The 57,671-nt window shown below is 61.3% G+C and carries 48 protein-coding genes, 2 tRNA genes and 1 pseudogene (1 of these 51 running past the window's edge); 22 read left to right on the top strand and 29 right to left on the bottom strand.

Translation table 11 applies throughout. From position 1 onward, the window contains the following. Nucleotides 1-149, bottom strand: partial view of a two-component system response regulator ColR gene (gene colR / locus AB4N98_RS17965; protein ID WP_003175870.1) — the 5' portion only. The gene continues 535 nt to the left of window position 1, outside the view; the window shows 149 of its 684 coding nt (coding positions 1-149); its start codon is at nt 147-149; its stop codon lies beyond the left edge, outside the window. A gap of 201 nt (nt 150-350) precedes the next feature. On the opposite strand from colR, the gene AB4N98_RS17960 reads away from it, so the two are divergent. Together AB4N98_RS17960 and AB4N98_RS17955 are read left to right on the top strand one after the other, a co-directional pair. Next, entirely contained in the window at nt 351-2,300 is a 1,950-nt protein-coding gene (locus AB4N98_RS17960) for an LTA synthase family protein (RefSeq protein WP_068935932.1), read from the top strand. Between the two features lie 51 nt (nt 2,301-2,351). After that, the gene (locus AB4N98_RS17955) at nt 2,352-3,071 is read left to right on the top strand and encodes a phosphatase PAP2 family protein (protein WP_017529274.1); all 720 of its coding nucleotides are present in this window, start codon (nt 2,352-2,354) and stop codon (nt 3,069-3,071) included. Between the two features lie 78 nt (nt 3,072-3,149). Here AB4N98_RS17955 and groL read toward each other — a convergent pair whose 3' ends face one another. The 5 genes from groL to AB4N98_RS17930 form a co-directional block, all read right to left on the bottom strand. Then, complete coding sequence (gene groL / locus AB4N98_RS17950) at nt 3,150-4,796, bottom strand: chaperonin GroEL (protein WP_017529275.1); 1,647 nt, start codon at nt 4,794-4,796, stop codon at nt 3,150-3,152. Nucleotides 4,797-4,845: 49 nt separating this feature from the next. Beyond that, the gene (locus AB4N98_RS17945) at nt 4,846-5,142 is read right to left on the bottom strand and encodes a co-chaperone GroES (RefSeq protein ID WP_017529276.1); all 297 of its coding nucleotides are present in this window, start codon (nt 5,140-5,142) and stop codon (nt 4,846-4,848) included. A gap of 247 nt (nt 5,143-5,389) precedes the next feature. Beyond that, on the bottom strand, nt 5,390-5,866 hold the full coding sequence (locus AB4N98_RS17940; protein ID WP_065876665.1) for an FxsA family protein: 477 nt from the start codon (nt 5,864-5,866) through the stop codon (nt 5,390-5,392). A 67-nt stretch (nt 5,867-5,933) separates the two neighbouring features. Then, nucleotides 5,934-6,665: a HugZ family pyridoxamine 5'-phosphate oxidase gene (locus AB4N98_RS17935; protein ID WP_017529278.1), complete on the bottom strand. Its 732-nt coding sequence runs from the start codon at nt 6,663-6,665 to the stop codon at nt 5,934-5,936. A 94-nt stretch (nt 6,666-6,759) separates the two neighbouring features. Then, nucleotides 6,760-7,767 carry a DUF481 domain-containing protein gene (locus AB4N98_RS17930; RefSeq protein ID WP_065876666.1) on the bottom strand — a complete coding sequence of 336 codons (1,008 nt, stop codon included), beginning with the start codon at nt 7,765-7,767 and terminating at the stop codon, nt 6,760-6,762. Between the two features lie 211 nt (nt 7,768-7,978). On the opposite strand from AB4N98_RS17930, the gene AB4N98_RS17925 reads away from it, so the two are divergent. The 4 genes from AB4N98_RS17925 to AB4N98_RS17910 all read left to right on the top strand — a co-directional run bounded on the left by AB4N98_RS17925 (nt 7,979) and on the right by AB4N98_RS17910 (nt 12,750). Further along, nucleotides 7,979-8,293 (top strand): MGMT family protein, encoded by a 315-nt coding sequence (locus AB4N98_RS17925; RefSeq protein WP_050554005.1) that lies wholly within the window; start codon nt 7,979-7,981, stop codon nt 8,291-8,293. Nucleotides 8,294-8,336: 43 nt separating this feature from the next. Continuing rightward, nucleotides 8,337-9,869, top strand: coding sequence for an AmpG family muropeptide MFS transporter (locus tag AB4N98_RS17920; protein WP_017529281.1), 1,533 nt, complete (start codon nt 8,337-8,339; stop codon nt 9,867-9,869). A 191-nt stretch (nt 9,870-10,060) separates the two neighbouring features. Continuing rightward, nucleotides 10,061-11,776, top strand: a complete 1,716-nt coding sequence (locus tag AB4N98_RS17915; protein WP_017529282.1) for a proline--tRNA ligase — start codon at nt 10,061-10,063, stop codon at nt 11,774-11,776. A gap of 20 nt (nt 11,777-11,796) precedes the next feature. Then, entirely contained in the window at nt 11,797-12,750 is a 954-nt protein-coding gene (locus AB4N98_RS17910; protein ID WP_017529283.1) for a hypothetical protein, read from the top strand. A gap of 128 nt (nt 12,751-12,878) precedes the next feature. Here AB4N98_RS17910 and dinB read toward each other — a convergent pair whose 3' ends face one another. Beyond that, nucleotides 12,879-13,937 carry a DNA polymerase IV gene (gene dinB / locus AB4N98_RS17905; protein WP_026067376.1) on the bottom strand — a complete coding sequence of 353 codons (1,059 nt, stop codon included), beginning with the start codon at nt 13,935-13,937 and terminating at the stop codon, nt 12,879-12,881. Between the two features lie 277 nt (nt 13,938-14,214). Between dinB and AB4N98_RS17900 the strand changes: the two genes are divergently transcribed. From AB4N98_RS17900 to AB4N98_RS17885, 4 genes are all read left to right on the top strand, one after another. Further along, nucleotides 14,215-14,291 (top strand) — tRNA-Met (locus AB4N98_RS17900). A gap of 198 nt (nt 14,292-14,489) precedes the next feature. Next, nucleotides 14,490-14,566 (top strand) — tRNA-Met (locus tag AB4N98_RS17895). Nucleotides 14,567-14,831: 265 nt separating this feature from the next. Further along, nucleotides 14,832-17,474 carry a bifunctional lysylphosphatidylglycerol flippase/synthetase MprF gene (mprF, locus tag AB4N98_RS17890; protein WP_017529966.1) on the top strand — a complete coding sequence of 881 codons (2,643 nt, stop codon included), beginning with the start codon at nt 14,832-14,834 and terminating at the stop codon, nt 17,472-17,474. After that, the gene (locus AB4N98_RS17885; RefSeq protein WP_017529967.1) at nt 17,474-18,754 is read left to right on the top strand and encodes a virulence factor family protein; all 1,281 of its coding nucleotides are present in this window, start codon (nt 17,474-17,476) and stop codon (nt 18,752-18,754) included. The genes mprF and AB4N98_RS17885 overlap by 1 nt, the downstream gene beginning before the upstream one ends. A 137-nt stretch (nt 18,755-18,891) precedes the next feature. Here the strand turns inward: AB4N98_RS17885 and recJ are convergent, their stop codons facing one another. Both recJ and AB4N98_RS17875 read right to left on the bottom strand, forming a co-directional pair. Further along, on the bottom strand, nt 18,892-20,601 hold the full coding sequence (gene recJ, locus AB4N98_RS17880) for a single-stranded-DNA-specific exonuclease RecJ (RefSeq protein WP_017529968.1): 1,710 nt from the start codon (nt 20,599-20,601) through the stop codon (nt 18,892-18,894). Between the two features lie 97 nt (nt 20,602-20,698). Continuing rightward, entirely contained in the window at nt 20,699-21,241 is a 543-nt protein-coding gene (locus AB4N98_RS17875) for a YaeQ family protein (RefSeq protein WP_003175888.1), read from the bottom strand. A gap of 138 nt (nt 21,242-21,379) precedes the next feature. On the opposite strand from AB4N98_RS17875, the gene AB4N98_RS17870 reads away from it, so the two are divergent. Then, nucleotides 21,380-22,579: a CaiB/BaiF CoA transferase family protein gene (locus tag AB4N98_RS17870; protein ID WP_017529969.1), complete on the top strand. Its 1,200-nt coding sequence runs from the start codon at nt 21,380-21,382 to the stop codon at nt 22,577-22,579. A 195-nt stretch (nt 22,580-22,774) separates the two neighbouring features. Here AB4N98_RS17870 and AB4N98_RS17865 read toward each other — a convergent pair whose 3' ends face one another. From AB4N98_RS17865 to ffh, 10 genes are all read right to left on the bottom strand, one after another. Next, nucleotides 22,775-23,059 (bottom strand): DUF3509 domain-containing protein, encoded by a 285-nt coding sequence (locus AB4N98_RS17865; protein WP_065876668.1) that lies wholly within the window; start codon nt 23,057-23,059, stop codon nt 22,775-22,777. 222 nt (nt 23,060-23,281) lie between these two features. Continuing rightward, the gene (gene thrC / locus AB4N98_RS17860) at nt 23,282-24,691 is read right to left on the bottom strand and encodes a threonine synthase (RefSeq protein WP_017529971.1); all 1,410 of its coding nucleotides are present in this window, start codon (nt 24,689-24,691) and stop codon (nt 23,282-23,284) included. A gap of 66 nt (nt 24,692-24,757) precedes the next feature. Then, the gene (locus AB4N98_RS17855; protein ID WP_017529972.1) at nt 24,758-26,062 is read right to left on the bottom strand and encodes a homoserine dehydrogenase; all 1,305 of its coding nucleotides are present in this window, start codon (nt 26,060-26,062) and stop codon (nt 24,758-24,760) included. A gap of 129 nt (nt 26,063-26,191) precedes the next feature. Beyond that, nucleotides 26,192-26,923, bottom strand: coding sequence for a thioredoxin fold domain-containing protein (locus AB4N98_RS17850; RefSeq protein WP_017529973.1), 732 nt, complete (start codon nt 26,921-26,923; stop codon nt 26,192-26,194). Between the two features lie 141 nt (nt 26,924-27,064). Next, nucleotides 27,065-27,961, bottom strand: coding sequence for a site-specific tyrosine recombinase XerD (gene xerD, locus AB4N98_RS17845; protein ID WP_017529974.1), 897 nt, complete (start codon nt 27,959-27,961; stop codon nt 27,065-27,067). A 154-nt stretch (nt 27,962-28,115) separates the two neighbouring features. Then, a complete protein-coding gene (rplS, locus tag AB4N98_RS17840; RefSeq protein WP_003175895.1) occupies nt 28,116-28,466 on the bottom strand; it encodes a 50S ribosomal protein L19 in 351 nt (116 codons plus the stop codon). 45 nt (nt 28,467-28,511) lie between these two features. After that, nucleotides 28,512-29,285 carry a tRNA (guanosine(37)-N1)-methyltransferase TrmD gene (gene trmD / locus AB4N98_RS17835; protein WP_175404167.1) on the bottom strand — a complete coding sequence of 258 codons (774 nt, stop codon included), beginning with the start codon at nt 29,283-29,285 and terminating at the stop codon, nt 28,512-28,514. Further along, a complete protein-coding gene (rimM, locus tag AB4N98_RS17830) occupies nt 29,267-29,803 on the bottom strand; it encodes a ribosome maturation factor RimM (protein ID WP_053135622.1) in 537 nt (178 codons plus the stop codon). Before rimM ends, trmD begins: the two co-directional genes overlap by 19 nt. Before the next feature lie 5 nt (nt 29,804-29,808). Next, on the bottom strand, nt 29,809-30,060 hold the full coding sequence (gene rpsP, locus AB4N98_RS17825; protein WP_003175899.1) for a 30S ribosomal protein S16: 252 nt from the start codon (nt 30,058-30,060) through the stop codon (nt 29,809-29,811). Nucleotides 30,061-30,311: 251 nt separating this feature from the next. Continuing rightward, nucleotides 30,312-31,688, bottom strand: coding sequence for a signal recognition particle protein (gene ffh, locus AB4N98_RS17820; RefSeq protein WP_017529977.1), 1,377 nt, complete (start codon nt 31,686-31,688; stop codon nt 30,312-30,314). Between the two features lie 234 nt (nt 31,689-31,922). Between ffh and AB4N98_RS17815 the strand changes: the two genes are divergently transcribed. The 3 genes from AB4N98_RS17815 to AB4N98_RS17805 all read left to right on the top strand — a co-directional run bounded on the left by AB4N98_RS17815 (nt 31,923) and on the right by AB4N98_RS17805 (nt 35,488). Then, nucleotides 31,923-32,735: a cytochrome C assembly family protein gene (locus AB4N98_RS17815; protein ID WP_017529978.1), complete on the top strand. Its 813-nt coding sequence runs from the start codon at nt 31,923-31,925 to the stop codon at nt 32,733-32,735. Nucleotides 32,736-32,747: 12 nt separating this feature from the next. Further along, nucleotides 32,748-33,986: a transporter associated domain-containing protein gene (locus tag AB4N98_RS17810; RefSeq protein ID WP_460148848.1), complete on the top strand. Its 1,239-nt coding sequence runs from the start codon at nt 32,748-32,750 to the stop codon at nt 33,984-33,986. Between the two features lie 191 nt (nt 33,987-34,177). After that, nucleotides 34,178-35,488 carry an MFS transporter gene (locus AB4N98_RS17805; protein WP_065876669.1) on the top strand — a complete coding sequence of 437 codons (1,311 nt, stop codon included), beginning with the start codon at nt 34,178-34,180 and terminating at the stop codon, nt 35,486-35,488. Between the two features lie 95 nt (nt 35,489-35,583). Here the strand turns inward: AB4N98_RS17805 and purT are convergent, their stop codons facing one another. From purT to AB4N98_RS17780, 5 genes are all read right to left on the bottom strand, one after another. After that, the gene (purT, locus tag AB4N98_RS17800; protein WP_017529981.1) at nt 35,584-36,765 is read right to left on the bottom strand and encodes a formate-dependent phosphoribosylglycinamide formyltransferase; all 1,182 of its coding nucleotides are present in this window, start codon (nt 36,763-36,765) and stop codon (nt 35,584-35,586) included. Nucleotides 36,766-36,834: 69 nt separating this feature from the next. Continuing rightward, complete coding sequence (locus AB4N98_RS17795) at nt 36,835-37,302, bottom strand: VUT family protein (RefSeq protein ID WP_017529982.1); 468 nt, start codon at nt 37,300-37,302, stop codon at nt 36,835-36,837. A 97-nt stretch (nt 37,303-37,399) separates the two neighbouring features. Continuing rightward, nucleotides 37,400-37,615 (bottom strand): DUF1289 domain-containing protein, encoded by a 216-nt coding sequence (locus AB4N98_RS17790; protein ID WP_065876670.1) that lies wholly within the window; start codon nt 37,613-37,615, stop codon nt 37,400-37,402. After that, nucleotides 37,612-38,136, bottom strand: a complete 525-nt coding sequence (locus AB4N98_RS17785; RefSeq protein WP_116079258.1) for a gamma carbonic anhydrase family protein — start codon at nt 38,134-38,136, stop codon at nt 37,612-37,614. The genes AB4N98_RS17790 and AB4N98_RS17785 overlap by 4 nt, the downstream gene beginning before the upstream one ends. A 35-nt stretch (nt 38,137-38,171) precedes the next feature. After that, complete coding sequence (locus AB4N98_RS17780; protein WP_016971944.1) at nt 38,172-38,774, bottom strand: CoA pyrophosphatase; 603 nt, start codon at nt 38,772-38,774, stop codon at nt 38,172-38,174. Nucleotides 38,775-38,920: 146 nt separating this feature from the next. On the opposite strand from AB4N98_RS17780, the gene AB4N98_RS17775 reads away from it, so the two are divergent. The 7 genes and pseudogenes from AB4N98_RS17775 to nagE all read left to right on the top strand — a co-directional run bounded on the left by AB4N98_RS17775 (nt 38,921) and on the right by nagE (nt 47,419). Further along, a complete protein-coding gene (locus AB4N98_RS17775) occupies nt 38,921-39,469 on the top strand; it encodes an NUDIX hydrolase (RefSeq protein WP_017529985.1) in 549 nt (182 codons plus the stop codon). A 37-nt stretch (nt 39,470-39,506) separates the two neighbouring features. Next, complete coding sequence (locus tag AB4N98_RS17770) at nt 39,507-40,010, top strand: L,D-transpeptidase family protein (RefSeq protein ID WP_017529986.1); 504 nt, start codon at nt 39,507-39,509, stop codon at nt 40,008-40,010. A 260-nt stretch (nt 40,011-40,270) separates the two neighbouring features. Then, the gene (locus AB4N98_RS17765; protein WP_065876672.1) at nt 40,271-41,029 is read left to right on the top strand and encodes a GntR family transcriptional regulator; all 759 of its coding nucleotides are present in this window, start codon (nt 40,271-40,273) and stop codon (nt 41,027-41,029) included. Nucleotides 41,030-41,038: 9 nt separating this feature from the next. Continuing rightward, nucleotides 41,039-42,121, top strand: a pseudogene (gene nagA, locus AB4N98_RS17760) (N-acetylglucosamine-6-phosphate deacetylase); the annotation flags it as partial. A 15-nt stretch (nt 42,122-42,136) separates the two neighbouring features. Continuing rightward, on the top strand, nt 42,137-43,147 hold the full coding sequence (locus AB4N98_RS17755; RefSeq protein WP_017529988.1) for an SIS domain-containing protein: 1,011 nt from the start codon (nt 42,137-42,139) through the stop codon (nt 43,145-43,147). A gap of 37 nt (nt 43,148-43,184) precedes the next feature. Continuing rightward, on the top strand, nt 43,185-45,695 hold the full coding sequence (gene ptsP / locus AB4N98_RS17750) for a phosphoenolpyruvate--protein phosphotransferase (protein WP_135196479.1): 2,511 nt from the start codon (nt 43,185-43,187) through the stop codon (nt 45,693-45,695). Nucleotides 45,696-45,721: 26 nt separating this feature from the next. Beyond that, a complete protein-coding gene (gene nagE, locus AB4N98_RS17745; RefSeq protein WP_460148847.1) occupies nt 45,722-47,419 on the top strand; it encodes an N-acetylglucosamine-specific PTS transporter subunit IIBC in 1,698 nt (565 codons plus the stop codon). Between the two features lie 88 nt (nt 47,420-47,507). On the opposite strand, the gene AB4N98_RS17740 is transcribed toward nagE, so the two are convergent. Together AB4N98_RS17740 and purL are read right to left on the bottom strand one after the other, a co-directional pair. Beyond that, entirely contained in the window at nt 47,508-47,819 is a 312-nt protein-coding gene (locus AB4N98_RS17740) for a YqfO family protein (RefSeq protein ID WP_017529991.1), read from the bottom strand. Nucleotides 47,820-47,823: 4 nt separating this feature from the next. Further along, entirely contained in the window at nt 47,824-51,720 is a 3,897-nt protein-coding gene (gene purL, locus AB4N98_RS17735) for a phosphoribosylformylglycinamidine synthase (protein WP_017529992.1), read from the bottom strand. Nucleotides 51,721-52,006: 286 nt separating this feature from the next. Here purL and mltF point away from each other — a divergent pair, with 286 nt between their 5' ends. Further along, nucleotides 52,007-53,467: a membrane-bound lytic murein transglycosylase MltF gene (mltF, locus tag AB4N98_RS17730; protein WP_017529993.1), complete on the top strand. Its 1,461-nt coding sequence runs from the start codon at nt 52,007-52,009 to the stop codon at nt 53,465-53,467. Nucleotides 53,468-53,514: 47 nt separating this feature from the next. Here mltF and AB4N98_RS17725 read toward each other — a convergent pair whose 3' ends face one another. The 3 genes from AB4N98_RS17725 to AB4N98_RS17715 all read right to left on the bottom strand — a co-directional run bounded on the left by AB4N98_RS17725 (nt 53,515) and on the right by AB4N98_RS17715 (nt 57,640). Then, nucleotides 53,515-53,802: a PTS transporter subunit EIIB gene (locus tag AB4N98_RS17725; RefSeq protein ID WP_065876676.1), complete on the bottom strand. Its 288-nt coding sequence runs from the start codon at nt 53,800-53,802 to the stop codon at nt 53,515-53,517. Between the two features lie 2 nt (nt 53,803-53,804). Continuing rightward, complete coding sequence (gene ptsP, locus AB4N98_RS17720; RefSeq protein ID WP_368949672.1) at nt 53,805-56,321, bottom strand: phosphoenolpyruvate--protein phosphotransferase; 2,517 nt, start codon at nt 56,319-56,321, stop codon at nt 53,805-53,807. A gap of 98 nt (nt 56,322-56,419) precedes the next feature. Beyond that, the gene (locus AB4N98_RS17715) at nt 56,420-57,640 is read right to left on the bottom strand and encodes a maltoporin (RefSeq protein WP_017529996.1); all 1,221 of its coding nucleotides are present in this window, start codon (nt 57,638-57,640) and stop codon (nt 56,420-56,422) included. Nucleotides 57,641-57,671 lie beyond the last annotated feature (31 nt).

Below are 57,671 nucleotides of genomic sequence, written 5' to 3'. Positions count from 1 at the left end.
AGCACGATCAGGTCGTAATGCTCGGTGGCCGCCAGGTGCAGGCCCGACAAACCGTCCTGCGCACAGTCCACGGTGTAGCCCTTGAGCCCCAGGTAATCCGCCAGGTTGGCCAGAATATCGCGGTTGTCTTCAACCAATAAAATTCGCATGGGCAGTGTCTCCGTACGCGGTAACGGCCGTGTTGGCTCGCGCAGCTTAAGGCCAAGCGGGGCTCAGGGATAGAGCCGGAAGGTGCGTCGATAAGGGTTTTCAACCGATTCAACCGTTCAACGAGTTTTTCACTATAGCTTCACAAACTGACTACAGCGTCAGGACGAATATCGCCGCCCATTGATATAAGGAACATGGACATGGGGTTTTTCAAATCGGCGCCAATGCGCTATCTGCAGTTGATCACCGGTGCCTGGCTGGTGGTTTTCCTGCTCACTCGCAGCGTGCTGCTCATTACTCACCTGGACGAAGTCGGCGGCAACCTGCTGCCGGTGTTTGGCGTCGGTGTGCTCTACGATCTGGGTTTCCTGGCCTATGCGGCGCTGCCGCTGGGACTTTACTTACTGCTCTGCCCTGCGGGACTGTGGCGCCGCCGTGGACACCGCTGGTTCCTGCAGGCGGTGTTGACCGTGAGCCTGTTCGCCATGCTGTTCACCGCGGTCGCCGAATGGCTGTTCTGGGACGAGTTCGGTGTGCGCTTCAACTTTATTGCCGTCGATTACCTGGTGTATTCCGACGAGGTGCTGAACAACCTGCTGGAGTCCTACCCGATCGGCAAGCTGCTGAGCCTGCTGGCGATGCTGGCCATTGTGCTGAGCCTGGCGCTGCGCAAACCGTTCAACGCGGCGATGAACGCTCCGCTGCCGGCCCTGCGCGGCCGCGTGTTGAACGCCGCGGCGCTGCTGGTCGTCGCCGGCCTCAGCCTGCAACTGATCAGTCAGGACAGCCCGCGCACCCAGGGTGGCAACGCCTACAAGAACGAGCTGGCGAGTAACGGCCCCTATCAGTTTTTCGCCGCGTTCCGTAACAACGAGCTGGACTACACCCAGTTCTACAAAACCTTGCCAACCGACGTGGTCGCCCAGCAATTGCGCGCCGAACTCAGCGAACCCAACGCCCGCTTCGTCGGCCAGGACCCGCTGGATATCCGGCGCGAGATCAGCAACCCCGGCACCTTGCGCAAACCCAATATCGTGCTGGTGACCATCGAAAGTTTCAGCGCCAAGTACATGGGCAGCAATGGCGATGGGCGCAACCTCACGCCTAACCTGGATGAGCTGCGTAAACAAAGCCTGTATTTCAATAATTTCTACGCCACCGGCACCCGTACCGATCGAGGCCTTGAGGCCATCACCCTGGCGATCCCTCCGACGCCGGGGCGCTCGATCGTCAAGCGCATTGGCCGCGAGAGCGGGTTCGCCAGCCTCGGACAACAACTCTCCGCCATCGGCTACGACAGCGTGTTCGTCTACGGCGGGCGCGGTTACTTCGACAATATGAACGCGTTTTTCAGCGGTAACGGTTACCGGGTCGTAGACCAGAGCAGCGTGCCCGAAGCGGAAATTTCGTTTAAAAACGCCTGGGGCATGGCCGACGAAGATCTCTACAAACAGACCCTCAAGCTCGCCGACGCCGACTACGCCAGGCAGCAGCCGTTTTTGCTGCAACTGATGACCACCTCCAATCATCGTCCCTACACCTATCCGGATGGGCGCATCGACATCAAATCCGGCAATGGTCGCGACGGCGCGGTGAAATACACCGACCACGCCATCGGCGAATTCCTCGCCGCTGCGCGCAAGAAACCGTGGTTCGATAACACGATCTTTGTGTTCGTCGCCGACCACACCGCCGGCAGCGCGGGCAAGGAAGACCTGCCCATCACCAACTATCAGATCCCCTTGTTCATCTATGCGCCAACGCTGATCGATGCCCGGGAAACCGCGCAATTGGCCAGCCAGATCGACATTGCGCCGACGCTGTTGGGCCTGATCAACCTGAGCTACGAGTCGACCTTCTTTGGCCGCAACCTGCTGCAGGACAACCCACTGCCGCCTCGGGTCGTGGTCGGCAACTACCAGCATCTGGGGTTGTTCGACGGCACGGACCTGGCGATCCTCAGCCCACGCCTGGGCCTGCGTCGCCATGACCAGGCCCTGGGTGAGAGCCAGGAGTTGCGGGTGAACAGCGATGATCCATTAATCCAGCGCGCGATCACCTACTACCAGGCCGCCAGCTATGGGTTCAAACAACAATTGCTGAGTTGGAGGGGGCACAAGGACGAGGCCCCAGCGCTGAGCACACGCTAAACAGAGCGTCCCGCACAGGTGAGTGCGGGACGTCTTCGATCAAGGTCCGCCATGCCATCCCCTCCCGTTGCGCCGGCTTCCAAGCCGCTTGATTTTCGGCTGTACCTGGGCATTCCCGCCGCCGCCGCGCTGGCATTGCTGTTGCTGGAGCTGACGCCACTGGACATGGCTCTCGCCAAACGGTTCTACAACGCGGCGGAGGGCGGCTTCGTCGGTCGCTACAGCTTCTTGCTCGAAGACATCCTGCATGACCGCGCCAAGCAGTTGGTGATCCTGTTTTCGGTCATGGCAATCCTGGGGTTTGTCGGCACATTTATCCTGCAACGCCTCAAGCCCTACCGCCGCGAACTGGGCTGCCTGGTGCTGTCCCTTGGACTGGCGACCGCCTTTGTTTCACCGTTGAAAACCCTGACCGGCGTGCAGTGCCCGTGGAGCCTCAAGGAGTTCGGTGGCGAGGAAACCTACAGCACACTGTTGAGCCATCGCCCCGCCACCGATAAACCCGGGCGCTGTTGGCCCGGCGGCCATGCGGCCACCGGGTTCGCCCTGTTCGCGCTGTTTTTTGCACTGCGTGACCGCAAGCCGCGGATGGCCCGCTACGCATTCCTCTTCGCGGCCGGCTTGGGCAGCATCTTTTCAGTGAGCCGCATGCTGCAAGGGGCGCACTTCTTTTCCCACAATGTGTGGACGGCGATTTTTTGCTGGCTGATCTGCCTGGGCCTGTATGGTTTGTTGCTGTATCGGCCATCGAGGCCCTTGGCGCCGCGCTGAACCTCAGACAGCGCGCACAAAAAAGCCCCGCCTGCATCACTGCAGGCGGGGCTTTTTCAGTACAGGGGTAAGGCTGGCTTACATCATGCCGCCCATGCCACCCATGCCGCCCATGTCTGGCATACCGCCGCCAGCCGAGCCTTCTTTCTTCGGTGCATCAGCGATCGCCGCTTCGGTGGTCAGGATCAGACCGCCGATGGAGGATGCTGCTTGCAGCGCCGAACGGGTCACCTTGGTAGGGTCCAGGATGCCCATTTCGATCATGTCGCCGTAGACGCCAGTCGCAGCGTTGTAACCGTAGTTACCTTTGCCGTTCTTGACTTCGTTAACCACAACGCTTGGCTCGTCGCCGGAGTTGGCAGCGATCTGGCGCAGCGGTGCTTCAACAGCACGACGCAGCACAGCGATACCGACGTTCTGGTCAGCGTTGTCGCCGGTCAGGCCGGTCAGGGCTTCCAGAGCACGGATCAGCGCAACGCCACCGCCAGGTACCACGCCTTCTTCGACGGCTGCGCGGGTTGCGTGCAGGGCGTCTTCAACGCGGGCTTTCTTCTCTTTCATTTCAACTTCGGAACCGGCGCCAACCTTGATCACTGCAACGCCGCCGGACAGCTTGGCCAGACGCTCCTGCAGTTTTTCACGGTCGTAGTCCGAGGAGGTTTCAGCAACCTGCGCACGGATCTGGGCGATACGAGACTCGATGTCGCTTTCAACGCCAGCACCGTCAACGATGATGGTGTTTTCCTTGGAGATGGTCACGCGCTTGGCGCTACCCAGGTTTTCCAAGGTGGCGCTTTCCAGGCTCAGGCCGATCTCTTCGGAGATAACGGTACCGCCGGTCAATACGGCGATGTCCTGCAGCATGGCCTTGCGACGGTCGCCGAAGCCTGGAGCCTTGACGGCTGCGACTTTGACGATGCCACGCATGTTGTTCACAACCAGAGTGGCCAGGGCTTCGCCTTCAACGTCTTCGGAAACGATCAGCAGTGGGCGGCCGGCTTTGGCCACGGCTTCCAGTACTGGCAGCATTTCGCGGATGTTGGAGATCTTTTTGTCGACCAGCAGGATCAGCGGGCTGTCCAGCTCAGCAACCATGGTGTCTGGTTTGTTGACGAAGTACGGGGACAGGTAGCCACGGTCGAACTGCATGCCTTCTACAACCGACAGTTCGTTTTCCAGGCCCGAGCCTTCTTCAACGGTGATCACGCCTTCTTTGCCGACTTTTTCCATGGCTTCGGCAATGATGTCGCCGATGGAGCTGTCGGAGTTGGCGGAAATAGTACCTACCTGGGCGATAGCCTTGGTGTCAGCGCATGGCTTGGACAGGTTTTTCAGCTCGGCAACGATGGCGATGGTCGCCTTGTCGATGCCGCGCTTGAGGTCCATCGGGTTCATGCCGGCAGCGACGGCCTTGTAGCCTTCGTTGACGATGGCCTGAGCCAGAACGGTAGCGGTGGTGGTGCCGTCGCCTGCGTCATCGTTGGCACGGGAGGCAACGTCTTTGACCAGCTGCGCGCCCATGTTCTCGAAACGGTCTTCCAGTTCGATTTCTTTGGCTACGGAAACGCCGTCCTTGGTGATGGTCGGAGCGCCGAAGCTCTTCTCGATGATCACGTTACGGCCTTTCGGGCCCAGGGTCGCTTTTACTGCGTCAGCCAGGATGTTGACACCGGTGAGCATTTTCTTGCGGGCGGAGTCGCCGAATTTAACTTCTTTAGCAGCCATGATCGATATTCCTTAAATACTTTGTAGTAACGGGAAAATGAGCGGGAAATCAGCCTTCGAGTACGGCGAGAATTTCGTTCTCAGCCATCACCAGCAGGTCTTCGCCGTCGATTTTCACAGTATTGCTGCCGGAGTAAGGGCCGAAAACAACCTTGTCACCCACTTTCACGGCCAGTGCGCGGACATCACCGTTTTCCAGGGTCTTGCCTGGGCCCGCAGCGACGATCACACCGTGGTTGGCTTTTTCAGCAGCCGAACCTGGCAGAACGATGCCGCCAGCGGTTTTCTTTTCTTCTTCGCTGCGACGGATGACGACGCGGTCGTGCAGAGGACGAAGCTTGCTCATTGTCGATCTCTCCTAATTGTGTTTTTCATCGGCCGGTATCAATTCCGGCGGGTTAAATTCCGGCGGTGCCGGTCGCGGTTCGCTGGGCGAAACGCGGAAGTCTGTCTAGTGTCACCACCAGAAACCTTGCGGTGACCGATACATAAGGGCGCATAAGCTGATTACAAGGGGGCGTAGATGAAATTTTTTGTGTCTGCGGCCGGGGAAATGCAACACGGCACCCAAAGGTGCCGTGCCGATGAAGCAGTTATTTGCTGTCGCGGTGCTCGAACTCGCCTTCAATCACATCGCCTTCGCGCCCCAGCGGCTCGCGTGGAGCCGGGCCACCGCGCGATTGCAGGTCGTCGGCGAACGCTCGTTGGCGTATCGCCGCTTCTTCGGCGCGCTGGCGCATCTTGCCGGCCAGCAGTTTGCGGGTGAACGGCAGCAGCATGACCAGGCCGATCACATCGCTGATAAAACCCGGCAGGATCAATAGGCCACCCGCCAGGGCCATCATCAGGCCTTCGAGCATGGTCTGGGCCGGCAGCTCGCCGCGGTTCAGGCTTTCACGGGCACGCAGCGCCGTCGCCAGCCCGGCGACGCGCAGCACCAGAACGCCGAGCATCGAGCCGAGAATGATCAGCAACAGGGCCGGGAAAAAGCCGATCGCACTGCTGACTTGAACGAATACGAACAGCTCCAACACCGGGAACAGCAGAAAGAGCAATAAAAAAGGGCGCATCAAAAGAGTTCCTCAACGCAAGAATGCCTTGCAAGTACACACTAGATGCCGCCACCCCTGCCTGAATTCAAGCTGAAGCCGGTTCTTTTTTTGGCCATGCCTGGGCATGAGCCAATGAAACGAGGGCTTCGCGCACTTGTGTCGGAGTGTTGCAAGACTCGGCAAAGGGCAACCAGTACAGTGATTGGCCAATGCGCAGGTGCATGCCCTCGCTGTCGATGCCGGCCAGTTGCGCCGGCTCGGAGGCGGGCAGCCCCGCCAGGTCGACATAGTGAGCAATTGCCTTGGCGTGATCGCTGTTCATGTGGTCGACCATACTGCGCTCGGCCTTGCCGAAGAACGGGTTGGCCAGGCTCAACTGGTCGATCCAGTGAATCGCGCCAAAGCCGCCGATATAGCGGTGGCGAACCGGCTTGAGCACCCAAAAGTCGAAATCGTGAGCCTTGTGGTAATTGGCCGAATCAGGAAAGTAGCGGTAGTAACGCTCGGCGGCCGCTTCAATGGCAGCGGTGTCTTCCAGCTTCTCGGCTTCGGCCAGATAGGTCAGGCGCCCCACCGCCTGCACATCATCCGCCTCGCGCTCGCCCACCAACAGCGAGCACTTGGGGTCTTTCTGCAGGTTGTGGGTGTGTTGGGCGATGCGGCTGATCAGGATCAGCGGGCGGCCCAGTTCGTCCAGGCAGTAAGGCACCACCGAACCGAACGGGAAGCCAGGCATGGCCTTGGATAATGTGGAGAGGGCTCCACGGTATTCCTTGAGCAACAGCTCTCGGGCGTTCTTGGCAACCTGTGCGCTCAACGTATGACTCCTCGGGTATTCAGCCGCCCACAGTCTATGGGAATCGATCTCAACACACGGTAATCAATATACGCACCGGTTGCCAGGGACTCGATTACCAGGCCACGCCGAAGCCTGCGGTGTAGCGGGTCTTGCTCAAGCTGCTTTCGGAGTCGCCGCTGATCATGTCGCGCTCGGCCTTGAGGTTGAGCGATGCCCATTCGGTGACTTTGTAGCGCAGGCCCATCTCAGCATCGAGAGAGTAGTCGACGGGCCCATCGATCGGCCGGCCCAGTTCCCCATTGGTGAAGAACTCGACGGTCTTGCCCACCAGGTAGCGGTTGTAATTCCATTTCATGGCCACCGAATAGAAGTTGTCTTTACCGCCTTCGGCATATTCATAGTCGGTACGGTTGACCAGCGAACCAAGGGAGAACGCCCCCAACTCGTCGTCCCAGAACTGGTACCCCGGGCCGGTACCGACGGTGCGTTGGCGGGCGAGGTCTTCGACTTTGTCGCGCTTGTAGGTCAAACGCCCCTGCCAGAACCAGTGCTCGGTGAGGAAACGGTCCAGGTCGTATTCCAGCGCCCAGTTGTCCGTGGTGCTCACATCATCCTGGAACTCGCGGTTGTATTCGCCCTGGCCAGTGTGACGCCATTGGCCATGACGCGCGGTGGTCTTGAAATCGATGTCGTAATCGTTGGTATCTTTCTCGGCGCGCTTATAGTCCAGCGCCATGTCGACGTTGCCCTTCCACACCAGGTCTTCAATCACCGGCTTGGGCTTGATGATTTGCTGGATGCTGGCCAGTTCGACGGTCTTGGGCGCCTCGCCATTGGCCAGCACTACTTTGCCGTCATCCGCAGCCTGCAGGGACTTGGCCTTTTCGCCGGTATAGGCATCCTGCTTGACCAGCAGTTCCTGGTCACTTTCCAGGGTCTTGACCTGCTTCCAGTCCACCGGGATGGCGCCGGCGTAATCGGTCTGGATCAACAGCTTACCGCCGTCGAAGACCTTGATCTTGCCGGTCAGGCGGTCACCGTTCTTCAACCAGACGGTGTCTGCTAGCAAGGGGGTTGAGGCGCTGAGAACAGCTAGGCACAGCAGGGTTCTGGACAACATAAGCGTATTCGAGGCTCGGGCTTTGGCAATAAAGAGGGCATTATCGTGTTAGATAACGTCTGAGCAAGGACTGACTCAAGGATCGGGGTTGAGTTCAACGCTCACCACCATGTTTACAGACGTTTCTTACAAATATGCCGACGATTTCAACGGATCGCGCCATAAACCGGATAGCACCACAGTGAATCAATCAGCCCAAACCCCCGCCGAAATGCGCCGCACCGCGCTCTACCTGACTTTGGCGCAAGTCCCCGCTGGCTGCGTGGTGAGCTACGGCGAACTGGCGCAACTGGCTGGGCTGGGGCGCGCGGCTCGGTGGGTCGGGCGCACCTTGAGCCAACTGCCCGAGGACAGCCGACTGCCCTGGCACCGCGTGCTGGGTGCCGGTGGTCGGATAAGTCTGCCGGCGGGCAGTGCCTCGGGCGACGAGCAGCGCGCGCGTTTGCGCGATGAAGGCGTCACGGTGCGCAACAATCGCGTGGATATTCAGCGCCATGGCTGGCGCCCGGTAGAGCACAGCGGTTAGAGTGCGCGCTTTGTTTTCGCAAACCTGAGGCAGACTCCAGCCCATGCCCCGTAAAACCTGGCGCGCCGCGCTCGCTGCCTATGCCAGCCCCTCGACGTTAGTGCTGTTGTTGCTCGGCTTTGCCGCCGGCTTGCCTTACATGTTGGTGTTCTCGACGCTTTCGGTGTGGCTGCGCGAGGCCGGTGTGGCCCGCGAGACCATCGGCTATGCAAGCCTGATCGGTTTGGCGTACGCCTTCAAATGGGTCTGGTCGCCGCTGCTCGACCAATGGCGCCTGCCGCTGCTCGGCAAACTCGGACGTCGACGTTCCTGGCTGGTCTTGTCCCAGTCGCTGGTGATCCTCGGATTGATCGGCATGGGCTTCTGCGACCCACAGAAACACCTGTCCTGGCTGATCGCTATTGCCGTGGTCGTGGCCTTCGCCTCCGCCACCCAAGACATCGCGGTCGATGCCTATCGCCTGGAAATCGCCGACGACAGCCGCCAGGCCGCCTTGGCCGCCAGCTATATGTCCGGCTACCGCATCGCCGCCCTGCTGGCCACGGCCGGCGCGCTGTTCTTTGCCGAAGGCTTCGGCTCCACCGGTTTCAACTATAAACACGCGGCCTGGACCGGCACCTACGTGCTGTTCGGCGTGCTGATGATCCCGGCGCTGCTGACCACGCTGCTCATGCGCGAACCGAATGTGCCATTGCGCACCCAGTTGCAGGCCGGACGCTACAGTTTTGTGCACCAACTGGTATCGGTGTTTGTGCTGATTGTGCTGCTGGTGTCGGTTCCGGCGATGTTTACCCAACTGTTCAACACCGATTTCGCCAGTGTACTGTTCCAGGGTGTCAGCCTGTGGGACCTGCTGATGGAAGACCGCGCCTTCCTGCGCGCCATCCTCTATATCACGCTGACCGCCTTATGCCTTTCGGCCATGGGCCGCCGTGGGCTTGCGCCGGTGCTGACGCCGGTCAATGACTTTATCCTGCGCTACCGCTGGCAGGCCCTGCTGTTGCTGGGGTTGATCGCCACCTATCGCATGTCCGACACCGTGATGGGCGTGATGGCCAACGTGTTCTATATCGACCAGGGCTTTACCAAGGACCAGATTGCCGGGGTCAGCAAGATCTTCGGCCTGATCATGACCCTGCTCGGCGCCGGCATGGGCGGCCTGTTGATCGTGCGTTTCGGCATCCTGCCGATCCTGTTTATCGGCGGTGTGACGTCGGCCGGCACCAACCTGCTGTTCGTGATGCTTGCCGACATGGGCCCGGACCTGCAGATGCTGATCTTCACCATCTCCCTGGACAACTTCAGCTCGGGCCTGGCCACGTCGGCGTTTGTGGCCTACCTGTCGAGCCTGACCAACCTCAAGTTCTCCGCCACCCAATATGCGCTGCTCAGCTCGATCATGCTGTTGCTGCCACGCCTCATCGGCGGGTATTCGGGCGTGATGGTGGAGAAGTTCGGCTATCACAACTTCTTTATGATTACCTGCCTGCTGGGTGTGCCAACGCTGCTGCTGATTGCGTTGCACTGGTATCAGGAAAACCGGCGGATTCGGTTGAACCCACCCGCCGAAGACTGACACAACTCGGTCAATGTGGGAGGGGGCTTGCTCCCGATAGCGGTGGGCCAGTGCGCTATAAGCGCCTGACCCTGCTATCGGGAGCAAGCCCCCTCCCACAGACCCCTCTGCATTCTGACGCCTGTACTCCAGCAGTTTGCGCCCGTACAATCCCAAGTCATTTCAAGCCCAGCAACCGACAACGGCCTACCATGCGCACCAGTCAATATTTGCTCGCCACACAGAAAGAAACGCCTTCCGACGCGGTCGTGATCAGCCATCAGTTGATGCTGCGCGCCGGCATGATCCGCAAACTGGCCTCGGGCCTGTACACCTGGTTGCCCATGGGCCTGAAGGTGATGCGCAAGGTCGAAGCCATCGTTCGTGAAGAAATGAACGCTGCCGGTTCTCTGGAAGTGTTGATGCCGAGCACCCAACCGGCTGAACTGTGGCAGGAATCCGGGCGCTGGGAAGAGTACGGCCCTGAGTTGCTGCGCTTCAAGGACCGTCATGGCCGCGACTTCTGCGCCGGCCCGACCCATGAAGAAGTGATCACCGACCTGATGCGCAACGAGCTGAGCAGCTACAAACAGCTGCCGCTGAACCTGTATCAGATCCAGACCAAATTCCGTGATGAAATCCGCCCACGCTTCGGTTTGATGCGCGGCCGTGAGTTCATCATGAAGGACGCCTATTCGTTCCACGCCGACCAGGCTTCGCTGCAGGCGACCTACGACCGCATGCACCAGGCCTACTGCAACGTATTCACACGCCTGGGCCTGAAGTTCCGCGCGGTTGAAGCGGACAACGGTTCCATCGGCGGCGCCGGCTCCCACGAGTTCCACGTGCTGGCCGAGTCCGGCGAAGACGACATCGCCTTCAGCAACGGCTCCGACTACGCGGCGAATATCGAGAAAGCCGAAGCCGTGCCGCGTGAAACCTCGCGCCCAGCCCCAACTGAAGAGCTGCGCCTGGTGGATACCCCGGACACCAAGACCATCGCGGCCCTGGTGGAGAAATTCAATCTGCCGATTGAAAAGACCATCAAGACCCTGATCGTGCACGCCGAGGAAGAAGGCAAGCTGATCGCCCTGGTGATCCGTGGCGACCACGAACTCAACGAAATCAAGGCGGCCCAGCAACCTGGCGTGGCCAGCCCGCTGGTCATGGCCACCGATGCCGAACTGCGCGACGCCATTGGCGCCGGCGCCGGTTCCCTCGGCCCGCTGAACCTGCCGCTGCCGATCATCATCGACCGCTCGGTCGAACTGATGAGCGATTTCGGCATCGGCGCGAACATCGACGACAAGCACTACTTCGGCGTGAACTGGGAGCGAGACCTGCCGGTGCCGACCGTGGCCGACCTGCGCAACGTCGTGGCCGGTGACCCAAGCCCGGATGGCAAGGGCACCCTGGAAATCAAGCGCGGCATCGAAGTCGGGCACATCTTCCAGTTGGGCAACAAGTACAGCAAGGCGATGAAGTGCGAAGTGCTGGGCGAAAACGGCAAGCCGATCACCCTGGACATGGGTTGCTACGGCATTGGCGTGTCCCGCGTGGTTGCCGCTGCCATCGAGCAGAACAACGACGAGAAAGGCATCATCTGGAGTGACGCCCTGGCGCCGTTCCAGGTTGCCCTGGTGCCGCTGCGTTACGAAACCGAGCAAGTACGCGAAGCCACCGACAAACTGTATGCCGAACTCACGGCAGCCGGTTTTGAAGTGTTGCTCGATGACCGGGATAAGAAAACCAGCCCGGGCATCAAGTTCGCCGACATGGAACTGATTGGCATCCCACACCGCATCGTGGTCAGTGACCGCGGCCTGGCTGATGGCAATCTGGAATACAAGAGCCGGACCGAAGCCGAAGCCCAACCGTTGCCGGTGGCTGACGTGCTGTCTTTCCTTCAGGCGCGTATTCGTCGCTGAAAACCAGATCAAGAGAAGTCATGTTCAAGCGAAACACCAGAGCCCTGGGGGGCGCCGCCTTGTGCGGCGCCCTGCTGGTCAGCGGCTGCGCCAACCAGATGTCGCAACGCAGTGAGCACGAGGAGCGGGTCGAGCGTAAGTTGCTCAACCACAGCCTGCAGATCGATGTAGGCGAACCCAAAGTACTTGAGCTGCCGCAACGCCGGGTGCGCATTCACGAACAGAAGACCTTCGAGGTCACCGAATTCGAAGTCACCCGTCGTTACGACCGCTACACGCCCTACCAACCCTGGCGCAAACTCTATGAGATGCCCCTGGGTGCGGTGGCGCTGGTGGCGGGCGCGGGTGCCAACGTGGCGAATATCTTCGCCCTCGGCCACCTGCCTACCAGCATGACCCACGACTGGCTGACCTACGGCGTGGACGGCCTCAACCCGTTCATGAACGTGCAGTCCCATGGCCGTGCGCAACAGAACCTGGCGGGTATCGATGAAGTCCAGCGCGACAAGCGCGTGGAGTATTCGAGCCTGCCGTGGAGCGAGCGCCCGGTACAGGTCACCGCCGGCAAACAAACCCATGAGCTGACCACCGACCGCAACGGCGTCCTGCGCCTGAACCTGTTGGACAGCCCATTTGCCGAGCAGGACCTGAACCGCATCACCACCTTGAAAATCAGCGTGGAAGATGGCCAGGACGATGTGCATTCGGACTCGACCCTGGCGATCAGCAGCGCCTTGCGCGGCAAATTGCTGGAAGCCCACGGCCTGATCTATGACGACCTGGAAGACGATGAAGTCAGCCAGTGGGTTCACCGGGTCAAGCGCCTCTCGGAGCTGGGCCTGGAAGAAGAAGCCAGCGAACTGGAACAAAGCTTGATCGAACTGACCCGCAATGATCCGGAGTTGCAGCAGGAATTTCTGCAAGCGCTGACCAAGGATGCGGGGCGGTTGGTGGCGGATCCCGGAGCACGCTGAGGCTTCAAAAACGCTGTAGATCCAAATGTGTGGGGGCTTGCTCCCGATAGCGGTGCATCAGCCAGCTTATACATAGCTGACACACCGCAATCGGGAGCAAGCCCCCTCCCACATTTCGACTCCGGTTTCTACCAGGAGAATTCGAGCTGTTCGTTGCCGCCGCTCAAGTCCAGCAGCCGCACACCAATCCCCAACAGCCGCACCGGCTTGCCACCTCGGTTAAATGCCTGGGTCAGCAACTGTTGATAACTCTCCAGATCCCTCCCCGCCCCCGCCTGCTCCAATGTCGTTTGGGTAAAGTCATGAAACTTCACCTTCACAAACGGCTTGCCTGCGCGGTAACTGCTGTCGATGCGCGCCATGCGCCCGGCCAGGGTTTCCATCAGTTCGGGGAGTTTTGCCAGGCAACTTGAAAGATCGGGCAGGTCGACGTCGTAGGTATTTTCCACACTGATGGATTGTCGCCGACTGTCGTTGTGCACCAAACGGTCATCGATCCCACGAGCCAGGCTCCAGAGTCGCTCACCAAAACTGCCGAATTCGCGCACCAGCGCCAGCTTGTTCCACTCGCGCAGTTGCAGGCAGTCTTCAATACCCAGGCGCGCCAGCTTATCGGCCGTCACCTTGCCTACACCGTGCAATTTGCTCACGCGCAACTGGGAGACAAAGTCTTCGACCTGGTCCGGGGTAATCACGAACAGGCCGTTGGGCTTTTTCCAGTCGCTGGCGATCTTCGCCAGAAACTTGTTCGGCGCCACCCCTGCGGACACGGTGATGTGCAACTGGTTGGATACCCGCCGGCGAATATCCTGGGCGATACGCGTGGCGCTGCCACCAAAATGCGGGCTGTCGGAGACATCGAGGTAGGCCTCATCCAGCGACAAAGGCTCGATCAAATCGGTGTAATCGCGAAAGATCAGCTGGATTTCCTTTGACGCTTCTTTATAGGCATCCATCCGCGGCTTGACGATGGTCAGGTCCGGGCACAGCTTTAAGGCATGGCGCGACGACATGGCCGAGCGCACCCCATAGGCCCGCGCTTCGTAGTTGCAAGTGGCGATCACCCCACGCCGATCCGCCGAGCCCCCCACCGCCAGCGGCTTTTGCGCCAGGCTCGGGTCATCGCGCATCTCGATGGCGGCGTAGAAGCAATCACAGTCGACGTGGATGATTTTGCGCTGAGTCATATAAAAGAGGGCAATCCAACGGGCCGCCAGTATCGCATTCACCCCTGTATATAGCACCAGTAGTTTGAATCTTCCGTCTGAGCGGTAGGAAAATTCCCAGCTAAATTTATTTTCTCAATCGAATTTGGCATTTCAATAGAGCTGAAAGCCCCGGCCGGACTGGCCCGCAGCGGTCATGCAGCCACTAATGGAGAGCTAACCGATTGAACCACAAGCGCTTTTCTTTCAATCTCGGGTTGACACACTCGCGTTCCTCTGTAGAATGCCGACACACAGACGCGGGATGGAGCAGTCTGGTAGCTCGTCGGGCTCATAACCCGAAGGTCGTCGGTTCAAATCCGGCTCCCGCAACCAAACATCAAAAAAGGCTACTCGAAAGAGTGGCCTTTTTTGTTTTGCCTGGGTGTCAGCTTCCTGATCCGGCCGGCATCGGGGCAAAGTGTTTTCAATCGCGAAGTCAGGTTGCCCGCGCAGTCAATTCACACTTATTTGACCCATTGGTTGATTAACGGTTGACACCTCGGCGTTGGACTGTACAATGCCGCCCACAGACGCGGGATGGAGCAGTCTGGTAGCTCGTCGGGCTCATAACCCGAAGGTCGTCGGTTCAAATCCGGCTCCCGCAACCAAACATCAAAAAAGGCTACTCGAAAGAGTGGCCTTTTTTGTATCCGGCGAAAAAGTTCTTTTGAAACAATGACATGGCATCTTTCATGAAACCGTACAGGGTTTGTAGAGTCCATCTCATCGCAAGCATGCTTACTTCTCTACGACCAATGGCCGCAGTCGCCGCACCCGGTGATCCGCGTTAATATTTGTAATTATTTTGTCCATAGGGATTGGTAACTTGGCTGGATACCTCCATCCTGTCGCGCACAATCCACGAGGTGATTGATGCGCGCCAACTCGTCTGAACCACAAGACACCGTCACAGCAGAACAACCGATCGCTCCCACCCGCTTACGCTGGCTGGATCTGTTGAGCAAATACCGGCAACCCATCGGGCTGGCCGTCACCTTGCTGCTGTTCGCAATTGCCCTGATCGCCTGCCGACACCTGTTGCTGGAACTGGACCTCTACGCCCTCCACGACTCGATCCTGGACGTGCCCAGGCCGGCGCTGCTGGGGGCATTCGCCGCAGCGGTGGCCGGGTTCGTCATTCTGTTGGGCTACGAATTTTCCGGAGCACGTTACGCCGGGGTAAACCTGCCCGCCAAAACCTTGGCCCTGGGCGGCTTTACCGCGTTTGCCATCGGCAATGCCATCGGCCTGTCGATGCTCTCGGGCGGCTCGGTGCGCTACCGTTTATATGCGCGCCATGGCATCGGGGCGTCGGAAGTGGCCCATATGACCGTATTCGCCAGCCTGGCCCTGGGCTGCGCCCTGCCGCCGCTGGCCGCCCTGGCGACACTGAGCAATTTGCCGGCCGCATCGACGTACCTGCATTTGCCGCAAACTGTACTCGGCGGCGTTGCCGGTGCCGTCCTGCTGTTATCGGCGATGCTGTGCATCGGTATTTATCGCCGACGCCTGCCGGAACAACCGTATCCGGACAACCTGCTGGTCAGGGCCGGCCGTCGCACCCTGCGCTTGCCTGGCCGGCGCCTGACGCTCCTGCAACTGGTCATCACCGCACTCGACGTCGCCGCTGCCGCTACTGTTCTTTATATGTTGCTGCCCGAAGCCCCGCCGTTCGGCCCGTTCCTGCTGGTGTACCTGCTGGCCCTGGCCGCCGGTGTACTCAGCCATGTACCGGGTGGCGTGGGGGTGTTCGAGGCGATTCTGCTGGCAGCCTTCGCCGACAAGCTCGGCGCCGCGCCATTGGCCGCCGCCCTGCTGCTGTACCGCATGATCTATGTCGTGCTGCCGCTGCTGATTGCCTGTGTATTCCTGCTGATCAATGAGGCCCAGCGACTGTTCCAGACCCAACAGAGCCTGCGCGTGGCTTCGGGCCTGGCGGCGCCGGTGTTGGCCGTACTGGTTTTTTTGTCCGGCGTGGTCCTGCTGTTTTCCGGCGCCACGCCAGAGATCGACTCACGCCTGGAAAACATCGGTTTCCTGATTCCCCACCGCCTGATTGATGCATCGCACTTTGGTGCCAGCCTGATCGGCGTGCTGTGCCTGCTGCTGGCCCAGGGCTTGCGCCGGCGTTTGTCAGCCGCCTGGATGCTGACCATGGTGCTGCTGCTGACGGGCGCCCTGCTCTCGCTGCTCAAGGGTTTCGACTGGGAAGAAGCCAGTCTGATGACCATGACCGCGGTGCTGCTGGCGATCTTCCGGCGCTCGTTCTACCGCGCCAGCCGCCTCACCGAACTGCCGTTCTCGCCGCTCTACCTGGTGGCCAGCGTCTGCGTGCTGGGCGCGTCGATCTGGCTGCTGCTGTTCGCCTATCAAGATGTGCCTTACAGCCATCAACTGTGGTGGCAGTTCACCCTGGACGCCAACGCCCCACGTGGCCTGCGCTCACTGCTCGGGGCTGCGGTGCTGCTGGTGATCGTCTCGCTGACCTGGCTGCTGCGCACTGCTCGCCCGGTGATCCACCTGCCGACGCCGCAAGAGCTGGAGCGCGCCAGCAAGATCCTGATGGCCTCGTCACAGCCCGACGGCGGCCTGGCGCTGACCGGCGACAAGGCGCTGCTGTTCCACCCCAACGACGAAGCCTTCCTGATGTATGCCCGTCGCGGCCGCAGCCTGGTGGCCCTGTACGACCCGATCGGCCCGACCCAACCGCGCGCCGAGATGATCTGGCAGTTCCGTGACCTGTGCGACATCCACCATGCGCGCCCGGTGTTCTACCAGGTGCGGGCGGAGAACCTGCCGTACTACATGGACATCGGCCTTACCGCGATCAAGCTGGGCGAAGAAGCGCGCGTGGACCTCAAACGCTTTGACCTTGAAGCCAAGGGCAAAGAGATGAAGGATTTGCGCTACACCTGGAACCGTGGCACCCGGGACGGCCTGTCCCTAGAGATCTGCGAGCCGGGCACCGCGCCGATGGATGAATTAAAAGTTATCTCGGACGCCTGGCTTACCGGTAAGAATGTGCGCGAAAAAGGCTTTTCCCTGGGACGCTTCAGTGACGACTACCTCAAGCATTTTCGTATCGCGATCATTCGCTTCGAAGGGCGCCCAGTGGCCTTCGCCAACCTGCTCGAGACCTACAACCACGACCTGGCCAGCCTCGACCTGATGCGTGCCCACCCGGACGCGCCCAAGCTGACCATGGAGTTCATGATGGTCGGCCTGATTCAACACTATAAGAATCATGGCTACGCCCGCTTCAGCCTGGGCATGGTGCCATTGTCGGGCCTGCAACCGCGACGGGGCGCGCCATTGACCCAGCGTCTGGGTTCGATGGTGTTCCGTCGTGGCGAGCAACTGTATAACTTCCAAGGTTTGCGCCGCTTCAAAGACAAGTTCCAGCCCGACTGGGAACCCCGCTACATGGCCGTGCCCGCCGGACTGGATCCGCTGGTGGCACTGGCCGATACCGCCGCCCTGATCGCGGGCGGCTTGACTGGATTGGTGAAACGCTGATGATTCGACGCTCCTGGCGGTATGTATTGGCCTTTGTAGTGCTGCTCGCGCTGGTCCTGGGCGGTGGCTTTTGGTTCTGGAACCGCCCTGCCCCGCAGCCGACCCTGGAGCAACTGCCCCAGGCCGATGGTTCGGTGATGACCCGCGTCACTCCGGTCGGCACAGCCAAAGCACGCGTCGCCGTAGCGGTGATGGCCGACGAAACCCTGACCGACAGCCAACTGATGACGCTGAGCCAGGGGGGCAAGGCGCAGATCGTCCAGGTGATCCTGCCAAAAGACGACTGCAAGCTGCAGGAACAAGCGCTGCAAAGCGCCCTGGGCCAGCTCAAGGGCCCGGCGACGCTGGTCAGCGGCATCGGCCCTGGCGCCGCCCTCGCCTGGCGCTGGCTGGCCACCCAGAACGACGACAAGGCCAACGCCATCTCCGTCGGCTTTGCTCTGGTGCAGGAAGGCTGCAAGGACCCGCTGCCCAAGACCGCCGCTCACGGCAACTGGCTGGTGGCGTGGAACGATAACCCTGACGATGAAAGCGCCAGTTTCGTACGCGACACGCCACGCGCGACTACGAGCATCAGCGACTATGACATTCATTACCCGCAAGTCCTGAATAACGAACTGCGCAAGCAACTGGTGGGTTCGGACAACGGCGGGCTGGCGATTCCCGTGGTGGAAGTACCGGCTGGCCAGGCCAAAGACACGGTCACCCTGTTCCTCTCCGGTGACGGCGGCTGGCGTGACCTGGACCGCGACGTAGCGGGTGAAATGGCCAAGATCGGCTACCCGGTGGTCGGCATCGACACCCTGCGCTACTACTGGCAGCACAAAACCCCGGAACAAAGCGCCAAGGACCTCACCGAACTGATGCAGCACTACCGGCAGAAGTGGGGCACCAAGCGCTTCGTACTGACCGGCTATTCGTTCGGCGCCGACGTACTGCCGGCGATCTACAACCGCATGCCGGAGAACGAGCAGCAACGGGTCGATGCGATCATCCTGCTGGCCTTCGCCCGTACCGGCAGCTTTGAGATCGAAGTGGAAGGTTGGCTGGGCAATGCCGGCAAAGAAGCCGCCACCGGGCCGGAAATGGCCAAGCTGCCGCCTGAGAAAGTGGTGTGCATTTATGGCGCCGAAGAAGTCGACGAGAGTGGCTGCACCGACAAGACCGCTGTGGGTGAGGCACTGAAACTGCCAGGTGGGCATCACTTCGACGAGAACTACCCGGCGCTCGCCAAGCGGTTGGTGGATATCATCGTCAAGCACCAGGCCAAGGCCGAATAACCCCAGGCAACACACAGGACCCAATGTGGGAGGGGGCTTGCTCCCGATAGCTAAGTGTCAGTCAACAGCGTTGTGACTGATGCACCGCAATCGGGAGCAAGCCCCCTCCCACATTTGCTTTATGGTGTGGCTGAAAATCAGCGCGGCTCGATGTGCGCGATCATCAGTTGAACCGTCTCATTCCCACGAAACTCGTTCACGTCCAGCTTGTAGGCCAATTCCACCCAACGCACGGTAGGGTTCGGCCAGACCTCCCGATCCACCCCAAACGCAATGCCATCGAGCTTCACCGAGCCGCATTCGCTCTTGAGCACCACTTTCAGGTGCCGCTCCCCCACAACGCGCTGCTCAACCAACTGGAACACACCGTGAAACAACGGCTCGGGAAAGTGCTGCCCCCACGGGCCTGCATGCCGTAGCGCACGGGCCAGTTCCAGATGAAACTCTTCCACCGCCAGGGTGCCATCGGACAGCAGGCGACCGGTGAGGTCTTCTTCACGCAGTTGACGACGCACCTCGGCGTCAAAGGCCTCGGCAAACAGTGGGAAATTTGCCTCGGGCAACGTCAGCCCGGCCGCCATGGCGTGGCCGCCGTACTTGGTGATCAGGCTGGGATGCTGGCTGGCGACGACCGCCAGGGCATCACGGATGTGAAAGCCCTGCACAGAGCGCCCCGAGCCCTTGAGCAGGCCATCACCGGCGTCGGCGAAGGCGATGGTCGGGCGGAAATAGCGCTCTTTCATGCGCGACGCCAGAATACCGATCACGCCCTGATGCCACTCGGGGTCGAACAGGCACAGGCCATAGGGCATCGATTCCATCGGCAAGTCCTTGAGCTGGGCCAGGGCCTCGCGCTGCATGCCTTGTTCGATGGATTTGCGGTCCTGGTTCATGCCATCCAATTGCGCGGCCATTTCCCGTGCGGCCGCAAAATCGGTGGTGAGCAGGCATTCGATGCCCAGACTCATATCGTCCAGACGCCCGGCGGCGTTGAGCCGTGGCCCGAGGATAAAGCCCAGGTCGGTTGAAGTGATGCGCGCGGCGTCGCGCTTGGCCACTTCCAGGATTGCCTTGATTCCCGGCCGCGCACGACCCGCGCGGATACGTTCCAGGCCCTGATGCACCAGAATGCGATTGTTGGCGTCCAGGGGCACCACGTCGGCGACGCTGCCCAGGGCGACCAGGTCGAGCAGATCGCCGATGTTCGGCTGCGGCGTGTTCGTGTACCAGCCCAGGTCACGCAGGCGCGCGCGCAGGGCCATCAATACGTAGAAGATCACGCCCACGCCGGCCAGGGCCTTGCTGGGGAACGCGCAGCCGGGTTGATTCGGATTGACGATCGCATCCGCTGCCGGCAACTCGTCACCGGGCAAGTGGTGGTCGGTCACCAGCACCCGCAGCCCCGCCGCCTTGGCCGCGGCCACCCCTTCCACACTGGAGATGCCGTTATCCACGGTGATCAGCAATTGCGGCTCGCGCTGCAGGGCCACGGCGACAATTTCCGGGGTCAGGCCATAGCCATATTCGAAGCGGTTGGGTACCAGGTAATCGACATGGGCCGCACCCAGCAAACGCAGGCCCAAGGTGCCCACGGTACTGGCGGTGGCGCCATCGGCATCGAAGTCGCCGACGATCAGGATGCGCTGACGTTGTTCCAGGGCCGTCACCAGCAGGTCTACCGCCGCGTCGATGCCCTTGAGCTGCTGATAGGGAATCAACCGTGCCAGGCTTTTATCCAGCTCAGCCTCCGATTGCACCCCGCGGGCGGCGTAAAGACGGGTCAACAGCGGCGGCAATTCACCGAGAAACGGCAGGACAGCGGGCAACGGGCGAGGATCGATACGCATACGGGGGTGATGACTTCTCTGCGGATAAACGGTTAAACGACAATGCTTCAAACGACACAAATCACTGTGGGAGGAGGCTTGCTCCCTCCCACATTTTTCAATCGCGTCCGCCAACCAGCCACTGCAACTGCACTTCATGCTGGCCACGGTCATCGGTCACGAAAACTGTGCCTTCGCTGATCATCACGTCCCACTTGATAACGCGGGGCATGTCCTTGGCCAGGGTTTCCAGCACTTCCTGTGGCACGGCAGCGATGTGCACGTTCTTCAGGTTAGTCGCCACCGGCACCACTTTGCCTTCCCAGACTCGCAGGCTGCCATACGCCAGCAGGCTGGTACGCTCGGTGCGGCGCGAGCACCAGGTCAGACGGTCGGCGTCGGGCTGGCCGACTTCGATCCAGTGCAAAACGCGATCATCCAGGCTTTTTTCCCACAGGGCCGGTTCATCTACATCTGACAGGCCACGACCGAACGCCAACTGCTCGTTATAAAACAGGGCATAAGCCAGCAGGCGCACGGTCATGCGCTCTTCGGTTTCCGAAGGGTGACGGGCGATGGTCTGTTTGACGCTCTCGTAGACCGAACGGTCGAGGTCGGTGAGGTTGAGTTCGAATTTGTAGGTCGTGGACGGCTGGGCCATGAACGGGCTTCTAGAGACAGGGAAAGGCGGCCAGTCTAACCGATGGTGGAGCCATTCAACGAATCATCATCCTTATCCCTCACCGCTCGCCTATGTTAAAAGGCATCACACACCCGTCCAGCGCCAGAAAGGATCCTCATGTCGTTCAATGCCAAACCGCTTGCCGGCCTCAAAGTCATCGAACTCGGCACCCTCATCGCCGGGCCGTTCGCCTCTCGCATCTGCGCCGAGTTCGGGGCCGAGGTGATCAAGGTCGAATCCCCCGACGGCGGCGACCCGCTGCGCAAATGGCGCAAGCTGTATGAGGGCACCTCGCTGTGGTGGTTTGTGCAGGCGCGCAACAAAAAGTCGCTGACGCTGAACCTCAAGCATCCGGACGGTTTGGCGGTTCTCAAACAGCTGCTGGCGGACGCCGATATGCTCATCGAGAATTTTCGTCCCGGCGTGCTCGAAAAACTCGGCCTGAGCTGGGAGACCCTGCACGCGCTGAACCCGAAGCTGGTGATGGTTCGCCTCTCGGGCTTCGGCCAGACCGGGCCGATGAAAGATCAGCCGGGGTTTGGTGCCGTGGGCGAATCCATGGGCGGGTTGCGCTATATCACCGGTTTCGAGGACCGCCCGCCGGTGCGCACCGGGATTTCCATCGGTGATTCCATCGCCGCCTTGTGGGCCGTGATCGGCGCGCTGATGGCGCTGCGGCACCGTGAGGTCAACGGCGGCCTGGGCCAAGTGGTGGATGTGGCGCTGTATGAAGCGATCTTCGCCATGATGGAAAGCATGATCCCCGAGTTCGACGTGTTCGGGTTTATTCGCGAGCGCACCGGCAACATCATGCCCGGCATCACGCCGTCCTCGATCCATACCAGCGCGGACGGCAAGCATGTGCAGATCGGCGCCAATGGCGATGCCATTTTCAAGCGTTTCATGAGCGCCATCGGCCGTGACGACTTGGCCAACGATCCGCAACTGGCCAGCAATGATGGACGCGACAGCCGCCGTGATGAGCTGTATGGCGTGATCGATCGCTGGGTCAATTCATTGCCACTGGAGCAGGTGGTCGAGCAACTGAACAAAGCCGACGTACCGGCCAGCCGTATTTACAGCGCCGAAGACATGCTCGGCGACCCGCAATTCCTGGCCCGTGAAATGTTCCTGAAGGCGCAGTTGCCCGATGGCAAGGATTTCAAGATGCCGGGCATCGTGCCCAAACTGTCGGACACCCCCGGCAGCTGCGAGTGGGTCGGCCCGCAGTTGGGTGAACACAACGCGGTGGTGCTCGAAGCGTTGGGTTACGACGCCGCCGCCATCGCACGTCTGCGCGAACAGGGCGCCATCTGACACCTCAAGCAGCATCGCCCCACATAAATCGCAGGCAAAAAGAAACCCCGAAGCGTGGGGAGACACTTCGGGGTTAAACGTGGCCTTACAATGACCAGTACAACAAGCCACAAACACCGGAGCACAATGTTTGCTCTTGCTGTTACGAAATCTGACCGGCCATGCTGTAGGAAGTTTCCAAGGACAAATAATTCTTCATGCGCAGACCGGCGCACGTGTCATGGCGGCGTTGCGCAAGGCTGCGATAACCGAGGGTTCGAGGCGACCTTCAGCGATTTTCAAATCGCGCAGCAGGCAATCCACCACATCCACCAGGGCGCGTTTGTCGGTCAACTGCGCGCGGTTGACTTCGCGCTCGACCATGATGGCGCCACCGGGGTTCTTCACGGTCACCAGGCATTCGCCCTGCACACCTGAGGTGGTCAGCGTAACCAGATAAGGGCTCAGTGCTTCTTCGAGCAATAGGCTGATACTTTCCATCTCGATCACCACTCAATAGTTCGGGAACAATCGTTTCAACGGGTGCTGCATCTATCCTAAGTGACTGGTCGTGACGTAGGAAAGTTCGCTTTTTCGTTATCGCGGGGGGATGACGTATTTAGCATGCGCTTGCAACATGACAACGAAAAAACTGCGGCACACAAACAAAAAACGCCGCTGACCCAGCAAGGGAAAGCGGCGTTTTGGTGTAAGCGGTTCGCCTTACAACGGTTTACCCCGATTGCCATGCTGGCTGACAAACGCCTGCACCGCTTTGAGGTCATTGGTCAACACCGTGCAACGTTCTTCACGCTCGAACAGGTCAGTCAGATGCGCCGGCAGTTCAAGGGCCTTGCCAACACCGGCCTTCTCCACCGCCTCCGGGAATTTGACCGGGTGAGCGGTCCCGAGGATGACCATCGGGGTATCCAGGCTGCGACGGCATTCGCGGGCGGCCTTCACACCGATCGCGGTGTGCGGGTCGAGCAGCTCACCGGTCTGGGCAAACACTTCGGCGATGGTTTCGCAAGTCTGCGCATCGTCCACCGCCAGGGAGTCGAAGAGCTTGCGGGTTTCAGTCCAGCGCTCCTCATCAACACTGAAACCGCCACCGCTTTTGAAGGTGTCCATCAAGCCGGCAATAGCGGCGCCGTTGCGACCATGCATATCGAACAGCAGACGCTCGAAGTTCGACGAAACCATGATGTCCATCGACGGCGACAGAGTGGCGTGCAGGGTTTCCTTGACGTACTGGTTGCCGCTCATGAAGCGGTGCAGGATGTCGTTGCGGTTGGTGGCGACGATCAACTGGTTGATCGGCAGGCCCATGTTGCGCGCCAGGTAACCGGCGAAGATGTCGCCGAAGTTGCCGGTGGGCACCGAGAACGACACCGAGCGCGCCGGGCCGCCCAGCTGCAGGGACGCGTGGAAGTAGTAGACGATCTGGGCCATGATCCGCGCCCAGTTGATCGAGTTCACCGCCACCAGGCGGGTGCCCTTGAGGAAGCTCTGGTCAGCGAAGCTGTTCTTGACCATTTCCTGGCAGTCATCGAAGTTGCCTTCGATGGCGATGTTGTGGATGTTCTCGCCAAAGATGGTGGTCATTTGCCGACGCTGCACTTCCGACACGCGCTTGTGCGGGTGCAGGATGAAGATGTCGACGTTTTCGCAGTGCTTGCAACCTTCGATGGCCGCCGAGCCGGTATCACCGGAGGTGGCGCCGATGATCACCACGCGCTCACCGCGCTTGGCCAATACGTAGTCCAACAGGCGACCGAGCAGTTGCAGGGCAAAGTCCTTGAACGCCAAGGTCGGGCCGTGGAACAGCTCCAGTACCCATTCATTGCCGTTCAGTTGGCGCAAAGGCGCGATGGCGCTGTGGGAAAACACGCCGTACGTCTCTTCCAGGATTTTTTTGAAGTCCGCATCCGGAATGCTGCCGGTGACGAACGGGCGCATCACCCGGAAGGCCAACTCGTGGTATGGCAAGCCGGCCCAGGAGGCGATTTCTTCCTGGGTGAAGCGTGGCAGGTTTTCCGGCACGTACAGGCCGCCGTCGGTGGCAAGGCCTGCCAGCAGAACGTCTTCGAAATTCAGGGCCGGTGCCTGGCCGCGGGTGCTGATGTAACGCATGACTGGCTCCTCTAAAACATTCTCGAACAGAAGCCGCCGAACGCACGGGGCCTCTGGAACAATCGGTTAGTTCAGGTGTTCGACACGAATGCGAACGACCGGGCCGACGACGCCTTGCAAGGCTTCCAGCGCGGTGATGGCATCGTTGATGTGCTGCTCGAGCACGCGATGAGTCAGCAGGATCATCGGCACCTGGCCGTTTTGCTCCTCGACTTCCTTCTGCATGATCGATTCGATATTGATACCGCGCTCCGACAGAATGCTGGCGACCTGGGCCAGTACGCCAGGGTGATCCTTGGCCTGGATACGCAGGTAGTAGGCGCTTTCGCAGGCCTCGATCGGCAGGATCGGGTGGGCCGACAGCGAATCCGGCTGGAAAGCCAGGTGCGGTACGCGGTTTTCCGGGTCGCTGGTCATGGCACGAACCACGTCCACCAGGTCGGCGATCACCGACGACGCCGTCGGCTCCATGCCGGCGCCAGCGCCGTAGAACAGGGTCGAGCCGGCGGCGTCGCCATTGACCATGACGGCGTTCATCACACCATTGACGTTGGCGATCAGGCGGTCGGCGGGGATCAGTGTCGGGTGTACGCGCAGCTCGATACCGGCCGGGGTGCTGCGCGCTACACCGAGGTGCTTGATGCGGTAGCCCAGGGCTTCGGCGTAGTTCACATCGGCGGTGGTCAGTTTGGTGATGCCTTCGGTGTAGGCCTTGTCGAACTGCAGCGGAATACCAAAGGCGATGGACGCCAGGATGGTCAGCTTGTGCGCAGCGTCGATGCCTTCCACGTCGAAGGTCGGATCGGCTTCGGCGTACCCCAGGGCCTGGGCTTCGGCCAATACGTCTTCGAAGGTACGGCCCTTCTCGCGCATTTCGGTAAGGATAAAGTTACCGGTGCCATTGATGATGCCGGCCACCCAGTTGATGCGGTTGGCGGACAGGCCCTCACGGATCGCCTTGATCACCGGGATACCCCCGGCTACAGCGGCTTCGAACGCGACAATCACGCCTTTTTCACGGGCCCTGGCGAAGATCTCGTTGCCGTGTACGGCGATCAGCGCCTTGTTGGCGGTGACTACGTGCTTGCCGTTCTCGATGGCCTTGAGCACCAATTCGCGGGCCACGGTGTAGCCGCCGACCAGTTCAATGACGATATCGATTTCAGGGTTGGTCGCCACGGCGAAGACATCGTTGGTAATTGCAATACCGGTCGTTTCGAACTGAGGCTTTGGCGAACGCGTGGCAATTTGCGCCACTTCAATCCCACGCCCTGCACGGCGGGAAATTTCTTCAGCATTACGCTGAAGTACGTTGAAGGTGCCGCCACCGACGGTCCCTAACCCACAGATGCCTACTTTGACCGGTTTCACTGAAGAACTCCCCATGAAACGGCCGACGCAAGGTCGGCCGTGGAAAACAGCCGCACGACTGCGGCTTTCAATTGATGGCCCGTCGACTTATGCGCGGGCCATGATCGTCAAAGGTTCGACGATGCTGGTTTATTTGGCACTGAGCGCCAGTTTGGCAACTTGTGGTGCCGGCTGGTAGCCCGGAATCACCTGGCCGTCAGCCAAAACGATGGCCGGTGTGCCGTTCACGCCAATCGACTGGCCCAGGGCGAACTGCTTGGACACTGGGTTGGCGCACTTGGCGGCCTTGATTTCCTTGCCGTCGACCATTTTGTCCATGGCCGCTTTTTTGTCGGTCGAGCACCACACCGCTTGCAACTGCTCGTCACCTGGCGAACCCAGGCCCTGGCGCGGGAACGCAACGTAGCGCACTTCCACGCCGAGCTTGTTCAGCGCGGGCACTTCGGCGTGCAGCTTGTGGCAGTACGGGCAGGTGGTATCGGTGAACACGGTGATGTGAGTCTTGGTCTCGCCGATGGCCGGGTAAACCACGGTTTCAGCCACCGGGATGCCGTTGATCAGCTTCGACACGCCCAGGCGTTCGGCTTTCTCGGTCAGGTTGACCGGTTTGCCGTCCTTGAGCTGGAACAGGTAGCCCTGGACGATGTACTGGCCATCGCCGCTGGCGTACAGCACGCGGCTGCCCTTGAGCTTGACTTCGTACAGGCCGGCCATCGGGCTGGCACTGATGCTTTCAATCGGCGTATCAAGCTGCAGGTTGGCCAGGCTCTTGCGGATGGTCTGCTCAGCGGCGTCATCGGCGACGGCAAAGGTGGATACCAACGCAATGGCTGCGACGGCAATAATCTGGGTCAAGCGCATGGAAACTCCTGAAGGCAGATGCTGGGACGGGTACAGGCAGGCCGATTGCAAACTCGGGTGTGGACCGTCGCCTTTGCGAACCGGCAAAGCCTACCACAGTTGGATCGCAGGGCAGCCGTTGGCGGGATAAATTGGGCGTTTTCAGCCTCGCGGGTGGTGCTTGGCGTGCATATCCTGCAAGCGCGCCCGTGCCACATGGGTGTAGATCTGGGTTGTGGATAAATCACTGTGCCCCAGCAGCATCTGGACCACGCGCAAGTCGGCGCCGTGGTTGAGCAAATGCGTGGCAAATGCATGGCGCAGCGTATGGGGCGACAGGGTCTTGCCGATCCCGGCGACCTTGGCCTGGTGCTTGATGCGGTGCCAGAACGTCTGGCGGGTCATTTGCTCACCGCGCAGGCTGGGGAACAGCACATCACTGGGGCGCCCGCCGAGCAGTTCGCTGCGGGCATCACGCATATAGCGCTCGACCCACACAATCGCTTCCTCGCCCATGGGCACCAGCCGCTCCTTGCTGCCCTTGCCCATGACCCGCAGCACGCCTTGGCGCAGGTTGACTTGCTCCAGGGTCAGGCTGATCAATTCCGTGACACGCAGGCCGCAGGCGTACAACACTTCGAGCATCGCACGGTCGCGCTGGCCAATGGCTTCGCTCAGGTCCGGGGCGGCGAGCAAGGCGTCAACATCGGCTTCCGACAACGATTTGGGCAAAGGCCTGCCCAGTTGGGGCATGTCGATTTGCAGGGTCGGGTCGAGCGCGATCAGTTTTTCTCGCAGCAAATACCGATAAAACCCACGTACGCCCGAGAGAAATCTCGCCGTGGAGCGTGGTTTATAGTTCTGTTCAAGGCGCCAGGCCAGGTGATCGAGGATCAGCTCACGGCCGGCGTTGATCAGTTCGAGGTTTTTTTCCTGTAGCCAGCCGTTGAACAGCGCCAGGTCACTGCGATAGGCCTGACGGGTGTTGTCCGACAGGCCTTTTTCCAGCCAGAGGGCGTCGAGGAAGCGGTCGATCAGGGGATGGTCGATAGCGGGCATGGGGGCTCGGGCTGATTATCGGGGGTGTCGGGTGGATCTTATCGCAGCCAAGCCAACGCCACACTTCAATGGCGTATGCCTGGTAGCGCTCAGACAAATTCCAGGCACAAAAAAGCAGCCCGTAGGCTGCTTTTTCTGCATCGGGAAGCTGGACTTAAGCCAGTTTTTCCTTGATGCGAGCTGCTTTACCGGACAGGTCACGCAGGTAGTACAGCTTGGCTTTACGTACGTCACCGCGACGCTTGACGGCCATGCTGTCGATTTGCGGGCTGTAGGTCTGGAAAGTACGCTCTACGCCAACACCGTTGGAGATTTTACGAACAGTGAAAGCACTGTTCACACCACGGTTACGCTTGGCGATTACCACGCCTTCGAACGCTTGCAGACGCGAACGGTCGCCTTCCTTCACTTTCACCTGAACGACAATAGTGTCGCCTGGGGCAAAGGTAGGGATCTCTTTGGTCATCTGCTCTGCTTCGAGTGCAAGGATGATTTTGTTAGTCATGCTGTGCTCCTAAGGTAAGTCAATGGACCTACCATCGATACGTTGTTAACTATCGTCCCGCGCGAGGATGTATTCCTCGAGCAGCTTCTTCTCTTCTCCAGAAAGCGAGCGGCTTTCCAGAAGATCGGCGCGTCGTTCATAGGTCCGACCAAGGGACTGCTGTAAACGCCAACGCCGGATGTGTGCGTGATTGCCACTTAGCAATACGTCGGGAACACGCTGATCCGCATACACCTCCGGTCGGGTGTAGTGCGGGCAATCCAGCAAACCATCCGTGAAGGAATCTTCCTCCGCGGAGTCCACATGCCCTAAAGCTCCAGGCAGCAGTCGTGTAACCGCATCTATCAGGACCATCGCCGGCAGCTCACCGCCAGACAGGACATAGTCCCCAATCGACCACTCTTCATCGACATGAGCTTCAATAAAACGCTCGTCAATGCCTTCATAGCGACCGGCAATCAGGATCAAACTTTCCTCATTCGCCAGTTCGCGTACCCCAGCCTGTTTCAGCTGGCGGCCTTGAGGGGACAGGTAAATTACCTTCGCCTTCTCCCCGGCGGCGGCCTTGGCCTGGGCCAATGCGTCTTCCAGGGGCTTGATCTTCATCACCATGCCCGGGCCACCGCCAAATGGGCGATCGTCCACAGTGTGATGTCGATCCGTCGTGTAGTCTCGCGGGTTCCAACAGGTAAGCTGCAACAGCCCCTGCTTCACCGCCCGACTGGTGATGCCGTACTCGCTGACGGCGGAAAACATCTCGGGAAACAAACTGATCACTTCAATGCGCAAATTAGCCACGCTTAGAAGTCCGCGTCCCATTCCACCTTCATCTCGCCCGCTGCCAGGTCGACGGCCAACACGCATTGCTCCGTATAGGGCAACAGGCGTTCGCGATCATCCAGGCTGCCAGCGCAAGGCTTGACCACCATTACATCATTGGCGCCGGTTTCCAGAAGATGATCGATTTTCCCGAACAATTGCCCGAGTTGATCGATAACCTTCAGACCTTCCAGCTGGTACCAGTAGTACTCGCCGTCGGTCAATTCAGGGAACAGGTTGCGCGGCACGCAGATCTCATAACCGGCCAGAAGACGGGCTTCTTCGCGATCATCAAGACCCTTGAGCTTTGCGACCAGGAACTTATCGCTCCCGCGTCCACTGACCAGCTCGACCTGTTTCACACTACCTTCGCGCTTGAGCGTCCAGGTTTTGTACTGCAACAGGTTTTCGGTCGGATCAGTAAAGGAATACACCTTCACTTCGCCGCGAACGCCATGAACAGAATAAATCTTGCCGATAACGATCAAATCATCAGCAACAGCTGGCGTCGCGTTCATATTGCTCAGGCTGCGGCCTTAGCCGAGTCCTTCAACAGTTTTGCTACGCGCTCGGATGGCTGTGCGCCAACGCTCAGCCAGTAGGCTACGCGCTCTTGGTTCACGGACAGACGAACTTCTTGACCACGGGCAACAGGGTTGAAGAAACCAACCTGTTCCTTGTGCGAACCGTCGCGCGGGTTGCGGCTGTCGGTTACGGTCAAGTGGTAAAACGGGCGCTTTTTGGAGCCGCCAAGGGCAAGACGGATTGTTAGCATGTGAACATCGTTCCTGTAGTCGGTGCTGCAAATCTAAATGCACAGCGGGCATAGGTGCCCGAAAGGCCGCATATTCTAAGGAATATCCGGACTTTTGCAAATGTCTTTTTCTGGCGCCTATCAACGTGCCATTCAGATCTGCTAAAGGGCCGTCGATTAAAACGGCGAGTCAGCTCCCGCCAACGGCGGGTTTGCTGGAGATCCCACATCCCTGTGGGTCGGAGCGCAAGCAACGCTTACGCTCGAATTCTTTACATCTTCGGCATGCCGCCGCCGGGCAACATGCCGCCCATGCCGCGCATCATCTTGGCCATCCCGCCCTTGGCGGAGAATTTCTTCATCATTTTCTGCATCTGCTTGTGCTGCTTGATCAAGCGACCGATGTCCTGCACCTGGGTGCCGGAGCCCATGGCGATCCGACGCTTGCGCGAACCGCTGATCAGCTCAGGGTCGCGGCGCTCGGCCGGGGTCATGGAATTGATGATGGCTTCCATCTGCTTGAACTGCTTCTCTGCCGCGCCCTGGGCATTGCCCATTTGCGCCAGGTTCACACCGCCGATGTTCGGCAGCTTGTCCATAAGGCCGCCGAGGCCGCCCATGTTCTTCATTTGTTGCAGTTGATCGCGGAAGTCTTCGAGGTCGAAGCCCTTGCCCTTCTTCAACTTTTTAGCCAGTTTGTCGGCTTTGTCCTTGTCGAGCGTCGCTTCGGCCTGCTCGATCAGGCTGAGCACGTCGCCCATGCCGAGGATGCGCGAGGCGATACGCTCCGGGTGGAACGGTTCGAGCGCTTCGCTCTTCTCGCCCATGCCGATGAACTTGATCGGTTTGCCGGTAATGGCACGTACCGACAACGCGGCACCACCACGGGCGTCGCCGTCGACCTTGGTCAGGATCACGCCGGTCAGCGGCAGCGCGTCACCGAAGGCCTTGGCGGTGTTGGCCGCATCCTGGCCGGTCATGGCATCGACCACAAACAGCGTCTCGACCGGGTTGATCGCGGCGTGCAATGCCTTGATCTCGCCCATCATCTCTTCGTCGATGTGCAGGCGACCGGCGGTATCGACGATGACCACGTCGATGAATTTCAGCCGTGCTTCTTTAATAGCGGCGCTGGCAATGTCGACCGGCTTCTGGCTCAGGTCCGACGGAAAGAAGGTCACGCCCACTTCGCCGGCGAGCATTTCCAACTGCTTGATGGCGGCCGGACGGTAGACGTCCGCCGATACCACCATCACGGATTTTTTCTTGCGTTCTTTAAGGAAGCGCGCCAGCTTGCCGGCGGTGGTGGTTTTACCCGCACCTTGCAGACCGGCCATCAGCACCACGGCGGGCGGCACGGCGCTGAGGTTCAGGTCTTCGTTGGCCGCGCCCATCAGGCTTTCGAGTTCGGCCTGGACGATCTTCACAAAGGCCTGGCCCGGGGTCAGGCTGCGCGACACTTCAGTGCCGACCGCGCGTTCCTTGACCGAGTTGACGAAGTCCTTGACCACAGGCAACGCCACGTCGGCTTCCAGCAATGCCATGCGCACTTCGCGCAGGGTGTCTTTAATATTGTCCTCGGTCAGCTTGGCCTTGCCGGTTACGTGGCGCAGCGTCTGCGAGAGACGGTCAGTCAAGTTTTCAAACATGCGCGATCCTTTCAGGCCCTATGCATCGAAGTGCGTTGGTAGACCGAGGTAGTGACGGCCCAGGCTGTGGTAAATCGCTATTAAAAACAGCGTTCGGCGAGCCTGCGGCGTGGGCAGGTCGCGGATTATAGCGAAGACTGCGCGCATGCACACCCGCTGTCTGGCCTGGGAGTCTTTCGTGCAACGCTGGGGTGTGCCAAACTCAGCGCCTTTCGGGCTCGTCTATCAGGATTTATGGTCCCCTTGTCACCCAGTTTGCTACCCAGCCTCGCCGCCGCCATCTTGTATGCCGCTGCGACTCTCTATCAGGGCACTCGTCTGGCCCAAGGCACCAAGGCGGACAAACGTCTGCTGGTTGGGCTGGGCGTCCTCGCCCTGCTGGCCCACGCCGCGAGCCTGTTCACCCATCTGATGACGCCGGTTGGCCTGGGCCTGGACTTTTTCAGCGCCGCCAGCCTGATCGCTGCGGCGGTCATCGCACTGACCGTGCTGGCCTGCTACCGGATCCCCGTCGAGAACCTGCTCGTTCTGCTCTTCCCGCTGGGCGTGCTAACGGTGTTGCTGGCGCAATTCGCCCCCACCGGCACGGTGCAGGTGATTGACGAAGAACCCGGCATCCTTGCCCACATCCTGCTGTCGATCCTGGCCTATGGCATGTTCACCATCGCTGTGTTCCAGGCCCTGCTGCTGCTGGTGCAAGACCACCAACTCAAGCACAAGCACCCGTCGGGTTTGATCAAGAACTTCCCGCCGTTGCAAACCATGGAAAGCCTGCTGTTTGGTTTCCTGTGGGCCGGCTGGACGCTGTTGTCGCTGTCGTTGATCTCGGGCTGGCTGTTCGTCGAAAACCTGTTTGCCCAGCATCTGGTACACAAGACCCTGCTGGCCTGCCTGGCCTGGATCGTGTTCAGCGTGCTGCTGTGGGGTCGTAACCGACTCGGCTGGCGCGGGCATAAGGCAATCCGCTGGACCCTGGCCGGTTTCTGCCTGCTGATGCTGGCCTATTTCGGCAGCAAGCTGGTTCGCGAATACATCCTGCATATCTGACGGGCAGCGATCATGGACAACTTGCCCCTTGGGCCGATGCTCGCGGTAATCGCCTTGCTGGTGTTATGGGCCGGGCTGTTTACCGCCATTGAAGCCGCCCAGCAACACCTGCTGGCGCTGCGCCCCGGCACGCGCCAGGGTGACAAGGCCGCGGCCCGCCTGAATTTCCCACGTAACAGCCTGATCCTGTGCAACAGCCTGTGTCGCGCCGCCGTGGTCATTCTGTGCACATTGCTGGCGATCTATGCCTGGACAGAGAACGGCCCGTGGCTGGGTTGGCTGATCGCCTGCGCCCTGCTGCTGATACTGGCCGACTACATGCCCCGCGCCTTGGCCACCCGCCATCCGCAAGCGGTGCTGGGTTTTGGCAACAGCCTGCTGGGTGTACCGCTGAAAATCCTCTACCCCGCAGCCTGGCTGCTCAATGGCATCAGCCTGCTGTTGTTGCGCCCGTTCACGCGCAAATCCGGCGTGGTGAAAAAGAGCGACGAGCCGCTGCCCGACCACGATGACGAGCCCGAGCCCGAGACCGACGAAAACCGCACACCCGGCATGCCCGGCATCCACGCCCTGGACAACATCACGGTCAATGACATCCTGGTGCCCCGCAGCGAAGTGGATGGCATCAACCTGGATGACCCGATCGAAGACATCATCGAGCAACTGCGCACCTCCCAGCGCACGCGCCTGCCGGTGTTCCACAGCGATATCAACCAAGTGCAGGCCGTGCTCAACACGCGGCAAATCCAGCACCTGCTGCCTGACGCCAGCCTGACCAAAGAGGCGCTCCTCGCCGCCTGCCATGAACCCTACTTCGTTCCCGAAAGCACGCCTCTGCAACTGCAATTGCTGAACTTCCACAAACAGCAGCGGCGCCTGGGCATGGTGGTGGATGAATATGGCGAAGTGCTGGGTATCGTGACCCTCGAAGATATCCTCGAAGAAATCGTCGGCGAGTTCGAAAACGAGCAAAGCACCGACAACCCGCATATCGAGCCCCAACCCGACGGTCGCTATATCATCGACGGCGCCGCATCGATCCGTGAGCTGAACAAAAGCCTGGGCTGGCACCTGCCCAGCGACGGTCCCAAGACCCTCAATGGTCTGGTGACCGAGGCGCTGGAGACGATTCCGGATTGCGCGGTGTGCCTGAAAATCGGTCGCTACCGCCTGGAAATCCTCGAGACCGAGGACAACCGGGTGAGCAAGGTGCTGATCTGGCATACCAGCCGGATACCCGTCGCCGCCTAACTGCCTGACCGTAAATAGCCGTCTTCCACATTTGTTTTGCGGCGTGCGGGCTCTTGTTGTAATTCCAGACCCCTTCTTATAATCCCTGCGGCTTACCCAAGCTTCGCCCGACCGCGTGCAACCCTGATCAATGGGTGTTCGACCAATAATAATCCGCGTCCAAACGCGCAATGACCGTCAGGGATACCGCCATGAGTACCACCTATAACGAAGCCGCGCCCGCCGCCCCGGCCAACTCGACCGCACGGGTCGCGACCGCCAGCATCGTCGGCACCGCCATCGAGTTCTACGACTTCTATATCTACGCTACCGCCGCGGCGCTGGTGATCGGCCCGGTGTTTTTTCCGCAGACTTCCGGCACCGCGCAAATGCTGGCGTCGTTCCTGACCTTCGGTATCGCTTTTATCGCCCGGCCGCTGGGCTCGGCGTTGTTCGGCCACTTCGGGGACCGTATCGGGCGCAAATCCACACTGGTGGCCTCGCTGTTGCTGATGGGCGTATGCACGACGTTGATCGGCTTGCTGCCCGGCTATGACAGTATCGGCGCTTGGGCGCCTATCCTGTTGTGTGTGCTGCGCTTCGGCCAGGGCCTTGGCCTGGGTGGCGAATGGGGCGGCGCGGCGTTACTGGCCACCGAAAACGCGCCCAAAGGCAAACGCGCCTGGTTCGGCATGTTCCCGCAGTTGGGCCCGTCGATCGGCTTCCTTGCCGCAAACGGCTTGTTCCTGATCCTGGCCATGAGCCTGAACGACGAGCAGTTCCGCAGTTGGGGCTGGCGCATTCCGTTCATCCTCAGCGCGGCGCTGGTGATGGTCGGTTTATACGCACGCTTGAAGCTGCATGAAACCCCGGTATTCGCCAACGCAGTGGCCAGGGAAAAACCAGTAAAAGTGCCGCTGGTGGAATTGTTCAGCCAGCATTGGCTGCCGGTGGTGTTGGGCGCCGCCTCTATGGTGGTGTGCTATGCGCTGTTCTATATCACCACAGCGTTTTCCCTGAGCTACGGCGTATCGACCCTGGGCTACAGCCGCGAAACCTTCCTCGCCCTGCTGTGCTTTGCCGTGTTGTTCATGGGCCTGGCCACCCCCTTGGCCGCCCTGGCCAGTGATCGCTATGGGCGCAAGCCGGTGCTGATCGTCGGTGCGATCCTCGCCATCCTGTCGGGCTTCACCATGGAGCCCCTGCTGACCCACGGCTCAACCTGGGCCGTGGCACTGTTTCTGGCCTTGGAGCTGTTCCTGATGGGCGTGACTTTCGCCCCGATGGGCGCGCTGTTGCCCGAACTGTTCCCGACCCGCGTGCGTTATACCGGTGCTTCGGCGGCGTATAACCTGGGTGGAATCGTCGGTGCATCGGCCGCACCGTTCTTCGCAACCAAGCTGGTGGCGATGGGTGGCCTGAGTTATGTCGGAGGGTATGTGTCGGCGGCAGCGTTGCTCAGCTTGATTGCCGTGCTGTGCCTGAAAGAGACGCGGGATAACGACTTGAACAAGGTCGCCTGATAAACCGCAATCGGGAGCAAGCCCCCTTCCCACACTCGACCGCATTCCAAAGGCTATACGCGGTTAAATGTGGGAGGGGCTTGCTCCCGATGCTGTTAGAGCTCTACGACAACAGCTTGGGAAGCCCGGGTCGCCTTGGCCCGCGCCGCTTCGATCGACTCATCCCGCGCCAACGCCACGCCCATGCGGCGCTGGCCATTGACTTCTGGCTTACCAAACAAACGCAACGCCGTATCCGGCTCGCTCAAGGCGGCGCCGAGGTTGGCGAATGCGGTCTGGGTTGACTGCCCTTCCACCAGAATCACCGCCGAAGCCGAAGGCCCGAACTGACGGATCAAAGGAATCGGCAGGCCGAGAATCGCGCGCGCGTGCAGGGCGAATTGCGACAGGTCCTGGGAGATCAACGTGACCAAACCGGTGTCATGCGGGCGCGGCGATACTTCGCTGAACCACACCTGGTCGCCTTTGATGAACAGTTCCACGCCAAACAGGCCGCGGCCCCCCAAGGCTTCGGTCACGGCTTTGGCAACGCGCTCGGATTCGGCCAGGGCTACCGGGCTCATGGCCTGTGGCTGCCAGGATTCCTGATAGTCGCCTTTCTCCTGACGGTGGCCGACTGGCGCACAGAACGTGGTGCCTCCGATGTGGCGTACGGTCAGCAGGGTGATCTCGTAGTCGAAGTCGATAAAGCCTTCGATGATCACGCGGCCTTTACCGGCACGCCCACCCTCTTGGGCGTAGTCCCAGGCCTTCTGCACGTCGTCGGCGCTGCGCAGCAGGCTCTGGCCCTTGCCCGACGAACTCATCACTGGCTTGACCACGCAGGGGAAGCCCAGGTCTTGCACGGCCTTGCTGTAGTCTTCGAAGGTATCGGCGAAGTGGTAAGGCGAGGTCGGCAGGTCCAGCTCTTCGGCGGCCAGGCGGCGGATGCCTTCACGGTTCATGGTCAGCGACGCGGCGCGCGCGGTCGGGATCACCGTGAAGCCTTCAGCTTCCAGTTCCACCAGGGTGGCGGTGGCGATGGCTTCGATTTCCGGCACGATGAAGTGCGGCTTTTCGGCTTCGATCACCGCACGCAGGGCGGCGCCATCGAGCATATTGATCACGTGGCTGCGATGCGCCACTTGCATGGCCGGCGCGTTGGCATAGCGATCCACGGCAATCACTTCAACGCCCAGGCGTTGCAGTTCGATTACCACTTCCTTGCCCAGCTCACCGCAGCCACACAGCAAAACGCGGGTCGCGGTTGGCGACAATGGAGTTCCGATTCGGGTCATCTCAGGTCCTCAGGGGAGCGGATCATGGGGAGAAAGGCCGGCATTTTACATGAACTACAACAATTGGCCTCAGTTGGCGACAGCCCGCTTGCGCAAGCGCCAGGCCATGATCAGCCACACCACCGTAACCCCGGCGAATTTCGAGGCCAGTGCGGTGCCCACCACCGCCGGCGTCAGGGCGCCGATCAGGCCGAAGAAAATGAAGGTGTCGAGGGGAATGCTCAGCGCCGAACTTATCCACAGGCGGTCGTGCAACGGGCGCTTGGTGATGCTGAACACCAGCCAGTCGATGCACTCGGACACCGCAAATGCCGTGGCACTGGCCAGGGCAATGGCCGGGTCGGAGGTGATGTACGAGAGCACCAGCGCCGCCAGCATGGCAATGATCGCACCATGGCCGAAGCGGGTTTGCACCATGTCGCGCAAGACGAATACCAGGCCGCCCCAGGCGGACCAGATCACGTCCAGGTGCGGAGCGGTGGAAAAGGCGAAGTTGATCAGCACGACGCTGCTGATGTAGGCGATCAGGAAGAGCATTGGAAGTGGACCTGTGGATAATCTCGCACAGGGTACACAAATAAATACACGTCGTCTGGGAGGGCCTCATCGGGGGCTTGCTCCCGATAGCAATCGATCAGGCATCCGAGCGCTTGGGCGTCATCCATACCAACCCACTCGCCACCGCCCGCGCATGGCACAACACCAGCACCGCCCGGCGCTCGGCGTTATCCATGCGGCTCCAGCGCGTAATCTCATCCACAGTGCGCTGGCAGCCGGTGCACATATCGTCATCATCCAGCGCGCAAATACTTACGCACGGCGAGGCAACGGGGCGTTCAACCGGGTTCATTCCGGCTGCTCGATCAGGTCCCGCGCGTAACGCTGAGCGTTATGCACATAGTGCGCAGCGCTGGCTTCGAGCATCCGTTTCTGCGCGTCGGTCAGCTCACGCACCACCTTGCCCGGCGAGCCCATCACCAGCGAACCATCGGGGATTTCCTTGCCTTCGCCAATCAGCGAGTTGGCGCCGATGATGCAATGCTTGCCGATCCTGGCGCCGTTGAGGATCACCGCATTGATACCGATCAGGCTGTAATCGTCCACCGTGCAACCGTGCAGCATGGCGTTGTGGCCGATGGTCACGCCGGTGCCGAGGGTCAGCGGGTAGCCCATGTCGGTGTGCATCACGCTGCCGTCCTGCACGTTGCTGTTCTTGCCGATCAGGATCAGTTCGTTATCGCCACGCAACACCGCGTTGAACCAGACGTTAGCGCCCTCCTCCAGCTTGACCTTGCCCACCAGCGTTGCATTGGGGGCCACCCAACTCTGCGGATGCGTCTCGACGCGGGCGTCGCCCAAGCGGTATTTCATGGTGTGTCCTCACGGCTCGCCATTCACACGATGGCTTAGATATTGATGAAACTCTTGGGCGGCTGATGCAGGCTGATCTTGGCATCGTCATAGAGCAGGTTGATCAGCTCCACGATCATGATCGCCGTCAGCCCCCAGATTTTGTATTCGCCGAACCGATAGCTGGGCACATACCAACTGCGGCCCTGGTAATCGATGCGGTGGGTATGTTCGCGTGGGTCCTGTCGGAAAAAGTCCAGGGGCACGCTGAAAACGGCGGCGATCTCGGCGTCGTTGGCCAAGTATTCGACGTAGTCGGGTATCACCCCCACATACGGCGTTACGCGGATGCCATGCAGGGAAATCAGCGGGCTCAACGGGCCGATCACCTCGACCAGCCCAGGTGGCAGGCCGATTTCTTCTTCGGCTTCACGCAGGGCGGTGAAGATCAGGTCCGGGTCTTCGGGGTCGCGGCGCCCGCCGGGAAAGGCCACTTCGCCACCGTGGGTCGACAGGCCACTGGCGCGCAGGGTCAGGATCAGCTCAGGTTCGTCACTGCGGGTAATCGGCACCAGCACCGCAGCCTCGGGGAAACGCCCATCGGTTTCCAGCGTGTGGGGGGTGTGATTGCTTACCCGGCGAAGTAGCTCGTCCAGCATGAGTCATCTCGGTCTGTTGGCTACCTTGCATCATGCACCAAAGCGTGCGGGCGCCCAACCCCAAAACCCGGTGGGTGTCGCTAAACGACAACTTGCAGGGCCTTGCCCGCCACGCCAAGATAGACGCACTTTCCAGGAACCCCAGCATGAATTTCTGCAGCCAGTGCGGCAAACCGGTGACCCAACGCATTCCCGAAGGCGACGCGCGCCTGCGCTTTGTGTGCGATCACTGCTCGACCATCCATTACCAGAACCCCAATATCGTTGCCGGTACCGTGCCGGTGTGGGGCGACAAAGTGCTGCTGTGCCGCCGCGCCATCGAGCCGCGCCTGGGTTACTGGACCCTGCCCGCAGGCTTCATGGAAAACGGCGAAACCGTCGAACAGGCGGCCATGCGTGAAACCCTGGAAGAAGCCTGCGCCCGCGTGCGCAACCTGAACATCTATACCCTGATCAATGTGCCGCACATCAGCCAGGTGCACATCTTCTACCGCGCCGAGCTGATCGACCTGGACTTTGCCGCAGGCCAGGAAAGCCTTGAAGTGAAGCTGTTCGATGAAGCCGATATCCCTTGGTCCGAGCTGGCTTTCCGCACGGTAGGGCGTACCTTAGAATGCTTTTTCGCTGACCGTCGCCAACAGGCGTACCCGGTGCGCAGCGAGTCCGTGCCACCACTTGCCAAGCCCGCCCAATAACAAGCCGGCCGATCGTCGCCAAAGGGATACCGTTTCAATGCGTTGGTTGCTTGCTCTGCTCTGCCTGTCGTTCGCTACGCTGTCGTCGGCCTCCACCCTGCAAACCCTGGGCGGCAAACCTGTCGAAAAAGTCCTGGTGCTTAAATCCGCCCATCAGTTGCAACTGATCAACGACGGCAAGCCGTTCAAGACCTACCGTATTTCCCTGGGCAAAAACCCCAAGGGCCACAAGCTGATCGAAGGCGACCGCCGCACCCCCGAGGGTTTCTATTGGATCGACTGGCGCAAGACCAGCGACCGCTTCAACCTGGCCATGCATATTTCCTACCCCAACATCAGCGACGCCGCCCGCGCGCGCCGCGAAGGGGTGAAGCCCGGCAGCATGATCATGATCCACGGCACTCCCGACACCGAGGACTACCCCGAGCAGTGGTTCCACACCCTGGACTGGACCGACGGCTGCATCGGCATGCGCAACGTCGACATGCGTGAAGTCTGGAGCCTGGTCAAAGACGGCACGCTGATCGAGATTCGCCCGTAATCGTCGACCGTTCGTAAAATAATTCAAAAAAATCCCCTTCCCCCACAGCCCCCGCCGGTGAATACCAGTGCACGGCACGGGCTGCGTCGTTCTGCGCGCGATAAAGACCTCTGTAATACCACTTGCCGCCAAGCTCCGTTTCAGGGCCTTGGAATGGCGATTTGCACCGTTTTGGCGGCATTGACATGGTATTTAAGTGGTATTAATTTCCGGCCAATACCGGGCGACAACACTCCAATAACGCATCGGAAACCTGACAGATGAATCCCATCCTGGCCCTGCGCCCCGACGGTAAACAGTCCACGCCGCTGTACCTGCAATTGGCGCGCAAGCTCGAAGCCGCCATTCACGCCGGAGAGTGGAAATCCGAACAGGCGTTGCCCTCCGAGCGCGTACTCAGCGAGCAATTGAGCATCTCGCGAGTCACCGCTCGCAAGGCGCTGCAAGTGCTGTTTGACCAAGGCCTGATCCGCCGCAGCCAGGGCTCCGGCACCTTTATCACACCACGCCTGGAACAGCCGCTGTCGCGCCTCTCGGGGTTCAGCGAGATGTTGCGCCTCAAGGGTTTTGTGCCTACCTCCCAATGGCTGGAGCGCGATATCACCCAGCCCACCCACGAAGAGCTGATCCGCCTGGCCTTGTCGCCTACCGACAAAGTGGCGCGCCTGAAGCGGTTGCGCAAAGCCGATGACACGGTCATGGCGATTGAAATGACCACCCTGCCCGCCACCGTGCTGCCGCAACCGCAAGCCATCGGCAACTCGCTCTACGAGTACCTGGAAAGCATCGGCAAACCCATCGTGCGTGCCCTGCAGCACATCCAGGCGATCAACGCCTCGGACGAGTTCGCCGCCCTGGTAGGCATCGCCCCGGGCACCGCCATGTTGCTGATGACCCGCGTGGGCTACACCGCTGACAACACGCCGATAGAAATCACCGACACCTACTGCCGCAACGACTACTACGACTTCGTGGCAGAGCTGCGCAGATACGACTTTGCCGCCGAGTTGCGGCCTTAGAGAACTGCCATGTCCGAAGACAATATCCTCACGCCACACGGCTGGATTCGCGGCCGCCTGGTACACGCACACGGCAAGGTGGTGGCCATTGAAGGCACGCCTTGCGACCCGGCTGAAAACGACTTGCCCTACCTGCTGCCGGGCTTTATCGACCTGCATGTGCACGGCGGTGGCGGTAAGGACATCATGGAGGGCATCGAGGCCTTCGAGACCATCACCCGCACCCACGTGCGCTTTGGCACCACCTCGCTGCTGGCCACCACCATGACCGCGCCGGTGGCAGAGATCTCCCGCGTGCTCGGCCAGCTCGGCGCCTTCTGCGAGCAGCGCCCTACGGGCAGCGCCCGAGTACTTGGCGTGCATCTGGAAGGCCCCTACATCAATCCGGGAAAACTCGGCGCCCAGCCCAATTTCGCCCACACCGCCTTGATGGAAGAAGTCGAAGCCTACCTGCGCCTGGCGCCGATCCGCGTGATCACCATCGCCCCCGAAATCGCCGGCCACGACCTGCTGATCCGCACCCTCAGCGAGCGCGGGGTACGCATGCAGATCGGCCACACCCTGGGTAGCTATGAAGAAGGCGTCGCCGCCCTCGCCGCCGGCGCCACCAGTTTCACTCACTTGTATAACGCCATGAGCCCGCTGCATCACCGCGAGCCGGGCATCGTCGGCGCCGCGCTGGCCCACGCCCAATACGCCGAATTGATCCCGGACTTGCTCCACGTCCACCCCGGCGCCATGCGCGTGGCCCTGCGTGCGATCCCGTGCCTGTACTGTGTGACCGACTCCACCGCTGCCGCCGGTATGCCCGACGGCGAGTACAAGCTGGGCAGCCACACCGTGACCAAGTGCCTGGGCGGCGTGCGCCTGGCCGACGGCACCCTGGCCGGCAGCACGCTGACCATGGACCAGGCACTGCGCAACCTGGTGAAGATCGGCCTGCCCATCAGCGAAGCCTCACAACGCCTGTCGCAATTTCCTGCGGACTACCTGGGCCTGGAAGAACGCGGTCGCCTGCAACCCGGCAGCTTTGCCGATTGTGTGCGCCTGGACCGCTCCCTGCATCTGACCGACGTAATGGTCGAAGGAGACACCCTTGACTTCAAAATGCTTGAAGAGGCCTTGGCCTCCTGTGACGCGGTCGTCGCCCAATTACAGCGCCTGACCCCGATACTGGAAGAGATCGCCGGCCGCCTGCGCCGCCAGCCGCCGCAAGTGGCGATGACCATTGCCCGTGGCAGTTCGGACCACGCCGCCAGCTACTTCGCCTACCTGACCATGCAGCATCTGGGGGTTGCGGTCGCGTCGTTGCCGATGTCGGTGGTGACCTTGTTGCAAGCGCCGTTGAAGGTTAGCGGCCAAGTGGCCTTCGGGTTTTCGCAGTCGGGGCAAAGCCCGGACCTGGTCAACAGCCTGCGCCTGCTGCGCAAGCGCGGTGCCTTGAGCATCTCGCTGGTCAACGCTGAAGACTCACCTCTGGAAGCTGCGTGCGAGTTCCACGTGCCGCTGTGCGCCGGGCCCGAACTCAGTGTGGCCGCCACCAAGAGTTTTATCGCCACCCTCAGCGCCAGCGCCCTGTTGGTCGGGCACTGGAATCAGCAAGCGGACTTGTTGCAAGCATGCCAGGCGCTGCCCGAGGGCTTGCGCGACGCCGCCAAACAGGATTGGCGCCATGCCGTCGACGCCCTGCGTGACAGCCAGCGCTTGATGGTGATCGGCCGTGGCGCCGGTTTTGCCATCGCCCAGGAAGCCGCGCTCAAGCTCAAGGAAACCTCGGCGATCCAGGCCGAAGCCTTCAGCAGCGCCGAAGTGCGCCACGGGCCGATGGCCTTGATCAATGAGAACTACCCGCTGCTGGTGTTCGCCCCGCGCGGCGCCGAGCAAGCCGGTTTGCTGAGCCTGGCCGCCGACATGCGCCAACGCGGCGCACGTGTATTGCTGGCCGCGCCGGACGATATTGCCGAACGCGACCTGACCCTGAGCCGCGCCGAGCACCCGAGCCTGGATCCGATCCTGGCCATCCAGAGTTTTTATGTGATGGCAGCAGGGCTGGCGGTCGCACGTGGCATGGACCCGGACCAGCCGCGTCATCTGAGCAAAGTCACCCGCACCCACTGAGTCGATCGCTGCGTTTTTCCTGATGAGTACCGTGCCCATGTCCAACAACAATAAAGAACTCACACTCAGCGCCCCGTTGAGCGGCCCCGTGCTGACCCTGGGCCACGTTCCCGACGAAGTGTTCGCAAGCCACGCCATGGGCGACGGCATTGCCATCGACCCCCTCAATGACAGCCTGCATGCGCCGTGTAACGGGGTGATCCTTCATGTCGCGCGCACCGGCCATGCCCTGACGATCCGCGCCGACAACGGTGCCGAACTGCTCATGCATGTGGGGATCGACACTGTGCAATTGAACGGCGAAGGCTTTGCGTTGCTGGTCAAGGAGGGCGCGCGAGTGACAGAGGGCCAGGCGCTGCTGCGCTTTGATCTGGACCGCATTGCGCGCCAGTGCAAAAGCCTGGTCAGCCTGATCATCCTGACCAATGGCGAGCGCTTCGAGTTGCAGCCTCTGGCGCGCCAAACGGTCAAGGTCGGCGAGCCGCTGATGCGTGTACTCGCTCGCTCGACAGCCCTTGATGACACCGCTGTGGATAACTCGAGCGCTGAAGCCGGCGCCAGCGTACGCGTGACCCATCGGGGCGGCTTGCATGCGCGGCCTGCGGCGCTGATCCGCAAGACAGCGCTGGCGTTCAGCAGCCAGGCACGCGTGCATTACGGCGCGAAATCGGCGCCGTGCGACAGCCTGGTTGGCTTGATGGGGCTGGGGATTGGCGAAGGCGATGAAGTACGGGTCACCTGCCGTGGCGAGGATGGCGAAGCGGCGTTGCAGGCGTTGATTGCCGCCCTGTCAGTGCCGGCCAAGGGCGAACATTCCGAGCCTGTCGCGGCGACACCCCGCCGGGCGAGTACCGAAGCCAACGTATTGCAAGGCGTGTGCGCGGCGCCGGGCCTGGCGTGCGGGCCGTTGTTCCGCCTCGCCGGGATTGAATTGCCGGCCGATACCGGCACCCATTCGGCCGATGACCAACAGCAACGCCTGGACACCGCCCTGGAGCAAGTGCGCAGCGACATCCGCACCACCCTGGGCCACGCCCGCCAACGCAAACATGTCGAAGAGCAAGAGATCTTCGCCGCCCATCTGGCCCTGCTGGAAGACCCGGCCCTGCTCGAAACCGCCACCGCCGCCATCCAACACGGCAGCGCCGCCACCCACGCCTGGCGCGATGCGATCCAGGCTCAATGCACGGTGCTGCTCGCCCTGGGGAAGCCCCTGTTTGCCGAACGGGCCAATGACCTGCGTGACCTGCAACAACGCGTACTGCGCGCATTGCTGGGCGAGGCCTGGCACTTCGAGGTGCCGACGGGCTCGATCGTCAGCGCTCACGAGTTGACCCCGTCGGACCTTTTGCAACTGAGCGCGCAGCGTGCGGCGGGCATCTGCATGGCCGAAGGCGGCGCCACTTCACATGTGGCGATCCTGGCGCGCGGCAAAGGCCTGCCCTGTGTGGTCGCGTTGGGCGCTGAAGTGCTCGACGTGCCCCAGGGCCAGCGCGTGGTACTCGACGCCGCCAACGGCCGCCTGGAGCTGGCGCCCAGCGAAGCCCGTCACGCCGAGGTGCACCAGATTCGCGACGCGCAAAAACTGCGCCGCCAACAGCAGCAGGCCCAGGCCCAACTGCCCGCGCGCACCACTGACGGGGTCAGCATTGAAGTGGCCGCCAATGTAGCCTCCAGCAGCGAGGCCCAAGTGGCCTTTGAAAACGGCGCCGATGGCGTTGGCCTGCTGCGCACCGAATTCCTGTTCGTCGACCGCCACACGGCGCCGGATGAACAGGAGCAGCGCCAAGCCTATCAAGCCGTGCTGGATGCCATGGGCGACAAGTCGGTGATCATCCGCACCATTGACGTGGGCGGTGACAAGCAACTCGACTACCTGCCGCTACCCGTCGAGGCGAACCCGGTGCTGGGCCTGCGCGGTATTCGTCTGGCCCAGGTGCGCCCGGAATTGCTCGACCAGCAATTGCGCGCACTGCTGCAAGTGAGCCCGTTGGGGCGCTGCCGCATCCTGTTGCCGATGGTGAGCGAGGTCGACGAACTGCTGCAGATACGCCGGCGTCTGGATGAGTTGTGCGTCGAGCTGGGCCTGACCCAGCGCCCCGAACTCGGCGTGATGATCGAAGTGCCCGCCGCCGCGTTGATGGCCGAGCAACTGGCCGAACATGCGGACTTTCTGTCCATCGGCACCAATGACCTGTCCCAGTACACCCTGGCCATGGACCGTGACCACGCGGGCCTGGCCGCGCGCGTCGACGCCTTGCACCCGGCGCTATTGCGGCTGATCGCCCAGACCTGCACCGGCGCCGCCAAACATGGGCGTTGGGTCGGCGTGTGCGGTGCGTTGGCGTCCGACCCGCTGGCAACCCCCGTGCTGGTGGGCCTGGGCGTGCGCGAGCTGTCGGTCAGCGCGCCGCAGATCGGTGAAATCAAGGACCGCGTTCGCCACCTGGACGCGGCGCAATGCCGCCGACTGAGCCAAGACCTGCTCGACCTGAACAGCGCCAAGGCCGTTCGCCAAGCCTGTGAACTGCACTGGCCGCTGAGCTGACAACAACAAGAAAAAGGAGACTCGCCATGTATCAACACTTTATTGAAGGGCTGCAACGCCTGGGCCGTGCGCTGATGCTGCCGATCGCGATTTTACCGATCGCCGGCCTCCTGCTGCGCCTGGGCGACACCGACTTGCTTAGCATCGCGGTGATGCACGATGCGGGGCAGGCGATTTTCGCCAACCTCGCCTTGATCTTCGCCATCGGCATCGCCGTGGGCTTTGCCCGCGACAACAACGGCACGGCGGGCCTGGCCGGTGCGATTGGTTATCTGGTGATGATCTCCACGCTCAAGGTCATGGACTCGACCATCAACATGGGCATGCTCGCCGGGATCGCCAGCGGCCTGATGGCCGGCGCGCTGTATAACCGCTTCAAGGACATTAAGCTGCCGGAGTACCTCGCATTCTTTGGTGGGCGGCGGTTTGTGCCGATTGTCACCGGGTTCTCGGCGGTAGGCTTGGGCGTGATCTTTGGTCTTATCTGGCCGCCGATCCAGCACGGCATCAACAGCTTCGGTGTACTGTTGATGGAAAGCGGCAGCCTCGGCGCGTTCGTGTTTGGCGTGTTCAACCGCCTGCTGATCGTCACCGGGCTGCACCATATCCTCAACAATATGGCGTGGTTTGTGTTCGGCACGTTTACCGATCCGGCGACCGGCGCAGTCGTGACAGGCGACCTGACCCGCTACTTTGCCGGCGACCCCAAAGGCGGCCAATTCATGACCGGCATGTTCCCGGTGATGCTGTTCGGGCTACCGGCGGCGTGCCTGGCGATCTACCGCAATGCACTGCCGGAGCGCCGCAAAGTCATGGGCGGGATCTTCCTGTCAATGGCGCTGACCTCGTTCCTCACCGGGGTGACCGAGCCGATTGAGTTCGCCTTCATGTTCCTCGCGCCGTTCCTCTATTTGTTGCATGCGCTGCTCACCGGCCTGTCGATGGCCGTGACGAATATGCTGAATATCCACCTCGGTTTTACCTTCTCCGGTGGGTTTATCGACATGGTGCTGGGCTGGGGCAAATCGACCAATGGCTGGCGGGTGATACCGGTAGGCCTGGCCTACTCGGTCATCTACTACACGGTGTTCAGCTACTGCATTCGCCGCTTCAACCTCAAGACACCGGGGCGGGAAGATGTCCAGGTGACGCAGGCGCATGTAATGAATGATAACCAGCGCGCAACGGCGTATATCCGAGCCCTGGGCGGTGCCGATAACTTGCTCAGCGTCGGTGCTTGCACCACGCGCCTGCGCTTGGACATGGTCGATCGCAACAAGGCGGTGGATGCCGAGTTGAAAGCACTGGGTGCGATGGCCGTGGTGCGGCCGGGTAACGGCGGCAGTTTGCAGGTGGTGGTCGGCCCGATGGCCGATAGCATCGCCGACGAAATTCGCCTGGCGATGCCGGGTTTTGTTGCCACGCCTGCGGTCGCGGCGGCCCCTGTGGATAACCCGGCTGCGGTGAATGTGCAGGAAGCCGAGAAATGGCTGAGCGCCCTGGGTGGCCGGGCCAATGTGCGCCAGTTGGAGGCGGTGGCGATGACCCGGCTGCGAGTGGAGTTGGGGGATGATTCGAGGGTGTCCGAAGCCGAGCTGACGGCGCTCGGATGCCAAGGTGTGAGCCGACTGGATAGTGGGGTCTGGCACCTGTTGGTGGGCGATGACGCTTCGGGGTTGGGTGAAGCGTTGGAGCGGTTGGTTACTCGCCCGATCAATGCCTGATCCGCTCTAAGGCCTGAGGCCCTGCTGCCAACAAAAAACCCGCTGACCAAACTGGTCCAGCGGGTTTCTTTTTTATGCAATTAACGAATCAAAAATCCGCCAACTGCCACACCTCATACGCCGGTGTCTCATACGGATGGCTGAGCTTCAACGCAGCCACGACAGCCACGATTAACTCATCCGCCACCACCAACTCAACCTTCCACTCATCAACCACTTCAACCTGGCCCACCTGCCCGATAAACGGCTGACTGCCGTCCAACGCGCGAAACTGGCCCTGGCCCAGCACTTGCCAGGCGCAGCTGTCGTAGTCGCCGATGCGCCCGCCGCCGGCTGCGAAGATGGCGGTTTTCACCGTCTCCACATGGCTGTCGGGCACGAAGAAGGCGAGCTTGTACACCGTCTTAGTTCACCCACACGCGCGCGTTGCGGAACATGCGCATCCAGGCGCCGTCTTCGTTCCACTCTTCGGGGCGCCACGAGTTCTGCACCGCGCGGAATACCCGCTCCGGGTGCGGCATCATGATGGTCACACGGCCGTCGCGGCTGGTGAGGCCGGTGATTCCGCGCGGCGAGCCGTTCGGGTTGGCCGGGTAGGTCTCGGTGACCTTGCCGTGGTTATCCACAAAGCGCAGGGCCACGGTGCCGGACAGGTCGGCTTCGAGCAACGCTTCTTCGCTGCTGAATTCGGCATGGCCTTCGCCGTGGGCGATGGCGATGGGCATGCGCGAACCGGCCATGCCTTGCAGGAAGATCGAGTTGGACTCCTGCACCTGCACCATGGCCACGCGCGCTTCAAACTGCTCGGAACGGTTACGCACAAAGTGCGGCCAGAACTCGCTGCCCGGGATCAGTTCGCTGAGGTTGGACATCATCTGGCAACCGTTGCACACACCCAGGGTGAAGCTGTCGTTACGTTCGAAGAAACCCTGGAACGCATCGCGGGCACGGCTGTTGAACAGCGCCGACTTGGCCCAGCCTTCACCGGCACCCAGCACGTCGCCGTAGGAGAAACCACCGCAGGCCACCAGGCCTTTGAACTCATTGAGGTCAACGCGACCGGCGAGGATGTCGCTCATGTGCACGTCGATTGCGTTGAAGCCGGCACGGTCGAACGCAGCCGCCATTTCCACCTGGCCGTTGACGCCCTGCTCACGCAGTACGGCAACTTGTGGGCGGATGCCTTTCTTGATGTAAGGCGCGGCGATGTCCTGGTTGACGTCGAAGCTGAGCATGGTGCTCAAGCCCGGGTTGTCTTCTTCCAGGATCACGTCGAATTCCTGCTCGGCGCAGTCGGCGTTATCACGCAGGCGCTGGATCTGGTAGCTGGTCTCGGCCCACTGGCGTTGCAGCAAGCGGCGCTGACCGGTAAAGACCGTGTCGCCGTTGAACGAGATATTGATTTCGCCGTTGTTGATCGGCTGGCCGATCACGGCCACGCAGTCGTCCAGGCCAGCGGCACTGAATTGGGCGAGCACGTCCGGGGTAGCGTCCTGGCGCACCTGGATCACCGCACCCAACTCTTCGTTGAACAGGATGCCGTTGATTTCGGCAGCATCCTCGGCAACGCTGTCGAGCACGATGTTCAAGCCGCAGTGACCGGCGAAGGCCATCTCGACCACGCTTGTCAGCAAACCACCGTCGGAACGGTCGTGGTAGGCCAGCAGGTGACCGTCGGCGTTGAGGCCCTGGATCACGGCGAAGAAGGCCTTGAGGTCTTCGGCGTCGTCGACGTCCGGGGCCTGCTTGCCGAGCTTGCCGTGGGTCTGCGCCAGGATCGAAGCGCCCATGCGGTTCTGGCCACGGCCCAGGTCGATCAGGATCAGGTCGGTGGTGCCCTTGTCCATGCGCAGTTGCGGGGTGAGGGTCTGGCGGATATCGGTAACCGGCGCAAAACCGGTAACGATCAGCGACAGCGGCGAGGTCACGCTCTTGTCGGTGCCTTCATCGTTCCAGCGGGTGGCCATGGACATGGAGTCCTTGCCCACCGGAATGGTGATGCCCAGTTCCGGGCATAGCTCCATGCCGACAGCCTTGACGGTGTCGTACAGGCGCGCATCTTCGCCGGGGTGGCCGGCAGCGGACATCCAGTTGGCCGACAATTTGATGTCGGACAGCTTGCCGATGCGGGAAGCGGCGATGTTGGTGAGGGTTTCACCGATGGCCATGCGGCCCGACGCCGGAGCGTCCAGCAGGGCCAGCGGCGTGCGCTCGCCCATGGCCATGGCTTCACCGGTGTACACGTCGAAGCTGGTGGCCGTGACGGCAACGTCAGCCACCGGCACTTGCCATGGGCCGACCATTTGGTCACGGGCAACGAGGCCGGTGATGGTGCGGTCGCCGATGGTGATCAGGAAGCTTTTGCTGGCCACGGCCGGGTGGTGCAGCACGCGCTCGATACTGTTGGCCAGGTCGAGGTGGCTTGGGTCGAAATCATCGCCCAGCTCGGTTTCGCGTACGGCCGAACGGTGCATGCGCGGGGCTTTGCCCAGCAGCACTTCGAGTGGCATGTCCACCGGGCTGTTGCCGAAGTGGCTGTCGGTAACAGTAAGCTGCGGTTCGGCAGTGGCTTCGCCGACCACGGCGAACGGGCAACGCTCGCGTTCGCAGATGGCCTGGAAGCGCGCGAAATCGTCAGGGCCGACGGCCAGTACGTAGCGTTCCTGGGATTCGTTGCTCCAGATTTCGTGCGGGGCCATGCCCGGCTCGTCGTTTGGAATATTGCGCAGTTCGAAACGGCCACCCCGCTCGCCATCGTTGACCAGTTCCGGGAAGGCGTTGGACAAACCACCGGCGCCGACGTCATGGATGAAGCTGATCGGGTTCTTGTCACCCAACTGCCAGCAACGGTCGATGACTTCCTGGCAGCGACGTTCCATCTCAGGGTTTTCGCGCTGTACGGAGGCGAAGTCCAGGTCGGCCGAGCTGGTGCCGGTGGCCATGGAGGAAGCCGCGCCGCCGCCCAGGCCGATGAGCATGGCCGGGCCGCCGAGCACGATCAGCTTGGAGCCGACCAGGATCTCGCCTTTCTTGACGTGCTCTTCACGGATGTTGCCCATGCCGCCGGCCAACATGATCGGCTTGTGGTAACCGCGCACTTCATCGCCACGCGGGGTGGTGATGGACTGCTCGAACGTACGGAAGTAACCGGTAAGTGCCGGGCGCCCGAACTCGTTGTTGAACGCGGCGCCGCCGAGCGGGCCTTCGATCATGATGTCCAGCGCGGTGACGATGCGCTCAGGCTTGCCGTACGGCACTTCCCATGGCTGTTCGAAGCCTGGGATTTGCAAGTTGGACACGGTGAAACCGGTGAGGCCCGCCTTTGGCTTGGCGCCACGCCCGGTAGCGCCTTCGTCGCGAATCTCGCCGCCGGAACCGGTGGCTGCGCCCGGGAACGGGGCAATCGCGGTCGGGTGGTTGTGGGTTTCAACCTTCATCAGAATGTGCACCGGCTCCTGCACCGCGCCGTACTGGCGGGTTTGCGGGTCCGGGAAGAAACGGCCGGCGACGCTGCCGACGATGACCGAGGCGTTGTCCTTATAAGCCGACAGAACGCCTTCGCTGTGCATCACGTAGGTGTTCTTGATCATGCCGAACAGGCTTTTTTCCTGGCTTTGGCCGTCGATATCCCAACTGGCGTTGAAGATCTTGTGCCGGCAGTGCTCGGAGTTGGCCTGGGCGAACATCATCAGTTCGATGTCGTGCGGGTTGCGCTTCAAGCCGTTGAAGGCGTTGACCAGGTAGTCGATCTCGTCTTCGGCCAGGGCCAGGCCCAGTTCGGTGTTGGCCTTTTCGAGAGCGGCGCGGCCGCCGCCGAGTACGTCAATCGCGGTGAGCGGCTTGGGTTCGGCGTGGCTGAACAGGCCGGCGGCCTGTTCCAGCTGGCTGACGATGATCTGGGTCATGCGGTCGTGCAGGCTGCTGGCGATCAGCTCGGCCTCGGCATCGCTGAACTGGCCAGCCACGTAGAACGCGATCCCACGTTCCAGGCGCTGGATCTTGTCCAGGCCGCAGTTGCGGGCGATGTCGCTGGCCTTGCTCGACCAGGGCGAGATGGTGCCGAACCGTGGCAGAACCAGGAACAAGCGGCCGGTCGGCTCTTGAACGGGAACGCTTGGGCCGTACTTCAGAAGGCGTGCCAGCACTTGCTGTTCGTCGGCGGTCAATACGCCGGTAACGTCGGCGAAGTGAGCAAATTCAGCATACAGGCCTGTAACCGCTGGAACCTTCTGGCTCAGTTGTTCAAGGAGTTTGCTGTGGCGAAAGGCAGAAAGGGCAGGAGCGCCGCGCAGGATCAACATCTTCGGGACAGCCTCGGGAAGGGGTGTGCTTTGAGGCCGTGCATTCTAGCGTAAACCTGCGCCAACGGCACTCGAAACGGCATGGCTGGCCGCTGCCGAACGTCAGTTGGCACGGATTGCCCCGTATCGGGGCGCGATACCAGGCATTCCGAGCAGTTATTTTAACCGTCACAATTGGGCGCCAAGCCACGTTTCTGCGGGCTGCAGCACAGTTTTCCCCGTGCTAGCAGACAAGACCCTCGCTGTCGAGATATGGCGCCGTGGGCCGTTTGCGTATACTGCGCAGATGTTCTCACCAACTGCTTTGCGCCCGCGATGCGCCAAATGGCTCTTCGCCACCGGACTCTTTTTGCTGCTCAGCGCCTGTGTTGATAAACCCAGCACGCTCGAGCGAATCAAGGAGGATGGCGTATTGCGGGTGATAACCCGAAACAGCCCGGCCACGTATTTCCAGGACCGTAACGGCGAAACCGGCTTCGAATACGAACTGGTCAAACGCTTTGCCGACGACCTGGGCGTGAAACTGGAGATAGAGACCGCCGACAACCTCGACGACCTGTTCGGCCAGTTGAGCAAACCCAACGGCCCGGTGCTCGCCGCCGCCGGCCTGGTGAGCAGCGAGCAGCGCCAGCAGCAGGTGCGGTTCTCCCACCCTTACCTTGAAGTCACCCCGCAGATTATCTACCGCAACGGCCAGTCGCGCCCGACCAACGCGGCGGACCTGGCGGGCAAGAAGATCATGGTGCTCAAGGGCAGCACCCACGCCGAACAATTGGCTGAGCTTAAAAAGCAGAATCCTGCAATCGAATACGAAGAGTCCGACGCCGTTGAAGTCGTCGACTTGCTGCGCATGGTGGACGAGGGGCAAATCGACCTGACCCTGGTGGACTCCAACGAAGTGGCGATGAACCAGGTGTACTTCCCCAACGTGCGCGTGGCGTTCGACCTCGGCAACGCCAGCAACCAGAGCTGGGCCGTAGCCCCCGGCGAAGACAACAGCCTGCTCAACGAGATCAACAGCTACCTGGACAAGGTTGAAAAAAACGGCACCCTGCAGCGTCTCAAGGATCGCTACTACGGACATGTCGATGTACTCGGTTATGTCGGCGCCTACACCTTCGCCCAGCATCTGCAGCAACGCCTGCCCAAGTACGAGAAACACTTTCGCGCCTACGCCAAGGAAGAAAAGGTCGATTGGCGCTTACTGGCCGCCATCGGTTATCAGGAATCGCTGTGGCAACCGGCGGTCACCTCCAAGACCGGCGTGCGCGGCCTGATGATGCTGACCCAGAACACCGCCCAGGCGATGGGCGTATCCAACCGCCTGGACGCCAGGCAGAGCATCATGGGCGGCGCCAAGTACCTGGCCAAGATCAAGGATGAGTTGGACGACAGCATCGCCGAGCCGGACCGTACCTGGTTTGCCCTCGCCGCCTACAACGTAGGCACCGGCCACTTGGACGACGCGCGTCTGCTGGCGAAAAAAGAAGGCCTGAACCCGAACAAGTGGCTGGACGTAAAGAAGATGCTGCCGCGCCTGTCGCAGAAGCAGTGGTACAGCAAAACCCGCTATGGCTACGCCCGGGGCGGCGAGCCGGTGCACTTCGTGGCGAACATCCGGCGCTACTACGACATCCTCACCTGGGTAACCCAGCCGCAGCTCGAAGGCAACCAGGTGGTCGAAGGCAACTTGCATGTTCCGGGCGTAGACAAGACCAAGCCGCCGGAAGATAACCCGCAACTGTAAGAACGCTCACTGGAGGAAGGGCTCCTCCCCCTCCCACGTCCTGATCGCTATTCGGCCTGGAGGCCGGTCAGCAGATGGACCACCCCGCCCGCTAGCACCATCACCCCCGCTACCCCCGCCGCTTTTAACGCCACGGCATCAAGCTTGTTCGGGTCCTGCAGGTGCACGCGCACCCGCGTCAGCGCCACACGCTGTTGCGACTTAAGGTTATCCACACCCCCCAGCGCCGCCAGCACCTGCGCCGACACCAGGCCTGGCGCGGGCGCCGCTACCGTCTCCGCAATCAAATCCGGGGTCAGGGCTTTCCAGAACGCCTGCTTCAATTTATCCAACATGCTCAGTTCTCCAGCACAGGTGATGGTTCGACGGTGGCCGCGTGATAGACGCGCAACGCCTCACGCACCTGCGCCGCTTCCGCAAGGCCCAGCACCTGCTGGGCGATGACCTGACAGTCGGCCAGCGCCAACTCCCGCACGGCGGCCTTGATAGTGGGGATCAACGGCACGCTGACCGACAGCTCATCCACCCCCAGCCCAATCAATACCGGCACGGCCAGGGCTTCGGAGGCCAGTGCTCCACAGACGCCGACCCACTTGCCATGGGCGTGGGCCGCCGTGACGGTGGTGGCGATCAGGCGCAGCACGGCCGGGTGAAAGCTGTCGGCCTGGCTGGCCAGGCGTGGGTGGTCACGGTCCATGGCCAGGGTGTATTGCGTCAGGTCATTGGTGCCGATGGAGAAAAAATCCACATGGGGCGCGAAGACATCCGCCATCAGCGCGGCAGACGGTACTTCGATCATGATGCCCAGCTTCGGTAACTCACTGAGCCCCAGCGCCAGCGCTTCCTCTTCAAGGATCTCGCGCGCCAGCTGCAGCTCCGACAGCAGGCTGACCATCGGCAACATGATGTGCAACCGCGCAAAACCGGCGCTGGCCAGGATCGCGCGAAACTGTTCGCGCAGCAGTTCCGGTCGCTCCAGGCACAAGCGAATGCCGCGCAGGCCAAGAAACGGGTTGGTCTCGGCCGCCATGGGCACGTAGGCCAACGGTTTGTCGCCACCGACGTCCAGGGTGCGTACCACCAGGTTACGCCCGGCGCCCAGGGCTTGGGCGATCGCGGTGTAAGTGCCGGCCTGCTCGTCGGGGCTCGGCGCGCGGTTGCGGTCCAGGTAGAGGAATTCCGAACGCAACAGGCCCACGCCCTCACCGCCGAGAGCCAGGGATTGCTGCACTTCCTGCAACGAAGCGACGTTGGCGGTGATTTCCACGTGATGGCCGTCGCGGGTGGTGGCCGGCAATGCCGCCTGCGCCAGATCACGCTGGTGTCGTACAACCTGCTGTTGGCGCGCGGCTTCCAAGTGTTCGATCTCAGCCAGGTCCGGGTCCAGGTGCAGTTCGCCTTTGTCGGCATCGAGCAGCACCTGCTTGCCATTGGCCAGGGCCAAGACGTGAACCGGCACACCACAAATGGCCGGCAAGCCGAGGGCGCGGGCGAGGATCGCCACGTGGCTGGTCGCGCCGCCGCCGACGGTGACAAAGCCCAGCACCTTGCGGGTATCCAGGCTGGCGGTTTGCGAGGGGGTGAGCTGTTCGGCCACCAGGATCGCGCATTCGGGCACATCCCAGGCGCTGTCTTGAATACCGAGGATCAGCTTGAGTACGCGCTGGCCGACATCGGCCAGGTCTGCAGCGCGCTCGGCGATCAGCGTATTGCCCAAGCCCTGGAACAGTTTGACGGTGGCCTGCGTGGCGCTGCGCCAGGCAAATGCGGCACTCTTGCCAGCGGCCAACAGCGCATGGGCTTGCTCCAGCAACGTCGGGTCTTCGAGCAGTTCCTGATGAGCGCGGAAAATCTCTGCCTGGGCACTGCCGGCAGCTTGGTTTTGCAAGGCTTGCAATGCCTCGGTTGCGGCGCGCAGGCCGCGTTCCAGCGCAGCGCGTTCGGCGGCTTCACCGGTGCCCTCTTCGATAATGTTCAGCTCGGGCTCACGCACTTGAACCACTTGGCCAAACGCCGAACCCGGCGAAGCACACACGCCCGTCAGCAAGGTCGACGACAACAGCGGTGCAACCACCGCAGCGGGGGCGACGACGGGCTCGCCGCACCCTTGCAGCAACAACGCGACCAATGCCGTGATTGCCGCGTCGGCATCTTGCCCCGCCGCGCTGACTTGCAACGTATCACCCTGCACGGTTTGCAGCGCCATGATCGCCACCAGCGACTTGGCGTTGGCGCTCTGGGTTTGCTTGTGCAGGTAGATGCTCGCATTGAACCCCTTCGCCGCCTGGGCGAACACCGCCGCAGGGCGCGCGTGCAAGCCGTTGGCGTTGGGCAAGGTCAGCGGCTTGGAGAACAGTGCGTCGCCCTCCTCCTCGTCCACCGCGTCAAGGGCTTCAATGGGGGATAACCGCAGCAGCGGCTGGCCGGTCTCCACCACATCGTCGGCCAATAGCGTAAACGGTTCGCCGCTGACCACCAGCATCAACGTCAGCAGGCTGCGGGCATTTAGCGCCACATAGTCGGCCTCGAATTCGATCAACGCCTGCCCGGCTTCCACGCTCTGGCCCTCTTCGACCAATCGGGTGAAGCCCTTGCCCGCCAGGTTCACCGTGTCCAGGCCGATATGCAGCAGCACCTGCACACCGTTGTCGTCGGTGATACTCACCGCATGCCCCGTGTCCTGGATGTTGCTGATCACGCCAGCCAACGGCGCACAGAGTGTCTGCGAGGTGGGGTCGATGCACAGGCCGTCGCCGATCATGCGGCTGGCGAATACCGGGTCGGGCACCTGACCCAGCTCCAGCAGCACACCCGACAAGGGCGCCAGCAATTCCAAGGGTTTAGATGGGGTCATGGAGGTCACCTGCTGTTTTGTTCCGTAAAAATCATTGGGCGGATTCACATCCCGTGAATACAGGGAGCGGCTGTGGGAGGGGCTTACCCCGCCCGCCTTTATTTCCACCAGTATTCGACTTGCACACCGAAGTTCGAGCCATGCCGCGCGGTGCCGTAGGAACCGGTGTCGGACAACGCCGAACCCGCCGCCAGTTCATTCGCCGCTCGTTTGGCCGCTTCGTTCCAGGTCGCATAGGTGTAGTACACGCGCACCTCCGGCCGGGCCCAGAAATCCGGGCCTTTGGGCGACCAGGTGGGGGCGAAGGTAAATTTGCTCAGCTTGCGTGTACCGCCGCTGGCGTCGACTTGATCATGGCCCAACTCGGCAACCAGTTTGAATTGTTCACTGACCGCATACGCCGGGCGCACGCCGAGCGACATCCAGGTCTGGTCCTGGCTGCCGGGACGAATGTCCTTCTGGTACACGGCCTCGATCTGGCCACCGAAACGCGGGGTTACCTGCCAGTCAAAAAACTCCACGGCGCGGTAGCTTTTGCTGCTCTTGTCCAAGAAGGTATTGCCGGTGTACCCAAGGCCGGTACCGGGGCCTTCGCCGTACTGCAGGGCGAACTTGTTCTTGCCGCCCAGAAACGGCTTTTGCACATGCTGCGCGGTCAGGGCCCAGCCGCTGTGGGTGTCGCGCCCACCGGCCCTTTCGATGTAGCTGGCGCCCAGCTCCAACTCGCCGCCGGGGTTGGTCTTGAAACCCGCGACGTTGAAGTCATGACGGGTGGCGTATTCCTTCTGGTACAGGTTGTCCTTGCGCGAAATCGCGTAGCTGTATTTGAGATCGCCGATCAGCACGTCCTCGATACCGCCGCCCGTGGCGCTCTGGTTCCAGTAGTAGAAATCGGAGATATGGATGTCATTACGCTTGTAGTAACGCCGACCGGCCCACAGCGAACCGCCGTTGAGGGCGGGCAGGTTCGACCATTGCGCGTACATCTGCGGCATGCGCGCCGAGCCGTTGTCCTCGCCCTGGAACTTCAGCTCCCGGTCGTACTTGTTGTAGAGCGAGGCCATGGCGTCGACGCTGAGCACCGAGCCGTCGTCGAGCGTGAGCAGGTCCTGGCGCAACTCCAGTTCGCCGTATTGCTCGCATTCGTTGCCCAGACGGTATTTGGATTGCGCCCCCGGCAGTTGGAAACACTGCTGCGGGCCGCTGCCTGTCGAAGTGCCTGCACCGCTACGCAAGTAACCGGCAAATTCCAGGGCCTGAGCGCCGAACGGCAGGCTCAGGCAGGATGCAACGAGGCCCAGCTTTATTGTTGTTTTCATGAAGCACTCCGATATTTTTATTATGTTTTGG

This window comes from Pseudomonas sp. S3_E10 (genome assembly GCF_054667615.1).
This window is presented reverse-complemented; position numbering and strand designations above follow the sequence as displayed.

Bases quoted from the DNA above. Each gene is read 5' to 3' on its own strand.
- AB4N98_RS17945 (WP_017529276.1), bottom strand. From the start codon at position 5,142: ATGAGCAAGCTTCGTCCTCTGCACGACCGCGTCGTCATCCGTCGCAGC.
- AB4N98_RS17865 (WP_065876668.1), bottom strand. From the start codon at position 23,059: ATGGAAAGTATCAGCCTATTGCTCGAAGAAGCACTGAGCCCTTATCTG.
- AB4N98_RS17795 (WP_017529982.1), bottom strand. From the start codon at position 37,302: ATGCTCTTCCTGATCGCCTACATCAGCAGCGTCGTGCTGATCAACTTC.
- nagE (WP_460148847.1), top strand. From the start codon at position 45,722: ATGTATCAACACTTTATTGAAGGGCTGCAACGCCTGGGCCGTGCGCTG.
- AB4N98_RS17775 (WP_017529985.1), top strand. From the start codon at position 38,921: ATGAATTTCTGCAGCCAGTGCGGCAAACCGGTGACCCAACGCATTCCC.
- AB4N98_RS17785 (WP_116079258.1), bottom strand. From the start codon at position 38,136: ATGAAATACCGCTTGGGCGACGCCCGCGTCGAGACGCATCCGCAGAGT.
- AB4N98_RS17770 (WP_017529986.1), top strand. From the start codon at position 39,507: ATGCGTTGGTTGCTTGCTCTGCTCTGCCTGTCGTTCGCTACGCTGTCG.
- AB4N98_RS17850 (WP_017529973.1), bottom strand. From the start codon at position 26,923: ATGCGCTTGACCCAGATTATTGCCGTCGCAGCCATTGCGTTGGTATCC.
- mltF (WP_017529993.1), top strand. From the start codon at position 52,007: ATGTTCTCACCAACTGCTTTGCGCCCGCGATGCGCCAAATGGCTCTTC.
- AB4N98_RS17960 (WP_068935932.1), top strand. From the start codon at position 351: ATGGGGTTTTTCAAATCGGCGCCAATGCGCTATCTGCAGTTGATCACC.
- purT (WP_017529981.1), bottom strand. From the start codon at position 36,765: ATGACCCGAATCGGAACTCCATTGTCGCCAACCGCGACCCGCGTTTTG.
- rpsP (WP_003175899.1), bottom strand. From the start codon at position 30,060: ATGCTAACAATCCGTCTTGCCCTTGGCGGCTCCAAAAAGCGCCCGTTT.
- rplS (WP_003175895.1), bottom strand. From the start codon at position 28,466: ATGACTAACAAAATCATCCTTGCACTCGAAGCAGAGCAGATGACCAAA.
- ptsP (WP_368949672.1), bottom strand. From the start codon at position 56,321: ATGACCCCATCTAAACCCTTGGAATTGCTGGCGCCCTTGTCGGGTGTG.
- AB4N98_RS17875 (WP_003175888.1), bottom strand. From the start codon at position 21,241: ATGGCCCAGCCGTCCACGACCTACAAATTCGAACTCAACCTCACCGAC.
- ptsP (WP_135196479.1), top strand. From the start codon at position 43,185: ATGTCCAACAACAATAAAGAACTCACACTCAGCGCCCCGTTGAGCGGC.
- ffh (WP_017529977.1), bottom strand. From the start codon at position 31,688: ATGTTTGAAAACTTGACTGACCGTCTCTCGCAGACGCTGCGCCACGTA.
- rimM (WP_053135622.1), bottom strand. From the start codon at position 29,803: ATGAACGCGACGCCAGCTGTTGCTGATGATTTGATCGTTATCGGCAAG.
- AB4N98_RS17765 (WP_065876672.1), top strand. From the start codon at position 40,271: ATGAATCCCATCCTGGCCCTGCGCCCCGACGGTAAACAGTCCACGCCG.
- AB4N98_RS17955 (WP_017529274.1), top strand. From the start codon at position 2,352: ATGCCATCCCCTCCCGTTGCGCCGGCTTCCAAGCCGCTTGATTTTCGG.
- dinB (WP_026067376.1), bottom strand. From the start codon at position 13,937: ATGACTCAGCGCAAAATCATCCACGTCGACTGTGATTGCTTCTACGCC.
- AB4N98_RS17815 (WP_017529978.1), top strand. From the start codon at position 31,923: ATGGTCCCCTTGTCACCCAGTTTGCTACCCAGCCTCGCCGCCGCCATC.
- purL (WP_017529992.1), bottom strand. From the start codon at position 51,720: ATGTTGATCCTGCGCGGCGCTCCTGCCCTTTCTGCCTTTCGCCACAGC.
- recJ (WP_017529968.1), bottom strand. From the start codon at position 20,601: ATGCGTATCGATCCTCGCCCGTTGCCCGCTGTCCTGCCGTTTCTCGGT.
- thrC (WP_017529971.1), bottom strand. From the start codon at position 24,691: ATGCGTTACATCAGCACCCGCGGCCAGGCACCGGCCCTGAATTTCGAA.
- AB4N98_RS17870 (WP_017529969.1), top strand. From the start codon at position 21,380: ATGTCGTTCAATGCCAAACCGCTTGCCGGCCTCAAAGTCATCGAACTC.
- trmD (WP_175404167.1), bottom strand. From the start codon at position 29,285: ATGGGACGCGGACTTCTAAGCGTGGCTAATTTGCGCATTGAAGTGATC.
- AB4N98_RS17725 (WP_065876676.1), bottom strand. From the start codon at position 53,802: ATGTTGGATAAATTGAAGCAGGCGTTCTGGAAAGCCCTGACCCCGGAT.
- AB4N98_RS17715 (WP_017529996.1), bottom strand. From the start codon at position 57,640: ATGAAAACAACAATAAAGCTGGGCCTCGTTGCATCCTGCCTGAGCCTG.
- xerD (WP_017529974.1), bottom strand. From the start codon at position 27,961: ATGCCCGCTATCGACCATCCCCTGATCGACCGCTTCCTCGACGCCCTC.
- groL (WP_017529275.1), bottom strand. From the start codon at position 4,796: ATGGCTGCTAAAGAAGTTAAATTCGGCGACTCCGCCCGCAAGAAAATG.
- mprF (WP_017529966.1), top strand. From the start codon at position 14,832: ATGCGCGCCAACTCGTCTGAACCACAAGACACCGTCACAGCAGAACAA.
- AB4N98_RS17925 (WP_050554005.1), top strand. From the start codon at position 7,979: ATGCGCCGCACCGCGCTCTACCTGACTTTGGCGCAAGTCCCCGCTGGC.
- AB4N98_RS17810 (WP_460148848.1), top strand. From the start codon at position 32,748: ATGGACAACTTGCCCCTTGGGCCGATGCTCGCGGTAATCGCCTTGCTG.
- AB4N98_RS17910 (WP_017529283.1), top strand. From the start codon at position 11,797: ATGTTCAAGCGAAACACCAGAGCCCTGGGGGGCGCCGCCTTGTGCGGC.
- AB4N98_RS17920 (WP_017529281.1), top strand. From the start codon at position 8,337: ATGCCCCGTAAAACCTGGCGCGCCGCGCTCGCTGCCTATGCCAGCCCC.
- AB4N98_RS17805 (WP_065876669.1), top strand. From the start codon at position 34,178: ATGAGTACCACCTATAACGAAGCCGCGCCCGCCGCCCCGGCCAACTCG.
- AB4N98_RS17930 (WP_065876666.1), bottom strand. From the start codon at position 7,767: ATGTTGTCCAGAACCCTGCTGTGCCTAGCTGTTCTCAGCGCCTCAACC.
- AB4N98_RS17915 (WP_017529282.1), top strand. From the start codon at position 10,061: ATGCGCACCAGTCAATATTTGCTCGCCACACAGAAAGAAACGCCTTCC.
- AB4N98_RS17940 (WP_065876665.1), bottom strand. From the start codon at position 5,866: ATGCGCCCTTTTTTATTGCTCTTTCTGCTGTTCCCGGTGTTGGAGCTG.
- AB4N98_RS17885 (WP_017529967.1), top strand. From the start codon at position 17,474: ATGATTCGACGCTCCTGGCGGTATGTATTGGCCTTTGTAGTGCTGCTC.
- AB4N98_RS17755 (WP_017529988.1), top strand. From the start codon at position 42,137: ATGCTTGAAGAGGCCTTGGCCTCCTGTGACGCGGTCGTCGCCCAATTA.
- AB4N98_RS17790 (WP_065876670.1), bottom strand. From the start codon at position 37,615: ATGAACCCGGTTGAACGCCCCGTTGCCTCGCCGTGCGTAAGTATTTGC.
- AB4N98_RS17780 (WP_016971944.1), bottom strand. From the start codon at position 38,774: ATGCTGGACGAGCTACTTCGCCGGGTAAGCAATCACACCCCCCACACG.